This window comes from Streptomyces regalis, from assembly GCF_001509475.1.
Classification (GTDB): domain Bacteria; phylum Actinomycetota; class Actinomycetes; order Streptomycetales; family Streptomycetaceae; genus Streptomyces; species Streptomyces regalis.
The window spans coordinates 1-55,676 of the sequence record NZ_LLZG01000198.1; the positions used below are offsets into that span (position 1 = coordinate 1).

Below are 55,676 nucleotides of genomic sequence, written 5' to 3' on the forward strand. Positions count from 1 at the left end.
CAACCCAGCCGTCCCCCCAGTCCCCCTACTCCCCGCACACGCCCGGCCCCCACAAAGAGGCAGCGTTGACCGGAAGGGTGAAGATGGGGACATGAGGTGGTAGACCGCTCTCAGCGACAGAGAGGTCGGCCGTGGGCACAGACGAGGAGCGGGGCGTTGCCCGGCAGGGGTTCGACGTGGCGGACGCCGTGCCTGTGCTGCTTGATGCGCAGGGCCGGGTGACGGGGTGGACCACGGACGCGCAGCGACTGCTGGCGTACGCGGCCTCCGAGGCGGTGGGAAGGAGCGTCGCCGAGCTGCTGAGCTCCGAGGACGCGGAACGGATACCGGAGCTGATCGAGCGGTGCCGCGCGGACGGCGGCTGGGTGGGGCTGCTGACAGCCCTGCGCAGGGACGGGCTGCGGGTCAGGCTCATGGTGCGGATCACCGCGGCCCAGGACACCCAGGGCCCCTCACGCTGGCTCGCGCTCCTGTCGGAGCTCGACGAGGCGCCCGGCTGGGACATGAGCCGCGCCGTACTGGAGCAGATGGTCGCCCGCTCCCCCGTCGGCATAGCCATCGTCGACACGGACCTGCGGTACGTCTGGTCGAACAGCGCCCTCGCCCAGTACGGCGGCGGCCCGCCGACCCGCCGGCTCGGTCTGCGGCTCGCGGACATCCAGCCCGGCCTGGACGCCGAGTCCATCGAGGCGCAGATGCGCCGCGTGCTGACGACCGGCGAACCGATCGTCGGCTACGAGCATGTGGGCCACGCCCGCTCCGCACCGCTGCGCGAGACCGCGCACATGATGTCGTTCACCCGGCTCGACGACGGCCAGGGCCACCCCATGGGCGTCTACTACACGGTCGAGGACATCACCGACCGGCACCGCGCCCGGCAGCGCCTGGCCCTGCTGGACCGGGCCGGCGAGCACATCGGCCGTTCCCTGGACATCACCCGCACCGCTCAGGAGCTGGCCGACGTGGCCGTGCCGGGACTGGCCGACCTGGTCACCGTGGACCTGCTGGAGTCGGTGCTGCGGGGCGGGGAGCCCACCGCCGGGCCGCTGAGCGACACGGATCCGGTGCCGCTGCGCCGCGCGGGGCACAGTTCGGCCACCGCGCGGGTGCCGGAGGCCGTCGTCGCCATCGGCGAGGTGGTCACCTATCCGGCGGACTCGCCTCCGATCCGCTGTCTGAGGACCGCCAGGTCCTGGCGCGAGGAGAGACTGAACCCCCTCGGCGAGGCGTGGACCCAGCACGCGCGCGGCGGGCGGGCCGCCATCTTCCTCGAGCTGGGCCTGCACAGCGTGATGATCGTGCCGATCCGCGCGCGGGGCGTCACCCTGGGCGTGACGACCTTCTTCCGCCGCCACCGCCAGGAGGCCTTCGAGGAGGACGACCTGAACCTGGCCGAGGACCTCGTCTCACGGGCGGCCGTCTGTGTGGACAACGCCCGGCGCTACACGCGGGAGCGCGACGCGGCGCTGGTCCTGCAGCGCAGCCTGCTGCCGCACCAGCTGCCCGAGCAGGAAGCGCTGGAGGTGTCCGCCTGCTACCGGCCGGCCGACGAGCTGACCGGCCTCGGCGGCGACTGGTACGACGTCATCCCGCTGTCGGGCGCCCGCGTCGCCCTGGTGGTGGGCGAGGTGCCCGGGCACGGCATCGACGCCGCCGCGGCGATGGGGCGGCTGCGGACCGCCGTACGGACCCTCGCTCTGCTGGATCTGCCGCCCGAGGAGGTGCTGGCCCATCTCGACGACCTGGTCGCGCGGTCGGCCCGCGAGGAGGCCGTCCAGATGGGCGTGGAGGAGGCCGCCATCACTCAGTCCGTGGGGTCCGGGTGCGTGTATGTCATCTACGACCCCGTCGACGGGCAGTGCACCATGGCCGCCGCGGGCCATCCGGCGCCCGCGGTCGTGCGGCCCGACGGCGGCGTGACCTTCGTCGATCTTCCGCAGGGAGCGCCGCTCGGGGTGGGAGGACCCCCGTTCGAGTCGGTCGAGCTGGCTCTGGCGGCGGACAGCATGCTCGCCCTGCACACCGACGGACTGCTGGCGCACGGGGACGACTGGGCCATCGACTCCGACCGGGACCGGCTGCGGGCGGCCCTGGAGCGGCGCGCCGACTCGCTGGACCTGCGCTGCCGGACCGTGGTCGACGCGCTGGTCCCGGACCGCCCGCACGACGACGTGGCCCTGCTGATGGCCCGCACTCGCCTCCTGGGCGCCGAGCAGGTCGCCGACTGGGACCTGCCGTCCGACCCGGCCGCGGTCGCCGACGCGCGCAAGACGGCCGCCCGGCAACTGTCGGAATGGGGCCTCGAGGAACTCGCCTTCACGACGGAGCTGGTCGTCAGCGAACTGGTCACCAACGCGATCCGGTACGCCACCGGCCCCATCCGGCTGCGCCTGATCAGGGACCGCGCGCTGATCTGCGAGGTTTTCGACGGCGGCGCCACCGCCCCGCACCTGCGCCATCCCCGCACCACCGACGAGGGCGGGCGCGGGTTGCTGCTGGTCTCCCAGTTCACCCAGCGGTGGGGCACTCGCTTCGTCCCCGAGGGAAAGATCATCTGGGCCGAACAGTCCCTGACGGATCCGTCACCCTGACCTGCCGCATTCGCGCAAATGTAGTACATCGGTACATAAGTCGCAGAGCGTGGGAGACTGGTCCGATCCCGGTGGTGAGGCGGGAGCCATGAACGAGAAGGCGATCGACTACGAGGCGGTGTTCCAGGGCCTGCCCGGAATGGTGGCGCTGCTGACGCCGGAGCTGGTCTACGCCGACGCCAACGAGGACTTCCAGCGCCTGTCCGGGCGCTCCCGCGCTGAGCTGGTCGGCCGGTACATCTTCGACGTCTTCCCCGACAACCCCAACGACCCCACCGCCACCGGCATGCGCGACGTCCAGGCGTCGATGCTGCGCGTGGTGGCCACCGGCGAGCGCGACACCATGGCACTGCAGCGCTACGACGTCGAGGATCCCACCCGCCCCGGCCAGTGGGAGGAGCGCTACTGGAGCCCGGTCAACGCGCCCGTCTTCGGCCCCGACGGGCGGGTGGCGCTCATCGTGCACCGGGTGGAGGAGGTCACCGAGCTCATCCGCCTGCGCGGCAGGCAGGGTGGCAACGGCCGGGCGCGGGTCCTGGAGGCCGAGCTGTACACGCGCGCCCGCGAGCTGCAGGAGCTCAACGAACGGCTGCGGCAGGCCCACGCCCGCGAGCGCGAGGTGGCTCTCGCCCTGCAGGAGGCGATGCTGCCCGCCGGCCGGCAGGTGAGCAACCACCGGGCCGCCGTGCGCTACCGGCCCGCGGTCGGCGCGCTGAACGTGTGCGGCGACTGGTACGACGTGGTCGACCTGGTGGGCGGCAACCGTATCGGCGTGTCCGTGGGCGACGTGGTCGGCCACGGCCTGGCCGCCGCCGGTGTCATGGGTCAGCTGCGCAGCGCGCTCAGCGCCACCTCCCGCGTCGCCGACGGCCCGGCGCAGGCGCTCGACGTGCTGGGGCGGTACGCGCATGTCGTCGACGGCGCCGAATCGGCCACCGCGGTCACGACGTTCGTCGACTTCGACGCCCACACCGTCACCTACAGCAGCGCGGGCCATCCGCCGCCGGTGCTGATCCACCCCGACGGCCGCGTGGAGTTCCTCGACCTGGCCACCGACCCTCCCCTGGACGCCCGCCCCGACCCGATCCCGAGACCGCAGGCCGTCACCACCTTCACCAGCGGCGCCACGCTGGCGCTGTACACCGACGGCCTGATCGAACGCCGCCGCGAGGACATCGACTCCGGCCTGACCCGCCTCGCCGACGCCCTCGTACGCCACCGCACGGCCGACCCCGAGCCCCTCGCCGACGCCGTCCTGCTGGAGCTGCTGCCGCCGGGAGGCGCGACGGACGACACGGCGCTGATCATCGTACGGTTGTGATGAACGATGTGATGAACGAGCAGACGAGACGGTTCCCGGCAAGGGCGGGCGGCCTGCCACCCGGCAACCGTGATCACGCCAAACCACGTCACCGGGTTGCCGCAGGCCGGTTCGTGACACCAGGCTGGTCCGGCGGTCCTCCCCACCCGCAAGTGACGCTGCCCGCCAAGTTCCTGACATCCAGTCAGGACATTCGGTATGGGGCGGCACCCGTCCGACCCGACCCGGTTCCGGCCTGTCACCCCTGCGCCTACACTGGCAGCCCCACAGCACGCCGGTTGACCTGCCAGAACGCGGCGGTTGGAAGTGATCCGCCGGAGTGAGGAGCGACCCCTTTGTTCTACTACGTACTCAAATACGTGTTGTTGGGCCCCCTGCTGAGACTGGTCTTCCGCCCTCGAATTGAAGGCCTCGAGCACGTGCCGGCCACCGGTGCGGCGATCGTCGCCGGCAACCATCTGTCGTTCTCGGATCACTTCCTGATGCCGGCGATGCTCAAGCGCCGCATCACCTTCCTCGCGAAGAAGGAGTACTTCACAGGCCCGGGCCTCAAGGGACGCCTGACCGCGGCCTTCTTCCGCAGCGCCGGGCAGATCCCGGTCGACCGCACCGGCAAGGAGGCGGGCCAGGCCGCGATCCGCGAGGGACTCGGGGTCCTGAGCAAGGACGAACTCCTCGGCATCTACCCGGAGGGCACCCGCTCGCACGACGGCCGGCTCTACAAGGGCAAGGTCGGCGTCGCGGTGATGGCGCTCAAGGCGCAGGTCCCGGTCATCCCGTGCGCGATGATCGGCACGTTCGAGGCGCAGCCGCCCGGCAAGGTCATCCCGAACCTCCACCCGGTGACGATCCGCTTCGGCAAGCCCCTGGACTTCTCCCGCTACGCCGGCATGGAGAACGAGAAGGCGATCCTGCGTGCGGTGACGGACGAGATCATGTACGCGATCCTGTCGCTCTCCGAGCAGGAGTACGTCGACCAGTACGCGGCCGTGGCCAAGGCCGAGGAGGCCGCCGCGAAGGTGGAGAAGGAGCGCAAGTTCCCTCGGCTGCCCATCAGTTGACCTGGACTTGCCGTCGGCGGCGCTCAGTCGAGTGACTCGAGCGCCTCGTCGAGCAGCCTGCGCAGCCGCAGCGCGTCCGCGGCCACGGCGCTCACCAGAGCGGCGGGGCCGGCCAGCGGCACGACGGCGGCGTTCTCCCCCAGTACCCGCGCCGCCACCGGAGCCTCGGCGAACTCGGGCCGTACGACGACGAGTTGCCCGACGGCCCGATGCCCGCCGAGCCCTGCGGGCCCGTCCCAGCCACCCGGCGCACCGGGCCCACAGGCAAGTTCCTGATCGAGAACAACCCGACCCGCGGCACTCACCCGGATCCGACTACTGAGCCGCCCCGGCTCCTCCCCCACCCGCCCGAGCACCTGCTCCTCACGCAGCACGAGCCGCCCCGCCGCGCCGACGTCGACGCGAGTCGTGACGTACAGATCACTTCCCCGGGCGGAGATCAACTGCTCGGGCAGCCAGTGCAGTTCGCCCCCGTCGGCGACGGAGAGCCGTACGTCGTAACGGGCCTCGCTCTTGCTCTGTCCCGGCAGCGCGATGGTGGCGGCCGCCGACCCGACGCGCAGCCGGGCACCGGGCGCCACGTCGGCCTCCACGGTGAAGTGGTCGCCGCCGAGGGGCCCGCTCATCGCCCCGACGAGCATGACCCGCGCCTGCGCGCCGCTCCCCCGGGTCCGCCGGAGCGCCAGCGGCCCGTCGCCCTCGAGCACCGGCAGCGAGGTGCCGCCGCGCCCGTCGTCCCGGGCGGCGATGCGCGCGACGGCCCGTACCCCACCGGCCACGGTCACGCCGTCCAGGCCGCGAGCCGCGTCCGCACCCAGTCGGCGACGTCGGTCACGCCGGGTTCGCTGCGGAGCGACTGGAAGACGACCGGCAGTTCGGCCCGCTGGGTCTTGGCGTCGGCCGCCATCCGCGCCAGGTCGGAGCCGACGTACGGCGCGAGGTCGGTCTTGTTGACGACGAGCAGATCGGCAGTGGTCACCCCCGGGCCGCCCTTGCGTGGAATGTCGTCCCCGCCGGCGACGTCGATCACGAAGATCTGCGCATCGACGAGTCCCTTGGAGAAGGTGGCGGTGAGGTTGTCCCCACCGGACTCGACGAGGATGAGGTCGAGGGGACCGACCTCGTCCTCCAGGTCCTCGACGGCTTCGAGGTTCGCGGAGATGTCGTCCCGGATCGCGGTGTGCGGACAGGCCCCCGTCTCCACGGCCGTGATCCGCTCGGGCGGCAACACGGCCTCCCGCAGCAGGAACTCGGCGTCCTCACGCGTGTAGATGTCGTTCGTGACGACGGCGAGGGAGAGCTCGTCACGCAGGCCACGGCAGAGCGCGGCGACGGTCGCGGTCTTGCCGGACCCGACGGGCCCGCCGAGTCCGATACGGAGAGCTCGGCGCGATCCGTCGGGACGGCGAGCGTCGGCGCTGACGGCGGAGGGGCCGTCGTGGGAGTGGTCGAGGTGCATAGGGCGGCTCCTTTGGCTTTAGCCCGTCCGGCGTTTGAGGGCGAGGCCCGTTCAGGGCCGAAGCGGGGTCTGGGGCGGCAGCCCCAGCGGGGTCCAGGGGCAGAATCCTGGCGGGGTCGAAGGGGCAGCGCCCCTTCAGGATGGGACGGGTAGGGGCGGCGGGGCGAACACGCATCCATCAGCGGCTCCGCCGCGGGCCTACGACGCGAACAGCCGCACAGCCCAAGCCGCATGCACCTCCGCCCCGATCTCCAGCAACGGAGCCGAAGCGGCGGGCAACTCGTCGACTCCCCCCTCGACGACCAGTCGCCCCGCCTCCACCGCCCGGTCCACCACCCGGTCCAACTCCGGCGCCAGCCGGGCCAGCACCGCCGTGGCGTCGAAGGGATCGAGACTCAGCAACCGCACCGTCGCAGACGCCGGCCCACTCACACCCTCGTACGCCGCACAGTAGGCCGCCTCGACGGCCCCCAACCCCGCCGCCCGGGCCACGACGCCCAGCACGACCGGCTGATGGGCCCCCTTGGGAAAACGCCGAGCAAGGTCGTCCAGCTCCTGAGACGGCCACGTCGCCCGGGCGGCCCGCATCAACTGCCGCCCCAGCTTCCGCGCGGCAAGCCGCAACGCGGGCGACGGGGTACGGGCATCGGCGGCCTCGTCCAAGGCCACCGCATCGACGCCGAGCGCGGCTGCCGCGGCGAGCGAGGCCGCGACCAGCCCCGCCGTGTGCAGCCGCCCCCGGCAGAAGTCCTCCAGGCTCGCGGCCCCCGTGATCCGCCCCGCCTTGACGGCCTCCTCCGCCCCGCCGGAGTGCGCATGCCCCCCGGCGGGAAAGCGGCCGTCGGCCAGGACGAGAAGTGCTGCCCGTGACATCGACAACCCAGCCCTCAGAACAGGAAGTAGCGCTGGGCCATGGGCAGTTCGGCGGCAGGCGTGGCCTCCACCAGCTCCCCGTCGATGTGCACGGCGAAGCTGTCGGGGTCCACCCGCACCTCGGGCCGCGCGTCGTTCTGACGCATGTCGGCCTTGGTGACTCCGCGCGTCGACTCGATGGCCACGAACTTCTTCCCGAGCCGAAGCCGCTCCGCGAGCCCGTCCTCGAGGGCGAGCGGCGCCACGAAGTTGACGGAGTTCGAGGCAGGAGCCCGTCCGATCGCGCCGAACATCGGGCGGGGCAGGATCGGCTGCGGGGTCGGTATGGACGCGTTGGCGTCGCCCATCTGCGCGTACGCGATCTGCCCGCCCTTGATGACGAGGTGCGGCTTGACGCCGAAGAACGCCGGCTCCCACAGCACCAGGTCGGCGAGCTTGCCGGTCTCGACGGAGCCGACCTCGTGGGAAAGCCCCTGGGCGACCGCCGGGTTGATCGTGTACTTGGCGACGTACCGCCGCACCCGGTGGTTGTCCGCGCGCCCGTCCCCGGGCAGCGCGCCCCGCCGCCGCTTCATGACATGGGCGGTCTGCCAGGTCCGCATGACGACCTCACCGACTCGGCCCATGGCCTGGGCATCGGACGAGATGATCGAGATCGCGCCGAGGTCGTGGAGGATGTCCTCCGCGCCGATCGTCGAGGGGCGGATGCGGGACTCCGCGAAGGCGAGGTCCTCCGGCACCGCCGGGTTGAGGTGGTGGCACACCATCAGCATGTCGAGGTGTTCCTCGGCGGTGTTGACGGTGAACGGCCGCGTCGGGTTCGTCGAGCTCGGCAGCACGTGCGGCTCGGAGACCACGGTCATGATGTCCGGCGCGTGCCCGCCGCCCGCACCCTCGGTGTGGTATGCGTGGATGCCGCGTCCGGCGATCGCAGCGAGCGTGTCGCCCACGAAACCGGCCTCGTTCAGCGTGTCCGTGTGGATCGCGACCTGGATGCCGGTCCGGTCGGCGACGGTCAGCGAGGCGTCGATGACGGCCGGGGTGGAGCCCCAGTCCTCGTGCAGCTTGAGGCCGAGCGCGCCGCCGCGGATCTGGGACAGCATCGCCTCGTGGGAGACGGTGTTGCCCTTGCCCAGCAGGCCGAAGTTGACGGGGTGCGCCTCCATCGCCTCCAGCATCCGGGCCAGATGCCAGGGGCCAGGCGTGACCGTGGTCGCCTTCGAGCCCTCGGCGGGTCCGGTGCCGCCGCCGATCAGCGTGGTGACGCCGGCAGCGAGCGCCTCGTCGGCGATCTGGGGGCAGATGAAGTGGACGTGCGCGTCGATGGCGCCGGCCGTGAGGATCCGCCCGTTGCCCGCGATGATCTCGGTCTCGGGGCCGATGACGAGGTCCGGGTGCACCCCGTCCATCGTGTCGGGGTTGCCCGCCTTGCCTATGCCGGTGATCCGGCCGTCGCGGATGCCGACGTCGGCCTTGACGATGCCCCAGTGGTCGATGATCACGACGCCCGTGATGACGGTGTCGGGGGTGCCGTCTGCGCGCGTAGCACGCGACTGGCCCATGGATTCGCGGATGACCTTGCCGCCGCCGAAGACGGCCTCGTCACCGGCGAGCCCGGGACCGCCGCAGCGGTCCTCCTCGATCTCGACCAGCAGATCGGTGTCGGCGAGCCGGATGCGGTCGCCGGCGGTCGGGCCGAACAGGTCGGCGTACGCGGCACGGGAGATCTCAGGCATCGAGGGCACCTCCGGTCTCCCCGCGCAGTCCGGGCACCACACGGGCGCCGGTGAGCGGGACGAGTTCGACGTCGACGGGGATCCCGGGCTCGAAGCGCACGGCGGTGCCGGCGGCGATGTTCAGCCGCTTGCCGCGGGCCGCGGCGCGGTCGAAGTCCAGGCCGGGGTTGGCCTCGGCGAAGTGGTAGTGGGAGCCGACCTGGACGGGCCGGTCGGCGGAGTTGAGGACGGTCAGCCGGGTGACCTCACGACCCTCGTTGTAGGCAATCGGGCCGTCGGCGAACAGGATCTCTCCGGGAATCATCGAGGCCCCCTTCAGACGATCGGGTCGTGGACGGTGACGAGCTTGGTGCCGTCCGGGAAGGTCGCCTCGACCTGGACGTCGTGGATCATCTCGGGGATGCCCTCCATGACGTCGTCCCGCGTGAGCAGCTTGCGTCCGGAGGCCATGAGCTCGGCGACCGTACGGCCGTCACGGGCGCCCTCGAGGATGTGCGACGTGATGAGGGCGACGGCCTCGGGGTGGTTCAGCTTGAGCCCGCGGGCCCGGCGCTTCTCGGCCACGTCGGCCGCCACGTGGATGAGCAGCCTCTCTTGCTCGTGCGGGGTCAGTTGCACGTCCCACCTCACAGTCCTCGCTCCGGACCGTGCGGGGTCCGGTTGCCTCAGCCGCCGGGCAAAGTCCCTGGTGGCGTGGATCGGCAGGCTAGTTGGACCGAGTTTCAAGCAAGTTAACCGAGCTGTGATCCTGCACGCTCATCAGCGCCCGTAGACCGTCCCGGAGGACCTCGACCGGCGCGGGCCCGAACAGGGCCTGCTGTGCGAGGAAGCCCATCGCGGCGGCCATCATCGTGCGGGCCACGTGGTCCGGGTTCACGTCCGACCGCATCATCCCCGCGTCCTGGTACGCCTGGACGATCCGCGTCCAGGTCTCCTGCACGGTGCCGTAGCCCTCGCGCAGGAGGGCCGCGAGCTCGTCGTTGCGGAGCGTCTCCGTCCACACCTGGATGACCAGCCGGGGGAACGCGGGCCGCCCATCCACGGTCACGGACTCCTTGGTGGCGAGGACGCGACTCATGACCGACGACACCAGGAGGTCCGGAGGCGGGGGCGGGCTGTTGCGGGTCGCCTCCTCGAAGCCCTCGCGGACCTGGCCGAGCACTTCGCCGACGATCGCGACGATGAGCTCCTCCTTGCCGCTGAAGTAGCGGTACACGGCCCCGGCCGACAGGTCGACCTCCTTCAGCACGTCCTGCATGGACGTGGCGTGGAACCCGTTGCGGGCGAAGCAGCGGGCGGCGCCGTCGAGGATCTGCCGGCGGCGGGCGTCGAGGTGTGCCTGGGATACGCGGGCCATGGCAACAAAGTAAAACGAACATTCCTTCTTGACAAGGAGCCGCATGCGCGGGACGGTGGCGACACATCTAAAACGAACGATCCTTCTTTTTAACCGGCCCTCAGGGAGTTCCCATGTCCACCCGCCGCCTGATCGCGGTCGTCGTCCTCGTCCCCGCCCTCGCCGCCCTCGCCCTGTGGGCCTTCACCTGGCCCGCCGCCCGCACGGCCCCCCGCGACCTGCCGCTCGGCGTGACAGGTCCGGCCGCCGCCACGGCCCAGGTGGAGAAGCAGCTGAGCCGGCACGAGGGCGCGTTCGAGATCCACCGCTACGCCGACGAGGCCGCTGCCCGGGACGCCATCGAGGACCGGACCGTATACGGCGCGATCGTCGTCACCGCCCAGGGCCCCGAACTGCTGACCGCGTCGGCGGCGAGCCCGGTCGTCGCCCAGACGCTCCAGCAGGCGGTGGCGCAGCAGGCGGCGGCCACCGGCAGCCAGGTCAGGACGGTCGACGTCGTGCCCGCCCCCGAGAAGGACCCGCGCGGCGCGGCCCTGACCTCGAGCGTGCTGCCGCTGGCGCTCGCCGGCATGGCGGCGGGCATGATGGTGACCCTGCTCGGACTGCGCGGCCTGCGCGCCGTGACCGCCCTGATCGGCGCCGCCGCCCTGGTCGGCCTGGCCGCGGCCGCGGTCGCGCACAGCTGGCTGGGGGTCCTCACCGGCGACTGGTGGGCCGAGGCAGGGGTACTGGGCCTGGCGACCCTGGCCGTGAGCGGTGGCGTGGCGGGACTGGCCGCCCTCATGGGCCCCGCCGGGGGCGGGATCGTGGCGGCCGTGGTGATGCTGTTCGGCAACCCCTTCTCCGGCGCCTCCTCGGCACCCCAGTTGCTGCCCGAGCCGGCGGGCGCGATCGGCCAGTGGCTGCCGCCGGGCGCGGGCGCCACCCTGCTGCGCTCCGTGTCGTACTTCGACGGCGCGGCGGCGACGGGCCCGGCCCTGACGCTGACCTGGTGGGCGGCGCTGGGCCTGGGAGCCGTACTGCTCGGGAGCGTGCTCAAGGCACGCCCGAAGGCCGATGAGCCCGCGCCCGAGAGGGAACTGGCCACCCTCGGCTGACCCCCGGCCCTACCGAAACGACCGTGCACCCCCGCTGCAGCGGACGGGGGGCACGGTCTTTTTTCGTCTCCGGAAGTGCGAAAGCCGCCTTACGAGGGACCCGCCCCCCGATGCTCGGCCGCGATTCCGAACCGCTGCCGTTCGCGGGGAGCGGACGCCACTTCGCGGACGCTGGAGACAGCGCTGACGACCTGCTCCTCGGCGAGCTCTACCGGCTCCCCGAGCTTCTGAAGTCGTTCGAGGTCAGAGGCGGAGACAAGGGCGACGAGGGGCTTTCCGTGGCGCGTCACGACGACGCGTTCACCGCCGTACACCACGCGATTGATCAGATCGGCGAGCTCAGCCCTGGCTTGCGTCACCGGAATCTCGTAGGACATGCTCCCCACATTACGTCATGTACGTCCTGTACATTTTTTACAGACACCCCGGCAAGGGAGCGTGAGCCATGACCCGACCGACCGCCCGCCATGTGCTGCCCGAGTTCACCGAGCGCACGAGTTTCGGCACCAGGACGCAGGACCCGTACTCGAAGCTGCTGGAGGAGCGGATCGTCTTCCTCGGCACGCAGGTCGACGAGATCTCGGCGAACGACGTGATGGCGCAGTTCATGTACCTGGAGCACAAGGACCCCGACCGGGACATCTCGCTCTACATCAACTCGCCCGGCGGCTCGTTCAGCGCCATGACGGCCATCTACGACACGATGCAGTACGTCACCTGTGACGTGGAGACGATCTGCCTGGGCCAGGCCGGGTCGGCCGCCGCGGTGCTGCTGGGCGCGGGGACCGCGGGGAAGCGATTCGCGCTGCCGGGGGCCCGGATGGTGATCCATCAGCCGGGGCTGCCCGAGCCGATCGAGGGCCAGGCGAGCGATCTGGCCATCCAGGCCGACGAACTGACGCGCGTTCGGACCCGTCTGGAGGAGCTGCTCGCCCGGCACACCGGGCGCAGCCGCGAGCAGGTGACCGAGGACATCGAGCGGGACAAGATCCTGACCGCCCAAGAGGCGGTGGAATACGGGCTGGTGGACCGGATCATCCCCAGCCGCAAGGCCACCCTCGCCCCGCCGACGGGGCGGTGATCGGCCGGTGCTTCCACCCGAGTTGCCGCCCCTGCCCGCGCTGACCCGCGCGGAGGGCGAGTTGATAGACAGTTACCTCGATGTGGTGGACCTGCTCGGCCGTATCAACCCGGCACAGCACGGCGACACCTACCGCGGACTGCGCGCCGCCCAGGCGCTGGTCGGCAAGGCGACCGCACTGCGGGACGCGCTGGCGCTGATGCACCAGCGGGGCGAGAACGAGCTGCACGCCCCCACGCTGGCGCGTGCGCTGCGCGTGCTGGACGGGGAACGCCGCACGGCTCGCGTCACGGTGCCGCCGCGCTCCGACAGTTGACGACCCGTACAGACCGGTTCCGGACGCCCCGGCCCGCTGACGAGGCGTCCGGAAGGGAGCTGAAACCGACCAAAAGGCGTACCCCCTTTCGGCGTATTAACCTGTCCAATTGCGCACCCTCCAAGGTTGCGCAACAGGCATGGCCACAAGGCGGAATGGGACGCTCCATCGCTGGTCCGGGGCTCGCCGGGCACCTGGACACCCAGTCGGACAAGGGGGTGTCCACCCGAACGGGCGAGTGGTGAGTAACACCACAAATCCCCGGTTCCGTTGGTTATTTCGTTCATTCGTGCGTCAAGATCCCTGTCTGACGACAAGCCCCCGCCACAACGGCGGGGCGATCCGGGCGGACGCCGAGTCCTGCCGCCGCCCGGATGACCGGTCGACAGGAGTGGATCGGCAGGAGTGGAGGACCCAAGCAAGACGGGTCGCCGGAGCGGACGTTCGTTCGATCCGAGCAACCCTTGGGGTGAAGCCGTGGCAACGCGGCCGGGCAACTTCGCCAGCCCGAATCCGACAGGTCATCCTTCACAGGCGGCTGACGAAGGGTTGCGCATGACTGCGCTCAATCGTGTCCCGTCGCTCATGGTCCGGGCCAGTACGGCCTCGGCCCTCACCATCGCCGCAGTGGGCGGCTCGATCGTCGCGCCCGGCTTCGCCCCCGAGGCAGAGGCAGCCACACCGGCGACGAAGGCACTTCAGGTCGCGGCCTCCAAGAAGGGCTCGCCGTACAGGTGGGGCGCCACGGGCCCGCACCGGTTCGACTGCTCCGGGCTCACGCTGTATTCGTACAAAAAAGCGGGCAAGAAGCTGCCCCGTACGGCGGCCCAGCAGTACAACAAGACCCGCCACATCTCCGCCGGCAACCGCAAGGCCGGAGACCTGGTGTTCTTCCACTCGGGGTCGAACGTCTACCACGTCGGCATCTACGCCGGGAAGGGAAAGATCTGGCACTCCCCCAAGAGCGGGGACGTCGTGCGGCTGCAGAAGATCTGGACCAGGAGCGTCTGGTACGGCCGGGTCAAGTGACCTCCCCGGAGGCGGTGACGGCTGTCTGACGCGCCGTCACCGCCCCCGGGGCCCCGGACTGAGGGCGGGGTGCCGGAAAGGCTCTCAGACGGCGAGCAGCGGCCCGGCGAGGAGTGCCGCGCCGAAGGCCGTCAGCGCGGCGCCGGTGACGGTCGTGACGGCCCGGGCGGCGCGCGGCCGGCGCAGCCACCTGCCGAGCCGGTCCACCAGCAGGGCGACCACCTGGAACCACACCAGGGCGATCGCGAGCACGATCAGGGCGAGCAGCAGTGTCCGGGGCAGTGCCGGAGCGCCCGCGGGCACGAACTGAGGCAGCACGCTGAGGAACGTGAGGGACGCCTTCGGGTTGAGGGCGTTGGTGACGAAGCCCTGCCGCAGCGGTCGCGCGGTGGAAACCTCGCGCTCGTCCATCACGTCGGTGCGCCGCTGCCGTAGCGTCTGGACGCCCAGATAGAGCACATAGACACCGCCCACCACTTGGAGCGCGCGAAACAGCGCCGGTACGGCGGTCAGGACCGCGGCGACTCCCACCACCGCCAGCGCCACATGGACCAGCAGCCCGGCCCCGATCCCGAGCGCGCAGGCGATGCCGGCCCGGCGGGAGACGAGGGCGTTGCGTACGACGACGGTGAAGTCGGCCCCGGGCATGGCGATCAGGCCGGCGGAGACCCCGGTGAAGGCGATGAGCTGAGCGTCCATGCGGCCAGCCTGCCGCGCGGAAGCCTTCAGCAGGTATGTCGAATATCCTGGGGAGTCCTTAAGCAATGCTTTAGGCAGCGCCGCCGCCCTGCCGCTCGGCGCCTCGCTCGAAGGGACCCCGCCATGTACGACCCGACCCGCCTCGCCGCCCTGGTGGCGGTCGCCGAGGCGGGTTCGATCACCCGGGCCGCCGAGCGGCTCGGCTACACCACGCCCGCGCTCTCCCAGCAGCTGGCCAAGCTGGAGCGCGAGGCGGGCACCGCCCTTCTGGTACGGCACCACCGCGGGGCGCGGCTGACGGGTGCGGGCGAGTTGCTGGTGGCCCGGGCGCGACGGGTGCTGGACGAACTCGACCGGGCCCGGCATGAACTGGCCCGGCTGACCGGCCTGTCGGGCGGGACCCTCCGGCTCGGCACCTTCCAGACCGCGGGCATCCATCTGCTGCCCCCGGCCCTCAGCGCCTTCCACCGGGCGCATCCGGATGTGGAGCTGACGGTCGCCGACTACGAACCGTCGGCCGGCGTCGCCGCCGTGGCGGCCGGTGAGGTCGATCTGGCGCTGACGCACGCCTACGCACCCGGCGATCCGGTCCCCCTGCCGTCCTCCGTCGGCATCGAGCCGATCCTGGTCGAGGAACTGGTCCTGGTGTCCGCTCCGGGCCACGTCCTCACCAGCGGCGCCGCACGGCTGCCGCTGGCCGAGCTCGCCGGGCAACCCCTGATCAGCATGGCGCCGGACGCTCCGGCCCGGCGGGCGGTCGAGGCGGTGCTGGCCGGGGCCGGCGCCACGCCCTCGGTACGGGTCCCGACGCCGGGGTACCTCCTGGTGTGCGCGCTGGCCAGTGCGGGGCTGGGGGTCGCGGTCGTACCGGAGATGGTGGCGCGCACGTCGGTCACTCCGGTCGGGGTGCGGGCGCTGGAGGGCGGCGAGCTGCGCCGTACGATCTCGGTCGCTTTCCGAAGTGACGAGGTGGCTCCCGCGGCGGACGCTTTCCGGGCGCTGCTGCGCGGCACGTTCGGACGCGCAGGGCAGCCGCACCCCTGAGGGTCATGGTTCCTGCTGTCCCGCAGCCGGCACCGGTTCCGCGGCCGCGGTCCACGGCAGTTCGATGGAGACGGTCTTGCCGCCCTCGCGGGTCGGCCGCACCCTCAGCTTGCCGCCGCACTCCGCGGTCAGCCAGCGGATGATGACCAGGCCGCGGCCGTTGTCCTGCTGGACGGCGGCCGGCAGCCGCTTGGGGAACCGCGGATGGCTGTCGGTGACTCCGATGCGCAGGTGTTCGTCACGGTCGAGCTCGAGGTCCACCGTGAAGGTGGGTGACTGCCCGAGGGTGTGCTGTACGGCGTTGGTGGTGAGTTCGGAGACGATCAGCCGGATGGTGTCGGCCGCCTCCGTGTCCGGTGGCAGTCCCCACTCCGCGAGGGTGGTGACCACATAGGTCCGGGCCGCGGAGACCGAGGCGGGATCGCTCGGCAGAGTGACGGATGCTTCCAGGTGATCTGCCATGGCGACGTCGTCCCTTTCCCAACGGGACCGCAGTCCGACACGGAGCGGATGGTTCGAGTACGGTCCCGGACTGGTGCTTCGTCGCCAGACTGCCATTACCAGGGCCGTCAGGGTGCCGATCCACCGAGATATGCATATATCTGTCGCTCGAAGCGGTGAACTCTGCGACGGCAGACCGTATTTGGGCGGCTCGGTTGGAGTAAGGAGTTTCCCATGCAGCACGGTCCCGCGGTGCGCCGCCGGAAACTGGGCGCGGAACTGCGTGCGTTGCGCACCGGTGCAGGGCTCACCAGTGGTGAGGCGGCCCGGCTGGTGGGCTGGCACCAGTCCAAGGTGAGCCGTATCGAGACCGGCGCCAGTGGGGTGAAACCGGCCGATGTGCGGTTACTGCTGGACGCATACGGCGTACAGGATTCCCAACTGCGGGAATTGCTCGTGGTGTTGGCGGGGTCCGACGAGGGTGGCGGGCGGCATCACTGGTGGCACGCGTACCGCGGAGTGCTGCCGCCGACGTACCGGGACTTCATCAGCCTGGAGTCCCAGGCGAGCGCGATGCGCACGCTGGAGACCTCCGTGGTGCCCGGGCTGCTGCAGACGCCCGAGTACGCCCGGGCTGTGACGCGGGCCGCGGTGGGCGGGCTCGACCAGGCCGCCGACGAACGGCTCGACGCGCTGGTCGCGGTCCGTCTGGCCAGGCAGGACGTGCTGCACGCCGATCCGCCGTTGCAACTGAGCGCGGTGCTCGACGAGGCGGTGTTGCGCCGGGAGATCGGCGGGCCCGAGGTGATGGCGCGGCAGCTGAGGCGGCTGGTGGAGGCGGCGCGGCTGCCCCAAGTCAGGCTGCAGGTCCTGCCGTTCGCGGCCGGCGAGCATATCGGCATCACCGGGCCTTTCGTTATCTTCTCATTTTCGCGCACTTCTGATCTGGATGTGGTTGTTCTCGACCACTTGACGAGTAGCCTCTACCTCGAACGGAAAGAAGACCTCCAGGCCTACACGGAGGCCTTCAACGCCCTTCGGATCCACGCCCTTTCGCCCGAGGAATCGATGGATTACATCGCCGCGCTGGGTGGCGGCGCGTAAGGAGGCACCATGACAGCACTGCCTCGGAACGTGACTTCAAGTACCGATCTGCTCGGTGCACGATGGCTGCGCAGCAGCTACAGCACCGGAGCGAACAACTGCGTCGAGACGGCACGGCCGCACTCCGGTCCCTGGATCGGACTGCTCGCCGTGCGCGACTCCAAGGACCCGGCCGGACCCGCGCTGCTCTTCTCCCCCGAGAGCTGGGCGGGCTTCACGGCCGCGCTCCAGTCCTGACCGCTCCGATCAGTTCTGACCGACTCTGATCAGTTACGCCAGGTGCGGCGGCAGGGCCGTGTCACGCCGACTCATGGTCGTGTCTCGCCGATGACCCGTACAGCGCGTTCGATCTGCCCCTCGGAGAGGTCCGCTCGGGCGGTCAGCCTCAGCCGTGAGATGCCGTCGGGGACGGAAGGAGGACGGAAGCAGCCCACGGCGAGGCCTGCCGCACGGCACTCGGCCGCCCAGAGCACGGCCTCTTCGGGGGACGGCGCGCGCACGGAGACGACCGCGGCGTCCGGACGTACGGCTTGCAGGCCCGCGGCCGTCAGCCGGGTGTGCAGTTCGTCCGCCACCGTGCGCGCCCGCGCCGCACGCTCCGGCTCGCGGCGCAGCAGTCTCAGTGCCGCCAGGGCCGCGCCCACCGCCGCGGGGGCGAGGCCCGTGTCGAAGATGAACGTCCTGGCCGCGTTGACCAGGTGGTCGATCACCCGGGCGGGGCCGAGGACGGCTCCGCCCTGACTGCCGAGCGACTTGGACAGCGTGACCGTCACGACGACGTCGTCGGCGCCCGCGAGCCCCGCCGCGTGCGGGGCGCCGCGGCCGCCGTCGCCGAGCACGCCGAGGCCGTGGGCGTCGTCGACGACCAGCCCCGCGCCGTGTTCCCGGCACGCCTCGGCAAGCCCGCCCAGCGGGGCGGCGTCGCCGTCGACCGAGAAGACGGTGTCGGACACGACGACGGCCGACCCGTCGTGCGTCTGGAGCGCCTTGCGCACGGCGTCCGGTTCGGCGTGCGCGACGACCTGTGTGGTGCCACGCGCGAGCCGGCAGCCGTCGATCAGCGAGGCGTGGTTGCCCGCGTCCGAGACGATGAGCGAGCCGTTCGGCGCCAGCGCCGTGACCGCGGCGAGGTTGGCCGCGTAGCCGGAGGAGAAGACCAGCGCCGCCTCGAAGCCGCAGAAGTCGGCCAGCTCGCGCTCCAGCTCGGCGTGCAGCTCCGTCGTGCCCGTGACGAGCCGGGACCCGGTCGCCCCGCCGCCCCACGTCCGCGCGGCCCGCGCCGCGCCCTCGGTCACCTCGGGGTGATGGGCCAGGCCCAGGTAGTCGTTGCTCGCTAGGTCGAGGAGCGGGGAGTCGGCGGGGCGGGGGCGCAGGGTCCGTACGAGTCCGGCGCGGCGGCGCAGCTCCGCCTGCTCGTCGATCCAGCCGAACGCCATGACTCCTCCGGGCTTTTGTAGGCAGTGCACAGACACTAGTCGCCCGGCCGACCACCCACGGTGTGGCAATACCCACACATCGAAGTGACAGGGTTGTGCAAACTCTCCTTGGCTCGGAGGCCCTCCGTACGTAAGGATCAGCTCCCATGGACCTGCTGAACACGCTGGTGGACAAGGGGCTTCGGCGCGAGCTGCCGACCCGCGAGGAAGCCTTGGCCGTCCTCGCCACTTCCGACGACGACCTGCTCGATGTGGTGGCCGCGGCCGGCAAGGTACGCCGGCAGTGGTTCGGCCGACGGGTGAAACTCAACTATCTCGTCAACCTCAAGTCGGGCCTGTGCCCGGAGGACTGCTCCTACTGTTCCCAGCGGCTCGGCTCGACCGCCGGCATCCTCAAGTACACCTGGCTCAAGCCGGACGAGGCCTCCCAGGCCGCGGCCGCCGGTTTGGCGGGTGGCGCCAAGCGGGTCTGTCTGGTGGCGTCCGGGCGCGGCCCGACCGACCGTGACGTGGACCGGGTCTCCGACACCATCAAGGCGATCAAGGACCAGAACGAGGGCGTCGAGGTGTGCGCCTGTCTCGGCCTGCTGTCCGACGGCCAGGCGGAGCGGCTGCGCGAGGCGGGTGCGGACGCGTACAACCACAACCTCAACACCTCCGAGGGCACATACGCGGACATCACGACCACGCATACCTACGCCGACCGTGTCGACACCGTGCAGAAGGCGCACGCGGCCGGCCTGTCCGCCTGCTCCGGCCTCATCGCCGGCATGGGCGAGAGCGACGAGGACCTGGTCGACGTCGTCTACGCGCTGCGCGAGCTGGACCCGGACTCGGTGCCGGTCAACTTCCTGATCCCGTTCGAGGGCACCCCGCTGGCCAAGGAGTGGAACCTCACCCCGCAGCGCTGTCTGCGGATCCTGGCCATGGTGCGCTTCGTCTGCCCCGACGTCGAGGTGCGCATCGCCGGCGGCCGCGAGGTGCATCTGCGCTCGATGCAGCCGCTCGCCCTGCACCTGGCCAACTCGATCTTCCTCGGTGACTACCTCACCAGCGAGGGCCAGGCGGGCAAGGCCGACCTGGAGATGATCGCGGACGCCGGGTTCGAGGTGGAGGGTGCCGACCAGGTGACGCTGCCGGAGCACCGGGCTGCGGCGGCCGGGGGCGGCTGCGGTTCGCACGAGAGCGCGGGCTGCGAGTCCCCGGAGAGCGCCGGGTGCGGTGGGCATCAAAGCGCCGGGTGCGGGTCGCACGAGGGCGGCGGTGTGTGCGGTACGGCCGCTGCGGCGCCGGTCTCCACCGAACCGCGCACCGACCTGGTCGCCGTACGCCGCCGGGGCGCCGGCACGGACCTCGCGCCCAATGCCTGACCTGCGCCCCGTGCCCGACCTGACCGTGCCCGAGCTGCTGGAGCTCGACCGGCGGCACGTCTGGCATCCGTACGGCCCCATGCCCGGCCGCGTCGAGCCGCTGGTCGTGGAGTCGGCCGGCGGGGTGCGGCTGAAGCTGGCGGACGGCTCGGGCGAGCTGGTCGACGGGATGTCGTCCTGGTGGTCGGCGATCCACGGCTACAACCACCCGGTGCTCAACGAGGCCGCGCGCGAGCAGCTGTCGCGCATGAGCCATGTCATGTTCGGCGGGCTCACGCACGAGCCCGCCGTACGCCTGGCGAAGCTCCTTGTCGACATGTCACCCGAAGGCCTGGAGCATGTGTTCCTCGCCGACTCCGGGTCGGTGTCGGTCGAGGTCGCGGTCAAGATGTGCCTGCAGTACTGGCGTTCGCTGGGCCGCCCCGGCAAGCAGCGGCTGCTGACCTGGCGTGGCGGCTACCACGGCGACACCTGGCAACCGATGTCGGTGTGCGATCCCGAGGGCGGGATGCACGAGCTGTGGACCGGCGTGCTCCCGCGCCAGGTGTTCGCGGACCCGCCGCCGACGGAGTACGAGGAGTCGTACGCCGACCAGCTGCGGTCGCTGATCGAGCGGCATGCCGACGAACTGGCCGCGGTGATCGTCGAGCCGGTCGTGCAGGGCGCGGGCGGGATGCGGTTCCACTCCCCCGCGTATCTGCGGGTGCTGCGAGAGGCGTGCGAGGCGCACGACGTGCTGCTGGTGTTCGACGAGATCGCGACCGGGTTCGGGCGCACGGGCGCGCTGTTCGCGGCGGACCACGCGGCGGTGACGCCGGACGTGATGTGCGTGGGCAAGGCGCTGACCGGCGGATACCTGACGATGGCCGCCACCTTGTGCACCTCGCGCGTGGCCGACGGGATCTCGCGGGGCGAGGTGCCGGTGCTGGCTCACGGCCCCACCTTCATGGGCAATCCGCTGGCGGCCGCGGTCGCCTGCGCCTCGATCGAGCTGCTGCTCGGCCAGGACTGGTCGGCCGAGGTCAAGCGGATCGAGTCGGGGCTGCGGGACGGACTGGCCCCGGCCCTGGAGCTCCCTGGTGTGCGGGACGTACGCGTGCTCGGTGCCATCGGAGTCGTCCAGCTGGATCACCCGGTGGACATGGAGGCGGCGACGGCGGCCGCTGTGCGCGAGGGCGTGTGGCTGCGGCCCTTCCGCGATCTCATCTACACGATGCCGCCGTACGTCACGGGCGACGCGGACGTGGCACGGATCGCCCGCGCGGTGTGTGCGGCTGCGCGGGAGGGCTGACATGCCGGTACTGGTGATCACGGGCACGGGCACGGAGGTCGGCAAGACGGTCACGACGGCCGCAGTCGCCGCGGCTGCGGTGGCGGCGGGCCGGTCGGTGGCGGTGCTGAAGGCCGCGCAGACGGGCGTCACGGCGGACGAGCGCGGCGACGCGGCGGAGGTCGCGCGGCTCGCGGGCACGGTGACGATCGCGGAAGTCGCCCGCTATCCGGAGCCGTTGGCCCCAGCGACGGCCGCGCGCCGGGCAGGCCGCCCTCCGGTCCGGCCGCACGAGATCGCCGAGGCCGCCGCCAAGCTGGCCGCCGAGCACGACCTGGTGCTGGTGGAGGGGGCGGGCGGGCTGCTCGTCCGTTTCGACGAGGCGGGCGGCACGCTGGCGGACGCGGCCGAGCTGATGTCGGCGCCCGTCCTGGTGGTCGCGTCGGCAGGCCTCGGCACGCTGAACACGACGGAACTGACGGCGCGTGAACTGCGCGGTCGGCGGCTCGACTTGCTGGGCGTGGTGATCGGCAGCTGGCCCGAGGCACCGGATCTGGCGTCGCGTTGCAATGTCGCGGATCTGCCGGACGTGGCGGGGGCGCCGCTGCTGGGCGCGGTACCGGCCGGTGCGGGGGCGCTCGCGCCTGCCGACTTCCGTGTCGCGGCGCCGGGTTGGCTCGCGCCGCGGTTGTTCGGGACGTGGGACGCGGAGGGGTTTCGGGGGCGGGCGGCGCCCTGAGGCATGCCCAGGGGTGACGCCGGCGACGATGTCAGACCCTCGTGCCATCCTCTGATCATGGTCAATGCAGACGCGGTCGCCGAGTGGGACGTCCTGATCGGCGAGTGGGACGAGATTCGGCACGGCTACTACCTGGGCGATGCGCCGGCGAAAGTACTGGAGTGCGCGAGGAACCTTGAGGCGAGCGTGGCGGCGGACGGGCCGGACACGGCGCTGTGGACCCTCGGACTGGTGCTCATAGGCCCATACGTGATCTACGCCTACCCGGACGCGGAAGCCGAGGCTCATGTGCTGAAGGCGATGGGTGCCGTCGAGCAGGCTCTTGGGCAGACGCCCTGCGCCCATGACGAGCATCCGTGTGACGACTTCCAGGACGATGACGAGCTGGACAACTTTCGGCACGTCCTGGACATGCTGGCCCACCCGGAGGGGGACGCCGCCCGGGAAGCGGAGATCTGGGCCTGCCCGCGGAATCTCGCCGGGTTCGCCCGCGCCTTTACCGGGGCCTAGCCGGCCTCGCTCTCGTCGCTCTCGTCCCTCTCCGCGACGATCCGCACCAATTCGATGCGCGAGCGGATTCCCAGGCGGGTGAAGACGCCGCGCAGGTGGTGGTCGATCGTGCGCGGGCTCAGGGCCAGGCGAGCGGCGATCTCCCGGTTGGTGGCGCCCTCGGCGGCCATACGGGCGACCAGGAGCTGTTGGGCTGTCAGGCGGCCGGCCGGGGCGTTGGGGCCGGGGCGCGCGGCGCCGGCCGGGGTGCCCAGGGCACGGAGCTCGGTGCGGGCCTGGTCCGCGCAGTGCGGGGCGCCGAAGGAGTCGAACGCCTCCAGCGCGCTGTGCAGGCGGTCGCGTGCCTCCGTACGGCGGCGCAGTCGGCGCAGGGCACTGCCGAACAGCAGCTCCGTGCGGGCCCGTTCGAAGTCGCGGGTGCCGTGGGAGTGCAGGTCGAGGGCCGTGCGGTAGTGGTCCACCGCTTCCTCGCCAGGCGCGAGCAGGGCGCGACAGCGGGCGCTGAGGGCGAGGTCGTCGGGGCTGCGCACGGTGCTCGCCCAACGGTGGTAGTCGGCGTGCGCGACGCGGGCCACGCGGGTGTCGCCGGTGCGGACGGCGGCCTCGACGTAGTGCGGGGTGGCCAGGTGGCGGATGGCCCGGTGGCCGTGACCGGGGCCGAATGCGGCCAGGGCGCGCAGTCGGGCGGCCGCGGCGGCGAAGTTACCGATGCTCAGGTCGAGGAAGGCGAGGGCCCACTGGGCGAGGGCGGCGGGCAGACCCAGGCCGCGCGCGAGGGCGTACGACCGTGCGGTCGCGGCACGCTCGCGGCAGACGTCCGCGTCTCCGGTGAGCGCCGCGAACATGGCGAGGGCGGCCTGCAGATGACAGGCGCCGTTGTCCTGACCTGTGGCGTGGGCCTGCCACAGCGCGTCCGTCGCAGCGGCCTCGCCGGCTCTGGGGCGCCCGGTCCACAGGTCGGCGTACGCACGGAACTCCATCGCCTGCGCCACGGTCACCGGCGTGCCCCGGGCCCGGGCGGAGGCGGCCGCACGGAGGGTCGCGGTGGCCGCCCGGGTGTGGTCGCCGAGGAGCAGCCCGGCGATCCCGGCGTGGAGGAGGACGGTGGGATCACCCCCGGGCCCGCACCGCCCGGCCGCCTCCTTCAGCAGAGCGCGCGCATCCTCGTACCGTCCGTCGAAGGCGGCCACGAGCCCGCTCAACGTGCCGGGCGGCACGACACCGAGTCGATCGGCGACGCGGGCGGCGTCTCGCAGGCGTCGTACGTCTCCGGTGTAGATGGCGGCTTCGGTGGCTCGGGCCAGGAGGTGGGCGGCGGGGTCGGGGGAGGGGACGGGGGCGGGGGCGGGGGCGACGACTGTGGCTGACGTGGCGGGGGCGGAGGCGTCGATGGCGGCAGACGGCACAGCGTCTGGGGCGGCAGGGGCGGCACACTGCGCAGCACCTGGGGCGGCAGGGGCGGCCGACGGTACGGGAACCCTGCCGACGGGGGTCGTCGCGGACTCGGGAGCGGTGCGCGCCGGGGGCAGGGAGGTCACCGCCGTCAGCAACGCGTCGAACGCCTCCGACGCGTTCCCCGCCCGAAGGGCGAGCACCCCGGTCAGAGCGTCGTCGGAGGTGGTGGCCGCCAGCCTGCGCGCCCGGTCCCCGTCGCCCGACTGCCAGGCGTAGGCGGCGGCCCGGGCGATCAGACGGGCCTGCTCGGACGGGTCCGGGCACAGCGCGGACGCCCGCTCCGCCAGAGCCCGCGCCAGGGAAAGCCGCCCCGCATCGCCCGCCTTGCCCGCGGCGGCGCCGAGTTCCACCGCCAGCCGCCCGCTGGGACCGGGCGCCCCCGCACCTCGGTGCCAGGAACGCCACGGCATCTCCCCCTCGCCGCTCAGCACCCGGGCCAGCAGGCGGTGGACATCGCGGCGGTCGGCCGGGGAGCTCGTCTCGTAGGCCGCGATCCGTGTCCACGCGTCGCGGAACACCACCCCACCCGCTCCGGCGTGCGCGACGCCGGCCGCCTCGGCGGCGTCCAGGGGCCGGGTGTCGAGGCGGGCGGCCATGACGGCGCGCAGGAAGGCGTCGGTGGGGACCGGGTACTGGTCGGCTGCGGCCAGGAGCAGGATCAGACGCGTGTCGTCCGGCAACGCCCTGATCTCCGCCCGGTGTTCGCGCAGCAGGGCCGGGGCCAGTTCGGCCGGTTCGGTGGGGAGCGGGTCAACGCCCGCCGCCTGGCGGTCGGTCAGGCGCGGGAGGAGTTCGGCGGCGGCCCGTACATCGCCGTACACGGCGCGCAGCACCCGTACGCGGACGCCCTCGGGAAGGGCGGCGGCCGGCTGTCGCCACGCGTGCGTGAGCTGCGGTGGCCAAGTGCGGCCGAGGGGAGGAGGGTTCACCGGAGTCACCACACAAATGACGTTACTGGCGAGTTAATTGAACCGTAAAGACCGGCGATTTCACCGATGCGGCGCGCGTAGACCCGGCTCGACACTCCTGACAACCCCACACGTTTCAGGAGGCATCATGCAGCGCCACAAGCGTCGCATCGCCACGGCCCTGACGGCCTTGGCCTCTTCGCTCCTTCTGTCACTGTCCCTCTCCCCCACACCCGCGCACGCCGCCACCCACGACCCCGTCGTCTTCGTGCACGGCCTGAGCAGCTCGTCGAGCAGCTGGAACGACTGGGTCGGCTACTTCAAGGCCGACGGCTACACCTCCGCCGAGCTGGACGCCTGGTCGTACGACTGGGCCCAGTCGAACGCCACCACCGCCCAGCAACTCTCGACCGAGATCAAGAACGTGCTCGCCCGGACCGGCGCCTCGAAGGTGGACGTCGTCGTCCACTCCATGGGCGCGCTCAGCTCCCGCTACTACCTCAAGAACCTCGGCGGGACGTCGTACGTGGACGACTTCGTCTCGACGGCCGGGGTGAACCACGGCACCTCCACCGCCTCGTGGTGCGCGTGGCTGTACACCTCCTGCGCGGAGATGAACACCGGCAGCTCGTTCCTGACCGCCCTGAACTCCGGTGACGAGACCCCGGGCAGCGTGTCGTACGCCAGCTACTGGTCGAACTGCGACGACGCGCTCACCCCCGACACCACCGCCATCCTCAGCGGCGCGACGAACGTCGAGGTCGGGTGCGTCTCGCACACCGACATGAACAACGACCACGGCGTGTACGAGCAGGTCAGGGACTTCATCGGCTGAGGCCGAGCCTGCCTGGACGACAGCCACGGCGACAGCGGGGGTGCGTCGGGCCCGTACGGGGGGAGAATCGGGGAGTGAGTCCCGTCCCGCCAGGGAGGTCCCCCATGGCCCTACGGTCCGCCGGCTCCGGCAAGGTGTCACGCGATGCCGTGCACCACCCGCTGTTCGCCCGCTTCTACGCACGGATCAGCGTCAACGCCGAGACCCGGATGGGCATGGGCGGCATCCGCGACCGGCTGCTGACCGGACTGTCCGGCCGGGTGATCGAGATCGGCGCGGGCAACGGTCTGAACTTCGCCCACTATCCGAGTGCGGTCTCGGAGGTCGTCGCCATCGAACCGGAGCGCCTGCTGCGGAAGTTGGCGGTGGAGTCCGCGCTGCGCGCCGGGGTGCCGGTGGACGTGGTGCCGGGCGCGGCGGAGGCGCTGCCGGTCAAGAGCGAGGCCTTCGACGCGGTGGTGCTCTCGCTGGTGCTGTGCAGCGTGCGGGACGTGCCGCGGGCGCTCGGTGAGGTACGGCGGGTGCTGCGGCCCGGCGGTGTGGTGCGGTTCTTCGAGCACGGCCGGGGCGGCGGGCGCGCGATGACCCTCACGCAGCGCGCGCTGGACCGGACGGTGTGGCCGTTGCTGAGCGGCGGCTGCCATGTCTCGCGCGACCCGGTCGCCACGCTGCGTGAGGCCGGGTTCGAACTCGGCCCCCACCGGCGGGTGATGATGCCGGAGAAGGGGCCGACGCTCCCTAGTTCGTACTGCGTGCTGGGTACGGCGTGGCGGCCGACGGAGGAGCAGCCCGTCTGATCACAGACTCCACTGGCTCAGTTCGCGCGCGATGTCCTCGACTGAGGCCTCACCGCTCTTGACCAGGCGTGCCAGATCGCGCACCTGCTCGGGTGAGGTGACGACCTTGAGGCCGCTGGCGACCAGGTACGCGTAGGCCACCGCGGAGGCGAACAGCGCGTTGGAGCGCTCCAAGGCCGGGACGTGGATGAGTAGTTGGAGCAGGGCGGCGGCGCGGGCCTGCGGACTGTCGTAGACGGGGACGTCGAAGATCTCCGCCTGATGGCGGGCGACGGCGGCGACGAGGGCACCCCAGTCGGTGACCTGGGGGTCCCCCGGCGTCCTCTTCTCGGCGAGCATCAGCAGCCAGGCAAGGTCGATGTTCAGATTGCTCAACGGATCAGCGACGACCTTCGCGCTCCGCGCCGAACTCCTCGGCGAAGACGGACTCGTACTGCTTCATGAAGTCGGCGGCGGCGTCCACAAACGTATGACCGACCTCCCCGGTGTCCTTTCTGACCAGCTCTTCGATGTAGCGGTTGACACTCATGCCACGGGCCAGGGCACGTTCGCGTGCCGCGCGGGCCGTGCCCTCGTCCACTCTCACGTTCAGCTGGGTCTTCGCCATACCTCGAAGCTAGCGCGCCGGTGCTAGCACCGGCAAGGGGTGGCCCAGGGGTGAAGGGTGCCCCTTACATCGAAACCAGGGGCCCGACCTGGGACGGAGACGGACCGGGACCTTGGGGGGATACCGGGTGTGCGGTGGATCACATTAGGCTCGGCGGGGCGAGGAGTCCGTGACGTCCGTGAGGAGACGGCCTTGTCCACAGCAGCTGCGGAGCACGCCCCGAGCCCCGCGTCGGCCGACGGGATCGCAGCCCGCGCCCGCGGTCTGACCAAGGCGTACGGCTCCGGCGAGACGACGGTGCTCGCCCTCGACGCGGTGGACGTGGACATCGCGCGCGGCCGTTTCACGGCGGTCATGGGACCGTCGGGTTCCGGGAAGTCCACGCTGATGCACTGTCTGGCGGGGCTCGACAACGTCTCGGCGGGACAGGTGTGGCTGGGCGACACCGAGATCACCGGGCTGAAGGAGCGGGAGCTGACCCGGCTGCGGCGGGACCGGATCGGGTTCATGTTCCAGTCGTTCAACCTGATCCCGACCCTGAACGCGGCCGAGAACATCACCCTGCCCATGGACATCGCGGGCAAGAAGCCCGACGAGAAGTGGCTGGACCAGGTCATCGACACCCTGGGCCTGCGGGACCGTCTGAAGCACCGGCCGTCCCAGCTCTCCGGCGGCCAGCAGCAGCGCGTCGCCTGCGCCCGCGCGCTGGCCTCCCGGCCGGAGCTGATCTTCGCGGACGAGCCGACCGGCAACCTCGACTCGCGGGCCGGCCTGGAGGTGCTCGGCTTCCTGCGGGAGGCCGTCGACCAGCTGGGGCAGACCGTCGTCATGGTCACCCACGACCCGGGCGCCGCCGCCCACTCCGACCTGGTGCTCTTCCTGGGAGATGGGCGCATCGTGGACGAGATGGCGCGGCCCACGGCGGAGGCCGTACTGGAGCGGATGCGCCTCTTTACTGGGGGGACCCCCCAGACCCCCGGGTTCGACGTGATCCGCAGCCAGTTCGACGGCGGGCCCGCGACACTCGAGGAGCGCTGACCCCGTGCTCAAGGCGACCCTGCGCAGCTTCCTCGCCCACAAGGGACGGCTGCTGCTCTCCGCCCTGGCGGTGATCCTGTCCGTGGCGTTCGTCGCGGGCAGCCTGATCTTCTCGGACACCGTCAGCCGCACCTTCGACCGGCTCTTCGCCTCGACCGCCGCCGACGTCACCGTCACCCCGAAGGAGACCCTCGACGAGACCGTGCCCTCCGGGCAGACCCTGACCCTGCCGGCCTCGCTCGCCGACCGCCTCGCCCGGGTCCAAGGCGTCGCCGCGGCCCGCGCGGAAGTGGACGTGGAGGGCCTCACCGTCGCCGACGAGGACCGCAAGTCGGTGGGCCCGACCACCGGCGCGCCCACGATCGGCACCGCCTGGAACCCGACCGAGCGCAGTCCCGTGGAGCTCACCTCCGGCCGCGCCCCCGAGGGCGATGCGCAGGTGCTGATCGACGCGGACACCACCGACAGCAAGGACGTGCGGATCGGCGACCGCCTCACGGTCATCGGGCAGGAGGGCTCCTTCCCGGTCGAGGTCGTCGGCATCGTCACCTTCACCACCACCAACCCCGGTGCCGCACTGGTCTTCTTCGACCCCGCGACTGCGCAGACGAAGCTGCTGGGCGACCCGAAGGCGGCCACCGGCATCTCGGTCGACGCGGCGGAGGGCGTCAGTGACACGGAGCTCAAGCGGCGCGTGGCCGACGCGCTGGGCAGCGACGCCGGCACCTACGAGCTGCGCACCGCCGAGGAGCAGGCCGAGTCGGACGTCGAACAGCTGGGCGGATTCCTCGACATCATCAAGTACGTCATGCTCGGCTTCGCCGGGGTCGCCGTGCTCGTGGGCGTGTTCCTGATCGTCAACACGTTCTCGATGCTGATCGCCCAGCGCACCCGTGAGCTGGGCCTGCTGCGGGCGCTCGGCGCGGACCGGCGCCAGGTGCGGCGTTCGGTCCTCACCGAGGCGATGCTGCTCGGGCTGGTCGGCTCGACGGTGGGCCTCGCGGCCGGCATCGGGCTGGCCGTCGGACTCATCGAGCTGATGGGCCTGATGGGCATGAACATCAAGGCGACCGAGATGGTCATCGGCTGGGTGACGCCGGTGACCGCCTACGTCGTCGGCCTGGGCGTCACCTTCGTGGCGGCCTACCTCCCGGCCCGGCGGGCAGCGGGCGTCTCGCCGATGGCGGCCCTCGCGGACGCCGAGATCGCCGAGATCGGGCGGCCGCTGCGGCTGCGCGCGGTGGTGGGCTCGGTGGTCGGGGCGGCCGGTGCGGCGGCGCTCGTGGGCTGTGCCGTGTCGTCCAGGACGTCGTCGGCTGCGTCCCTGCTGGGGCTCGGCGTCCTGCTGACCCTCGTCGCGACCGTGATCGCGGGACCGCTGCTCGTCCGCCCCGTGATCCGCGTCCTCGGCGGGGCCTTCCCCGCACTGTTCGGCTCCGTCGGCCGGATGAGCCAGCGCAACGCCCTGCGCAATCCGCGCCGTACCGGGGCCACCGCGGCCGCGCTGATGGTGGGCCTCGCGCTGGTCGGCGGGATGTCGGTGGCGAGCGCCTCGATGACCCAGTCGTTCGACGAGCAGATCGACAAGACGCTCGGCGCCGACTTCGTGGTGCAGAACAGCAACTTCGTGCCGTTCCCACGGGAGATCACCGACAAGATCCGCGACACCGAGGGCGTGGGGCTCGTCGTACGCTCGCAGTTCACGACGATCGCCGTGCGCCTCCCGGACGGCGACCGCGTCAAGACGACCGCCGCGGGCTACGAACCCGAGCTCGACGAGGTCGCCAACATCACCTACGCGCAGGGCGACAGCGCGGCCGCGCTCGCGGACGGGCGCCTCGCCATGGACAAGGACTTCGCCGAGGACCACGGCGTACGCGTCGGCAACGCCCTCCCGGTCGAGTTCCAGGGCGGTCGACGGGCCGAGCTGACGGTGGGCGCCCTGACCGACCAGGAGTCCGCCGAGGGGTTCGGCGCACAGGGCGGGATCTACTTCGGCCTGGGCACGCTCCAGAAGTACGCGCCGGGCGGGCAGGACGCGTCCGTGTACGTCAACGCCGCCTCCGGCACGAACGCGGACGACCTGCGGGCGAACCTGGAGGAGACACTCGACCCCTATCCCCAGGTGCAGGTCCGGGACATCGCCGACTACAAGCAGCTGGTGCACGACCAGATCGCCGTGCTGCTCTACCTCGTCTACGCGCTGCTCGGGCTCGCGATCATCATCGCGGTGCTCGGCGTGGTGAACACCCTCGCCCTGTCGGTGGTCGAGCGGACCCGGGAGATCGGGCTGCTCAGGGCCATCGGGCTGGCCCGGCGGCAGCTGCGCCGGATGATCCGGCTGGAGTCCGTGGTGATCGCCGTGTTCGGCGCGGTCCTGGGCCTCGCGCTGGGGCTGGTGTGGGGCGTGTGCACCCAGCAGGTGCTGGCGTTGCAGGGCATGACGGCGTTGGCGATCCCCTGGGGCACGATCGTGGCGGTGGTGATCGGCTCGGCGGTCGTGGGCATCGTGGCGGCGCTGCTGCCCGCGTTGCGTGCATCGCGCATGAATGTGCTGGCGGCCATCGCACACGAGTGATGGAATCGCGGCGAGTACTCAAGTCCCTTGAGGATGAGGAGAGTTCATTGTCGCGACCGGTGAGCCCGCGCCCGTTCCGCTTCGGCGTCAACCTGATGACCCCCGCCCCGGCCGACGAGTGGCGGGCCAAGTGCCGTCGGGCCGAGGAACTCGGCTACGACGTGATCCTGGTCCCCGATCACCTGGGCATGCCCGCGCCGTTCCCCGCCCTGGTCGCGGCGGCCGAGGCGACGCAGAGGCCGCGGCTGGGCACATTCGTGCTCAACGCGGGCTTCTGGAACCCGGCCCTGCTCGCCCGGGAGGTGGCGACGACGGACGCCCTCACGGGCGGGCGGCTCGAACTCGGGCTGGGCGCGGGCTACGTACAGGCGGAGCACGACACGGCAGGGTTGCCCTTCGGCACTCCCCGTGAGCGCGTGGACCATCTGCGGCGGACGGTCGAGGAGCTGGAGCGGCTGCTCGGCTCGCAGGAGCTCCCCCACTCTCGGCTTCTCCCCCACTCTCGGCTTCGCTCGAGCGGGGGGACCCCCATGAGCGGGGGGACCCCCATGCCGCAGCCGGCACAGAAGCCGCGCGTTCCCCTGCTGATCGGCGGAAACGGCGACCGCGTCCTGCGGCTGACCGCCGAGCATGCCGACATCGCGGCGTTCGGAGGCGCGTACGCGGACCCGGCGAGCACGACTGGCCGGCTCATCCCCGTCACCGCCGAGCAGCTCGACGAGCGGGTCGCCGGTTACCGGAAGTTCGCGGCGGGCCGGGAGGCACCGGCGGAGCTGAACCTGCTCCTGCAGATGGTGGCCGTCACGGAGGACCGCGCGGGCGTGGTCCAGCCCCTCCTGGACCGTGTTCCGGAACTGACCTCGGAGCAGGTCCTGGAGCTGCCGATCCTCCTGGTCGGCGCCCTGGAGCAGCTCGTCGAGCAGGTGCTGGCACGGCGGGAGCGGTACGGGTTCTCGTACCTGACCGTCCTGGAGCCGTACATGGAGGCATTCGCGCCGGTGATCGAGCGGCTGCGCGGCAAGTAGGCGTCCGGATACTGGAATTACGCGTCCCACGCTGTCGCCCGTGATGGGATCACGGCATGACTGATCTGCGGATACGGGCCGCGACGCCGGACGACCTCGACACCGTGCTGGCCTTCTGGAAGACGGCTGCCGAGGGCACGAGCATCAGCGACGACCGGGACGGCGTGGAGCGGCTGGTCGCCCGCGATCCCGAGGCGCTGATCCTCGCGGAACTCGACGGCGAGCTGGTCGGCACGGTGATCGCGGGCTTCGACGGCTGGCGCTGCCATCTGTACCGGCTGGCGGTGCACCCCGAGCGGCGCCGCCGGGGGATCGGCTCGGCGCTGCTGGCCGCCGCGGACGAGAGGTTCGTACGGCTCGGCGGGCGCCGCGGCGACGCGATGGTGCTGCAGCGCAACGAGACCGCGCACCATGCCTGGCGCGCGGCTGGGTACACGCCCCAGGAACAGTGGCGGCGGTGGGTGAAGCACCTCACGGACTGATCGCCGGGTGATCACTCACTGATCACCGACGGGAGCACTTTGCCCATCCTTTACTATTGGAGGGCCACTTCGGTCCTCCCATGAAAGGTGTGAGCGTCCGCCCATGGGCGAGCCTCCCAGTACTCGACATCGCGCGTTCCTCCCCACCCTGTCCGACCATGGGACGGAGGTGACCCGATGACCGAAGTGCTCCTCCTTCTGGTGGCGATCCTGCTGTCGCTCGCCTGCGGTGCCTTCGTCGCGGCCGAGTTCTCGCTGACCACGGTCGAGCGCAGCGAGCTGGAGCGGGCCGTGGAGCGCGGCGAGCGGGGCGCTGCCGGCGCCCTGAAGGCCGTACGGAATCTGACGTTCCAGCTCTCCGGCGCCCAGCTCGGCATCACGGTCACCAACCTGGTCGTCGGCATGCTCGCCGAGCCGTCGATCGCCAGGCTGATCACCGGCCCGCTGGAGTCGCTCGGCATATCCCGCTCGGCGGCCGGCTCGATCGCGCTGGTGATCGGCACAGGCCTGTCGACCATCGTGCTGATGGTCGTGGGCGAGCTGGTGCCCAAGAACTGGGCGATCTCCTCGCCCCTGGCCGTGGCCAAGACGGTCGGAAACGCCCAGCGCTGGTTCAGTGCGCTCTTCCGCCCCTTCATCACCCACCTCAACAACACGGCGAACCGCGTCGTGCGCCGCTTCGGGGTGGAACCCACCGAGGAGCTGGCGGCCGCACGCGGCCCCCAGGAACTGGCCGCCCTCGCCCGGCACTCCGCCCGGGAGGGCGCCCTGGAGGCGGACACCGCCGAGCTCTTCGTACGGACCCTGAACCTGGCCGATCTGACCGCGGAGAACGTCATGACCCCGCGCGTCCAGGTCATCGCCCTGGACGCCCTGGCGACCTGCGAGGACGTGGCGAACGCCACGCGAGCGACCGGCCTGTCCCGGTTCCCCGTCTACCGCGGCAGCCTCGACGCGGTCGTGGGCACCGCGCACATCAAGGACATCCTGGCGGTGCCCGCCGAGAGCCGGCCCCGCGTCTCCGTCGCCGAGCTGATGCGCGAGCCGCTCCTCGTCCCCGAGACACTCACCGTCGACCGGCTCCTCGACCGGCTGTCCGGCAAGCGCACCATGGCCGTGGTCATCGACGAGTACGGCGGTACGGCGGGCGTGGCCACGCTGGAGGACATCGTCGAGGAGGTCGTCGGCGAGGTGCGCGACGAGCACGACCCGCACGAGACGCCCGACCTCGCCACCGCGGGGAGCGACGACGAGGGCCGGGCGCTGTACTCGGCCGACGGGGCGGCGCGGGTGGACCAGCTCGCGCGCGTCGGACTGAGGGCGCCCGAGGGACCGTACGAGACGCTGGCCGGGCTCGTCGCGACCGAGCTCGGCCGTATCCCCGCCGTCGGTGACTGTGTCGAGGTCGCCGGCTGGCGGCTGGACGTGGTGGACGCCGCGGGCCACCGTGCCGCGCGGGTGCTGCTGCACGCGCCGCTCGACGACGCGGCGGAGAACGACAAGGAGGGCGGACGATGACCGCCGTACAGCTGCTCATCGGTTTCGCGACGCTGGTCGTCAACGCCTTCTTCGTGGGCGCCGAGTTCGCGCTGATCTCGGTGCGGCGCTCGCAGATCGAGCCGTACGCCGACCAGGGCGACCGACGCGCCAAGAGCGTCCTGTGGGGCCTGCAGCACGTATCCGCGCTGATGGCCGCCGCGCAGCTCGGCATCACGCTGTGCACGCTGGTCCTCGGTGTGGTGGCGGAACCCGCCATCGAGCACCTGCTGGAGCCGGTGTTCCACGCGGTGGGCGTCCCGGAGAGTGCCGGGCATGTGGTGTCCTTCGTGATCGCGCTGGCGCTGGCCACGTATCTGCACATGCTGCTCGGCGAGATGGTGCCGAAGAACATCGCGCTGGCCGAGCCGGTGCGCAGCGCCCTGCTGCTCGGTCCGCCGCTGGTGACGCTGTCCCGGGCGCTGCGGCCGGTGATCTTCACGATCAACGCCTTCGCCAACACACTGCTGAAGCTGCTGCGCGTCGAGACGAAGGACGAGGTCACCGCGACCTTCTCGGACGCCGAACTGGCCCGCCTGGTGCGCGACTCCGGCGAGGCCGGCCTCATCGACGAGCGCGCGCGGGAGCGGCTGCACGACGCCCTGGAACTGGGCCGTCGGCCGGTGCGTGACGTCGTGCTTCCGCTGGAACGCGTCGTCTACGCGCGCGTGGGCGTCACGCCGGAGGAGCTGGAGCGGCTGTCGGCCGAGTCGGGCTTCTCCCGGTTCCCGGTCGTCGACGAGAGCCGCCGCATCGTGGGCTATCTGCATGTGAAGGACGCGCTGGACGCCTCCCCGCGGGACGTGCCGTTCCAGGTGCGTGACATGCGGCCCATCGCGCGCGTGCGGGAGAGCACGCCGCTGGACGACGTACTCACGGCGATGCGGGGCAGCCGTACGCATCTGGCGGCCGCGATCGGCGGCGACGGCCGGCTGGCGGGGCTCGTGACCATGGAGGACGTGCTGCGGGAGCTGTTCGGGCAGCGGGCCTGACGCCGGGTTCCGCCTGAGTGCCGGCTGCGGTGGTACCCGGGCCGACCGACCGACGGGTATGGAGCCGGGATACCATCTCTGTCGCCATGCAGACGAACCCCACTCACACCAGCCTGGTCGCGGTCGGCGACTCCTTCACCGAGGGCATGTCGGACCTGCTCCCCGACGGCTCCTACCGGGGCTGGGCCGACCTCCTCGCCGGGCGGATGGCCGCCCGCACACCCGACTTCCGGTACGCCAACCTCGCGGTGCGCGGGAAGCTGATCGGGCAGATCGTCGAGGAGCAGGTCGACGTGGCGGCCGCGATGGGCGCCGATGTGATCACGCTGGTCGGTGGGCTCAACGACACGCTGCGGCCCAAGTGCGACATGGGGCGGGTGCGCGGGCTCCTGGAGGAGGCCGTGGAGAAGCTCGCCCCGTCGTGCCGGCAGCTGGTGCTGATGCGCAGCCCTGGGCGGCAGGGGCCGGTCCTGGAGCGGTTCCGGCCGCGCATGGAGGAGCTGTTCGCCTGCGTCGACGAGCTGGCCGAGCGGCACGGCGCGGTCGTCGTCGACCTGTACGGGGCCCCGTCGCTCGGCGACCCCCGCATGTGGGACGTGGACCGGCTGCATCTGACGGCTGAGGGGCACCGCCGGGTCGCGGAGGCAGTGTGGCAGGCGCTCGGCTACGACCCCGAGGACACGGAGTGGCACACGCCGATGCCGGCCACCCTGCCGCCGGGGTGGGCCGCCCGGCGGATCGCGGACGCCCGGTTCGCTCGGCAGTATCTGCTGCCGTGGATCGGGCGGCGGCTCACGGGACGGTCGTCCGGGGACGGGCTGCCGCCGAAGCGGCCGGAGCTGGTGCCGTACGAGGGCCCGGGGGCGTAGGGCCGCAGAACGGGACGCGCCCGGTGTTCCCTGGCGGAACACCGGGCGCTGTCACAGGTGTGCGCTACTGCTGACGCGCGGCCCGGCTTCGCCGGTACAGGAAGGCTCCGCCGACCAGCAGCGCCCCACTGCCGGCAATGCCTCCGACGATGGCTGCGGTGTTGGTGCCGGTCTCGGGCATCTTGGGGTGATCCGGCTTCGTGGGCGGTGTCTTGGACGGAGGTGTCGGCTCGGGCTTGTGGGGAGGCGGTGGCGTCTTGCTGGGCTCGGGTTCGGGCGAGTCGCCGTAGCAGGAGCCGTAGCCGCATTCATCCGGCTCCTCCTTGCCGTATCCGTGGTCCTTCGGCTCCTCCTTGCCGTAGCCGTAGCCACTCGACTCGTCCTCGCCGTAGCCGTAGCCCTGGTCGCTCGACTCGTCCTCGCCGTAGCCGTAACCGTGGTCCTTCGGCTTCTCCTTGCCGTAGCCGTGGTCGCTCGGCTTGTCCTTGCCGTAGCCGTGGCCGCTCGGCTTGTCCTTGCCGTAGCCGTGGTCGCTCGGCTTGTCCTTGCCGTAGCCGTGATCCTTCGGCTTCTCGTCGCCGTAGCCGTGGCCGTGGCCGCTCGGCTTGTCCTGGCCGTAGCCGTGGTCGCTCGGCTTGTCCTGGCCGTAGCCGTGGTCCTTCGGCTTGTCCTGGCCGTAGCCGGAGTCGCCATAGCCGGTGTCGTTTCCGGAAACGGGCTCCGGGTGATCCATCCCACTGAGCCTGTCATTCAGCTCATAGAATTTTTCACGCATCGTGCCGAATTTTTCCTGCATCTCGCCGAATTTGTCCTCCAGCCCCTCCGGCCCGTCCGAGTCCCATGGATCCGAACGGCCCGGCAGTGCAGCGGCGGAGTTCACCACCGTCCCGTGCATGCGTGGGGCCGCAGACGCCCATGTGCCGTATAGAGACAGGGTGCTGGTCGCGGCGGCGGCCACGATCAACCCCCTGGTCAGGGCCTGTCGCATTCTCGTTGTCTTTCTCTCAGGCGGAATGGGGAATCCGACGTCGGTCATTGACGCGATCTTGTCGATTGCCGGAATTCGCAAGGTCATCGCAGGAGCCGTGATGCCACATGTTCAAACTCGCCACGACCTGCAGACTATGAACGAGATATGGAGGTCTTAGAAACGGGACGCGTCGACGACCAGGGAATTCACCCGATCGCCCGTATGCGCGGGCGGCCCTGCCCCGGGGCGCTCCGGACCGTATGGACGATCGGGGCCCCTCCGGGCGGCGGGTAAACTCCGTGCACGTGACTTCTGCGCCCGCCAAGCCCCGCATCCCGAACGTCCTCGCCGGACGCTACGCCTCCACCGAGCTCGCCACGCTCTGGTCCCCCGAGCAGAAGGTGAAGTTGGAGCGGCAGCTCTGGCTCGCCGTGTTGCGGGCCCAGAAGGACCTCGGGATCGAGGTGCCGGACGCGGCGATCGCCGACTACGAGCGCGTCCTGGACACCGTCGATCTGGCCTCCATCGCCGAGCGCGAGAAGGTCACACGGCACGACGTGAAGGCGCGGATCGAGGAGTTCAACGACCTCGCCGGGCACGAGCACGTACACAAGGGCATGACGTCCCGCGACCTCACGGAGAACGTCGAGCAGCTGCAGATCCGGCTCTCGCTGGAGCTGATGCGCGACCGCACGGTTGCCGTCCTGGCCCGCCTCGGCAAGCTGGCCGGCGAGTACGGCGAGCTGGTCATGGCCGGCCGCTCGCACAACGTCGCCGCGCAGGCCACGACGCTGGGCAAGCGCTTCGCGACCGCCGCCGACGAGCTGCTCGTCGCGTACGGCCGGGTCGAGGAGTTGCTCGGCCGCTACCCGCTGCGCGGCATCAAGGGCCCGGTGGGCACGGCTCAGGACATGCTGGACCTGCTCGGCGGGGACGCGTCGAAGCTGGCGGACCTGGAGGGCCGGATCGCCGGGCACCTGGGCTTCTCGCAGGCGTTCACCTCGGTCGGCCAGGTCTACCCGCGCTCGCTCGACTACGAGGTCGTGACCGCGCTGGTGCAGCTGGCGGCGGCACCGTCCTCGCTGGCGAAGACGATCCGGCTGATGGCCGGGCACGAGCTGGTGACCGAGGGCTTCAAGCCGGGCCAGGTCGGCTCCTCCGCGATGCCGCACAAGATGAACACCCGCTCCTGCGAGCGCGTCAACGGCCTCATGGTGATCCTGCGCGGCTACGCCTCGATGACCGGCGAGCTGGCGGGCGACCAGTGGAACGAGGGCGACGTGTCCTGCTCGGTGGTGCGCCGGGTCGCGCTGCCGGACGCGTTCTTCGCGCTGGACGGGCTGCTGGAGACGTTCCTGACGGTGCTCGACGAGTTCGGTGCCTTCCCGGCGGTCGTGGCGCGTGAGCTGGACCGTTACCTGCCGTTCCTCGCCACCACCAAGGTGCTGATGGGCGCGGTGCGCGCGGGCGTGGGCCGTGAGCTGGCGCACGAGGCGATCAAGGAGAACGCCGTCGCCTCCGCGCTGGCGATGCGCGAGCAGGGCGCCGAGCGCAACGAGCTGCTCGACAAGCTGGCCGCCGACGAGCGCATCCCGCTCGACCGCGACCAGCTGGACGCGCTGATGGCCGACAAGCTGTCCTTCACGGGCGCCGCGGCCGACCAGGTCGGCCTCGTGGTGGGCCGCATCGAGGAGATCGTGAAGCAGCGCCCCGAGGCCGCGGGATACACGCCCGGGGCGATCCTCTGACGCGCTTCACCGCCGAGGAGTTGGAGACCGCTCGCGACCGTCTGGTGCCGGACGTGATCGCGGACGGTCTCCATGTCCTGTTCTGCGGCATCAACCCTGGTCTGATGACGGCGGCGACGGGTCATCACTTCGCCCGCCCCGGCAACCGCTTCTGGCCGGTCCTTCATCTGTCCGGGTTCACGCCGAGGCTCATGAAACCGTCGGAGCAGGGCGAGTTGCTGTCCTTCGGGCTCGGCATCACCAACGTCGTCGCCCGGGCCACCGCGCGGGCCGACGAGCTGAGCGCCGAGGAGTACCGCGAGGGCGGCCGGCTGCTGGCGACGAAGGTGGCGCGGCTGCGGCCGCGTTGGCTGGCCGTCGTGGGGGTCACCGCGTATCGGTCCGCGTTCGACGACCGCAAGGCCCAGGTGGGACCGCAGGAGCGGGTGATCGGGGACACGCGCGTGTGGGTGCTGCCGAATCCGAGCGGGCTGAACGCGCATTGGACGGCGCAGACGATGGCGGAGGAGTTCGCGCGGTTGCGGGTGGCGGCGGAGGCCTGAGGGTCAGACCGGGTCGATGTCCGTGACGGCAACGAACAGCCGAGGCTGGTTCTCGTCGTCCCGGTCCGCCACCGCCAGGGTGACCCAGCGTCCGGTGCCGCCCGGCTGCCTCGTAGGCGTGGCAATCGTCCGCCTCCGGCCACTCACGCTGTGATCCAGTAAACCGGCCCCCACTGACAATTGGCTGGGCGTCAGTCGGCAATTGGCTGGGTGTCAGTCGCCCTGGGGTCAGGCGTCCCGTCGCCGTACGCTCCACGCTCCCGCCAGCAACGCAGCCGCCGTCCACAGAGCCGTCACTGCCAATCCCGACCAGGGCCCAAGGGTGCCGTCGTACGTCTGATACATGACGATCTGGCCGGCCTTGTCGGGCAGGAAGTCCGCGACGGTGCCCGCGGCGTCGCCGATCACGAACGACACCACGAGGATGAACGGGATCAGGAGGGAGAGGGTGGCCACGCCGCTGCGCAGCAGGGCGGTGAGGCCCGCCGCGAACAGGGCGATCAGCATGAGGTAGATCCCGCAGCCCAGGACCGCATGCACCTGTTCGGCGACCGTGAGCTCCCGCGCCACGGAGCCGAGTCCCGCGCGTGCCACGACGAGCGCCGTGACGGCGGTGATCAGTCCGACGAGCAGGGCCGGGACGGCGATGGCCGTCACCTTGGCGGCGAACCACCGTCCGCGCTGCGGAACCGCTGCGAGCGTCTGCCGGAGCGCACCCCCGTGGTACTCCGACGACACGGCCATCGCCCCGAACGAGATGGCCGCGATCTGCCCCGGCAGGACCCCGGACAGCGCCGTGAAGAGCGGGTCGAACTCCGGGTCGGAGCTGCCGTCGGTGCCGGCCAGCGCGGAGAACGACGTGGTCACGGCGAACAGCGCCAGCAGCGCTCCCGGCAGCGAGCGGAGGGTACGGATCTTGAGCCACTCCGAGTGGAGTACGGGTGCGAATGCCATGGTTCAGGCCTCCTGGGGCTGTGCGGTGAACTCGGCCTCGGTCGAGGTCAGATCGAGATAGGCCTGCTCCAATGTGCCTTCCTCCGCGGCGAGTTCGAGGACGGGGATGCCTGCCTGGGAGATCAGGCGGCCGATGTCGTCCACGCGCGCGTGGTGCACGGTCCAGTGCCCGTCCTCGTGCTGGACGGCATCGTGACCATGTCGGGCGAGGACGGTCTTGAGGGCGGTGGCGTCCGGGGTGCGGATGCGGACGCGGGGTTCCACGCGCGCGTGGATGAACTCCCGCATCGGGGTGTCGGCCAGCAGGCGTCCCCGGCCGAGGACCACGAGGTGGTCGGCGAAGGACGCGGTCTCGTTCATGAGGTGGCTGGAGACCAGGACCGTGCGCCCCTCCCCCGCGAGGCGACGCAGCAACCCGCGTATCCAGATGATGCCTTCGGGGTCGAGGCCGTTGGACGGCTCGTCGAGCATGACGACCTCTGGGTCGCCGAGGAGGGCGGCGGCGATGCCGAGCCGCTGGCGCATGCCCAGGGAGTACGTCTTCACCCGGCGCCGCGCCACCGACGCGAGCCCCGTCTCCTCCAGCACCTCGTCGACCCTGCGGTTCGGGATGCGGTTGCTCGCGGCCAGCACGCACAGATGGTCGCGAGCGGTGCGGGAGCCGTGCGCGGCCCGGGCGTCGAGCAACGCGCCCACGTGGCGCAGGGGTTCGTGGAGCGTCGCGTAGGCTCGGCCGCCGACCGCGGCGGTTCCGGAGGTCGGCCGGTCGAGGCCGAGCACGAGCCGCATGGTGGTGGACTTCCCGGCGCCGTTGGGCCCGAGGAAGCCGGTGACGCGGCCGGGCTCGACGCGGAAGGTGAGCTGGTCCACGGCCCGGCGGGCGCCGTACTCCTTGGTGAGGTCTTGGACGTCGATACTGGTCATGGCAGCAGCCTGGCCGTTCGTGACGGGTCGGGGACTCCCCCGCGCGAGGAGTTCGTCTCCCCCGTGCGGGGGAGGTCCGTTGTCAGTGGTGGCTGGCACGATGACGAAATGGTCCGCTTGCTGCGCCCGTTCGGCCGGGCGGTGACGTACACACGATTGCTGCATCTGTTCATCGCCATCGTGTGGCCGTCGATGCTGCTGTTCATCCAGGAGGCGTGGTGGACCTGGGCGCTGGCGGCCGTGCTGCTCGCCCCCGCCGGGCTGGTGCCCGCGATGCGCACCGTGGAGGGGATGCAGGCAAGGCTGCTGCTGACCGGTCACCGGCACGACAGCGCGAGCACCGACATCGTCGTCGCACCGTCTGTCTCTTGGAGCGACCGGGGGCGGCTCGTCGTGTGGCTGGAGGCGCGGCTCCTGCTCGGCTGTGCCACCTCGATGTTCATCGTCCAACTGCTGCTCGCCTCAGTGGACTTGGTGTCGTCGGCGTTCGGCCGCGAGGTCGAGGAGGGCGTGCTGCTCTTCCTCGACGGTCACCACTGGTGGCATGTCCTGCTCGCGCCCTTGTCGCTGGGCGTGCTGGCGCTGACCGTGGTCGGCTCGGGCCTGCTCATCACCGCGCTCGCCCACCGTCTCCTGGGCCCTTCCCCCGCCGAGCGCCTCGCTGCCATGGAGGAGCGCACCGAGCAACTCCTGGAACGCACCCGCATCGCCCGCGAACTGCACGACTCGATCGGCCATGCCCTGACCGTGGCCGTGGTGCAGGCGGGTGCCGCGCGCGCGGCGGGCAACCCCGCCTTCACGGACCGGGCCTTGGACGCCATCGAGGAGACCGGCCGGGCCGCGCTGGAGGACCTGGAGCGGGTCCTCGGCATCCTGCGCGAGTCCGAGCGGCCGGTCAGCAGCAGGCCGACACTCACGGACGCCGACCGGCTGCTGGAGTCCGCACGTACCTCCGGCGCGAAGGTCGACGTCGACATGACCGGACCCTTGGAGACAGTGCCGGGCCCTGTCTCCCGGGAGGGCTACCGCATCCTCCAGGAGTCGCTGACCAATGTGCTGCGGCACGCGGGCTCCGTCCCGGTGCGGATCCGCATCGAGGTCACGGACGGCACCCTCGTCATGGAGGTCCGCAATCCGCTCACCACCGACATACCCGGGCCCGGCAGAGGCAGCGGCTTGCGCGGCATACGCGAGCGCGCGGCCCTGCTGGGCGGACGGGCGCGGACCGGCCCCGACGAAGGGGACTGGCAGGTACATGTTGAGCTGCCGCTGAGTTGATCTACGCTGGCCGGATGCCGGTCACCGTTCTCCTAGTCGACGACGAACCCCTCGTACGCGCCGGTCTGCGGGCCGTGTTGGAGGCGCAGCCCGATATCGAGGTCGTCGGGGAGGCGGCCGACGGGGCGGCGGTGATTCCGCTCGTGCGGCAGCTGCGGCCCGACGTGGTCGCCATGGACGTGCGGATGCCGCTGCTGGACGGGATCGAGGCCACGCGCGCGGTGCTGCGCACGGTGGACGAGCCACCGAAGATCGTCGTCGTCACGACCTTCGAGAACGACGAGTACGTGTACGAGGCGCTGAGGGCCGGTGCCGACGGGTTCCTGCTGAAGCGGGCCCGGCCGGCCGAGATCGTGCACGCGGTGCGGCTGGTCGCCGAGGGCGAGTCGCTGCTGTTCCCCGCCTCGGTGCGGCAGCTCGCCGCGCAGTACGGCGACGACGGAGGGAACCGGGCGGCGCGCGCCGTACTGGAGCGGGCCCGGCTCACCGAGCGGGAGGCCGAGGTGCTGCGGCTGATGGCGCGCGGTCTGTCGAACGCGGAGATCGCCGCCCGGCTGGTCGTCGGCACGGAGACGGTGAAGTCGCATGTGAGTGCCGTCCTGGCCAAGCTCGGGGCGCGGGATCGCACACAGGCGGTGATCACGGCGTACGAGTCGGGGTTCGTGGCGCCGGGGTGATCCGGGCGGGCGGGGTGATCCGGGCAGGCGAGCTGACGCGGCGCGGCCCGACGGCCCGTCCGGTGGTTTCCGCAAACGGACCGGTCAGTAGGCCGGCGGGTGCCCACCCCTCGCCCGCGTCCGTCCCGGCGAGTACCATCCGCCCAACATGCGCACGAGCTGGGAGGACGGACGTTGGGGCGGCTGACCGGCGGGGATCCCTCGCTGCTGCGAAGGATCAATTCCGCGGTGGTGCTGCACGCGCTGCGTGCCACGGACGCCGCGACGCTGACGGAGATCACCCGGGTCACCGGGTTGTCCCGCCCGACCGTCGAGGGCGTCGTCGAGGGCCTCATCGAGGCGGGTTACGTCGTCGAGAAGGCAGCCGACGAGAGTGTCGTCCGGCGGCAGGGGCGGCCCGCGCGGCGGTTCCGGTTCCGGGCCGAGGCCGGTCATCTGCTGGGCGTGGACATCGGGTCCCATCGGGTCGCCGCGCTCCTCGCCGACCTGGACGGCCGGGTGCTCGGCTCCATCGCGAAGGACGTCGACGAGACGGCTCCGGCCGACGAGCGGCTCGAGCGGCTGCGTACGGCGGTCGCCGAACTGCTGCGCCGGGCCGGTGTCGCACGCGGCTCGCTGCGGGCCGTGGGAGTCGCGACGCCGGGCATCGTCGAGGCGGACGGCACCGTGCGGCTGGGCGCCGCGCTGCCCGAGTGGACGGGGCTGCGGCTGGGCGAGCGGCTGAGCCGGTCCTTCAAGTGCCCCGTCCTGGTGGAGAACGACGCCAACGCGGCGGCGGTCGCCGAGCACTGGAAGGGATCGGCCGCCGAGTCCGACGACGTGGTGTTCGTGCTGGCCGGGCTGAGCCCGGGCGCCGGTTCGCTGATCGGCGGGAAGTTGCACCGAGGGTTCGGCGGGGCGGCCGGCGAGATCGGCGCGTTGCATCTGCTGGGCCGTGAGGCGACTCCGGAGACCCTGCTGTCCACCACGGACGAGCCCCTGCGGCCCCTCGACGAGCACGCCGTGGCCGAGGTCTTCGCGCAGGCCCGGAAGGGCGACCAGCAGGCCCTCGCGGCCGTCGACCGCTTCATCCAGCGCCTCGTCCACGACGTGGCCGCCCTCGTCCTCGCTCTCGACCCCGAGCTGGTCGTCATCGGCGGCTGGGCGGCCGGCCTGGACGGCGTACTGGAGCCGCTGCGGCGCGAGCTGGCCCGTTACTGCCTGCGGCCGCCGAAGGTGGCCCTGTCGCTCCTCGGCGAGGCGGCGGTGGCGACGGGCGCGCTGCGGCTCGCTCTGGACCATGTCGAGGAGCAGCTGTTCGCGGTGGAGGGGACGGTGACGGGGCGTCGCTGACCCTCAGCGGTGGGTGCCGGTTCGCCCCGGTGCAGTGCCAGGTGCGCTGGTGAACGCGTCGCGCCCCGGAGGGGATCCGGGGCGCGAGGCATGTGTCGGTACGGCGGTCAGGACGCCCGGCGTTCCGGGTCCTGGTGGATCTCGACGCCGCCGGAGTCGCCGAAGGTCAGCCGGCACGTATCCGCCCGGTACGTGGCGACGGAGAGCGCCGCGGTGCGGCCCTCGGCGATGTAGCGGGTGGTCACGACGAGGACGGGCGCCCCCGGCAGACGGTCCAGCTCCTTGGCGTCGTCCGCGCGGGCCGAGCCCAGCTCGACGGCGTTCTCCTGGCCCTCCAGTTCCCGGCGCTGCAGCTCGCGCAGCACGGCACGCGCGCGTGCCGCTCCGGACGGGGTGTCGATGGCGGTGAGGTCGGGCACCGACGACTGCGGGATGTAGAGCAGTTCGGCGGCGACGGGCTGCCCGTGTGTCACGCGCGAGCGGCGCACGATGTGCACGGCCTCGTCCCGGCCGGTCTCCAGAGCGTCGGCGACGGACGCGGGCGGAACCGCCAGTGTGCAGTCCGCGGGCTGCCAGACGTCGTCGGCCGCACCCGGCCAGGCGTGCTGCTCGGTGCCGACGGCCACGCCCACGCGCGGCGGCGCGACGGTCGTACCGACACCGCGGCGGCGCTGCAGCCTGCCTTCCAGTTCGAGCTGTTCCAGTGCCTGGCGGAGCGTGGCCCGGGCGACGCCGAAGCGGGCGGCCAGGTCGCGCTCGTTGGGCAGGATCTCGCCAACGGAGAACTCGGATTCCAGTGCCTCAGTGAGCACGGTCCTCAGGTGCCAGTACTTCGGTTCCGGCACCGATTCCAGCTGCGTGGTCCCCACCCTGTCCTCCGCAATCGCCGTGGCCCATCGGCGTTTTAGCGCCCTTGTTTATTAAAGGTTGTTTCACTTCTCTGCGACCATAGGGCGGCCCTGAGGCTTGGTCAAGACCAATAGCCGGGAACGTTCACGGGAGTGGCGTGCGCCGCCACGTCCGTGCCGCGGCGGCGGGGTCTACGCCGTTGCCAGCGACGTCAGCTTGTCGGGGTTGCGGATGATGTAGACGGCCTGGATGCGCCCGTCCAGGACGTCCAGCTGGAAGACGCTGTCGGGCTTGTCGCCGGACCGCACCAGCACCGCGGGGCCACCGTTGACCTCCAGGAACCGGAAGGACACATCGGCGACGCCCTTCTGTGCGGCGCCGACGAGGAAGCGGCCCACCTTGTCGGCCGTCTCCAGGACCCGCACCGGCGCCTTGGCCTTGCCGCCGCTGTCGCCGACGAGGCGGACGTCCGGGGCCAGCAGTGACATGAGCCCCTCCAGGTCACCCTCTGCCGCCGCGGCCAGGAACCGTTCGGTGAGATCGCGCCGCTGGACGGGGTCGACCTCGTAGCGCGGTCGCCGCTCGTCGACGTGCTTGCGGGCCCGCCCGGCCAGCTGCCGCACCGCCGCCTCGCCGCGGTCGAGCATGGCGGCGATCTCGGCGTACGGATAGCCGAAGGCCTCCCTGAGGACGAACACCGCCCGCTCCAGCGGCGACAGCGACTCCAGGACGACGAGGACGGCGAGGGAGACGGAGTCGGCGAGGACGGCCCGCTCCGCGCTGTCCGGGACGGTGTGCCCGAAGTCGGTGACGTACGGCTCCGGCAGCCAGGGGCCGATATAGGTCTCGCCCCGCGCCTTGACCTGGCGCAGCCGGTCGATGGCGAGGCGGGTGGTGATGCGCACCAGATAACCGCGCGGTTCGCGCACCTGCGACCGGTCGGCTCCGGACCAGCGCAGCCACGCCTCCTGCACCACATCCTCCGCGTCGGCCACGCGGCCGAGCATGCGGTAGGCGACCCCCAGGAGAACGGGGCGGTGCTCTTCGAAGACGTCGGTCTCGGTGTCGGTGGTCACCTCACCATCCCAGCCGACGTGTCCGGCCGTGTCCAGGCGAAATCGGCGCCGCCGGGCGTGAAGGGTCAACCCCGCGGGGCGCGGGACGCGTTGAAGTGTCATCCGTCCTCCAGGTCGCCGGACGCCAGGGGCTACCCGGCGGTAGCAATTGCTGACAAGCTGTCTACGCCGTCCGTCAGCGTGTCCCAGACGAGGAGCACCCCATGTCCGCGACCGTCTCCTTCGAGGTCCCCTCTCCCCGCGGCCCGCAGAGCGTGACCGTCGACTACGCGCGCGTGGGGCGTGGTGAGCCGCTGCTCCTGCTGCACGGCATCGGTCACCACCGGCAGGTCTGGGACCCGGTGGTGGACATCCTGGCGGCCGAGCGCGACGTGATCTCCGTGGACCTGCCCGGGTTCGGCGCGTCGCCGGGCCTGCCGGACAGTCTCAGCTACGACCTGGCCACGACGACGGCCGTGTTCGCGGCCTTCTGTGAGGCCATGGAACTCGACCGGCCGCATGCCGTGGGCAACTCGCTGGGCGGACTCATCGCGCTGGAACTCGGCCGCGAGAAGCTGGTGCGGTCCGTCACCGCCCTGTCCCCGGCCGGGTTCTGGTCCGAAGCCGAGCGACGCTATGCCTTCGGTGTGCTGCTCGCGATGCGGCACATCTCCCGGCGGCTGCCGGTGCCGCTGGTGGAGCAGCTGTCCCGGTCGGCGGCCGGTCGTACGGTCCTGACCAGCACCATCTACGCCCGCCCGGGCCGCCGTTCACCCGAGGCCGTGGTCGCCGAGACCCTCGCGCTGGCGCGGGCCACGGGCTTCGACCAGACCCTCCGGGCCGGCCGGACCGTCCAGTTCGCCGACGACATCCCCGGGATCCCGGTCACCGTGGCGTGGGGCGCCAGGGACCGGCTGCTCGTGCGCCGGCAAGGGGTGCGCGCCAAGCAGATCATTCCCCGGGCGCGTCTCGTCAGGCTGCCCGGCTGCGGCCACTGCCCGATGAACGACGACCCGGCCCTGGTCGCGCGCGTCATCCTCGACGGCAGCCGCTGACCCGCGCGGGGCACGCCTCAACGCGCCGGAGCCCAGGGCGACTCCGGCGCCGACGAGGGCGCTGCCCAGGGCCTGGGCGGCGCCGTAGGAGCCGGTGCCGACGAGCGGGGCGGTGCAGGCGGCGGCCACAGGGATGAGGCCGGAGAAGAGCGTTGCGCGCTCGGCGCCGATCCGTTGCATGCCCATGTACCAGCACACGAAGCCGACGACGGTCACGACCACCGCCTGCCACAGCAGCGCGACGGCCTCCGTGGCGTCGGGACGCCGCAGCCACGTGGTGCCGTCCAGCAGCAGCCCGGCCGCCGCGGACTCGACGGCGGCGATCCCGCACACGGTGGCGGACAGCAGCCGCGGTCCCAGAGGCCGCAGCATGGGCACGGCGAGGACCGCGAAACCGACCTCGCCCACCAGCGCGCACGCGGAGAAGGCGATGCCTGCGCCGTCCGCACGACCCCACCCCTGGACCGCGAAAGCGCCGAGAGCGACGATCAACGCCCCGTACAGGACGGTGCGTTGGGGTCGGCGTCCGTCCAGCAGGGGGACGACGACGGCCACGACCACGGGCGCACAGCCGACGAAGACACCGGGAACCGCCGGTTCGGCCGTGCGCTCGGCGGCGATGACGGCCAGGTTGAAGCCGACCATGCCGACGGCCGCGAGCACCGCGAGGCGGGCCCACTGACGGGCGGCGAGTGCCCGCAGCCGGGCCGTGGCGTCCCGCCCCGCCAGCGGGACGAGCAGGAGACCGGCGAGGCCGTAGCGCAGGAACTGACCGCCTGCGTACGGGTAGTCGCCAAGGAGGCTGTTGGCGGTGAAGGACCCTCCGACGAGGACACAGGCGAGCGCGGCGAGAAGGGCACCGCGCGTGGTGGTGGCGTTCATGGCAGCGACGCTAGGAAGCGCCGCGGTCCGGATTAAGGTCCACTTCCATGACTCCATCGGAGACCAATTCCGCCGGGCCGCCGGCACCGTCCGCTCCCCCAGCCGGCGGTTCCACCGGACAGGAGGCGCCCCCTGCCACACCCTCCGCAGGCGAGGCGCAGCATCATGTGCCCTCCCCGGCCTGGGAGTTGCTCCTGCCTGCCGCGTCGGCACCTGCACGCGCGCGTGGGCGTTCGCTGCAGGCGGCGCTGCGTGAGGCGGTGCGGTCGGGGCGGCTCGCGCCGGGGACGCGGCTGCCGTCGAGCCGGGATCTCGCCGCCGACCTCGGCGTGTCGCGCGGGCTGGTCACCGAGGCGTACGAGCAGTTGACGGCGGAGGGCTATCTGCGCAGCGGACGAGGTGCCGGGACCTGGGTGGGCGAAGCGGTACGGGCCGCCCGGTCACGCGCGCGTGACCTCGCTCCGCGCTCCACCGACGCCAAGGCCGACTTCGTACCCGGGACGCCCGACATGTCACTGTTCCCGCGTGCCGCGTGGGCGGCGGCCCAGCGCGGGGTGCTGGCCGAGCTGCCGCACCACGAGCTCGGCTATCCCGACCCGCGCGGGCTGCCCCGGCTGCGTACGGCGCTCGCCGCACTGCTTGCTCGCCGCCGGGGCGTGGTCGCGGACCCGGAGCGCATCGTGGTCGTCTCGGGGGTGGCGCAGGCGACGACGCTGCTCGGCTTCGTGCTGCACGCGCGCGGGATGCGCGAAGTCGGCGTCGAGGACCCGGGAAGCCCGCAGCACGACGCCCTCTATGCCGCCGCCGGCGTCACCACCCTGCCGCTGCCGCTCGATGACGAAGGGCTCGCCCTGGGCCCCCTGCGGGAGTCGGGCGTACGGTCCGTGGTCACGACGCCGGCCCACCAGTTCCCCACCGGCATCGCCTACTCCGCCCGTCGCCGCACCGAGCTGCTCGACTGGGCGCGGTCCGTCGAGGGCTTCGTCCTCGAGGACGACTACGACGGCGACTTCCGGTACGACCGTGCCCCCGTCGGTGCGCTCCAAGGGCTCGACCCGGAACGCGTCGCGTATGCGGGGTCGGTCAGCAAGTCCCTCGCTCCGGGCCTGCGGCTCGGCTGGCTGCTCGTGCCGGAGTCACTGGCCGAGGACGTCGTCGAGCGCAAACGGACCATGGATCTCGGTCATCCGACCCTGGATCAGGCGCTGTTCGCCCGCTTCCTGGAGCGTGGTGACTACGACCGCCAGCTGCGCCGCTGCCAGCGCGCGTACCGGGAGCGTCGCGACACCCTCGTCGCCGCTCTGGAGGAGCACTTTCCGGGCGCGGAGGTGACCGGGATCGCGGCGGGTCTGCACGTCATCGCCGCACTGCCGGAACGGTACGGGCCCCAGGAACGGTTCCTCGCGCGCGTGGCCGCGGCCGGTGTCGCGGTGCGTCCCCTGACGGACTACGCACACGCGCGTGCCACTGACAGCGGGCAGCCGGGCGTGCGGCTGGTCCTGGGATACGCGCACCAGTCGCCCGCGCGGATCCGGGCGGGCGTACGGCTGATGGCCGAGGCGGGCGCCGGCCGGGGCTCCGCATCTGCCGGTAGGTGACCGGAACCGTACGAGTGCCTGTCCGCCGCGTGACTTCCCGGTTCCCCTGCCGATGCGGTCAGTTGTTCACTTGTGGTTTGCGTGTGCGCTGCGGCGCACCAGTAGTTGTGGCACTGCACACTGGCCGGATCCCGCCCCTGGAGACCTCCATGTCACACCGCCCGTTCCCTGGCCGTCGCAGCGTCCTGCGCGGCTCGCTCGCCGCCTCGGCGGCACTCACCCTGCCCACGGCGCTCGGCTCGGCACCGGCGTTCGCCCTGTCGGGACGTCCCAAGGCGGGCTGGGGTGTGCAGGCGGGGGACGTGACCTGTGACTCAGGGCTGGTCTGGGTGCGGTCGGACCGTCCGGCCCGGATGATCGTCGAGACGTCCGCGACCGAATCGTTCCGCAACCCGCGCAGATGGCAGGGCCCGCTGCTCGGCGCCGACACGGACTTCACCGGCACGACCCGGCTGCGCGGTCTGCCGTCCGGCGAGCAGATCCACTACCGCGTCCTGCTCGCCGACCCGGACGACCCGCGCCGCACCGGCGAGCCGGTCACCGGCACCTTCCGTACGCCCTCCGTGCGGCGGCGTGACGGAGTGCGCTTCGTATGGTCGGGCGACCTGGCCGGGCAGGGCTGGGGCATCAACCCGGATTTCGGCGGCTACCGGATCTACGACGCGATGGCCGCGCTGGACCCGGACTTCTTCATCTGCAGCGGCGACAACATCTACGCCGACGGCCCGATCTCGGCCGCCGTCACCCTGCCCGACGGCAGCACCTGGCGGAACATCACCACCGAGGAGAAATCCAAGGTCGCCGAGACACTGGCCGAGTTCCGCGGCAACTTCCGCTACAACCTGCTCGACGAGAACCTCAAGCGGTTCAACGCCCAGGTCCCGTCCATCGTCCAGTGGGACGACCACGAGGTGACCAACAACTGGTACCCCGGTGAGATCCTCGGCGACGCCCGTTACACGGAGAAGAACGTCGACGTCCTGGCCGCTCGCGCCCGGCAGGCGTTCTCGGAGTACTTCCCCATCTCGACCCTGCGCCGCCCCGACGGCCGCGTGTACCGGGTGATCCATCAGGGGCCGCTGCTGGATGTGTTCGTGCTGGACATGCGGACCTACCGCAACGCCAACTCGACGGACGACCAGACGACCGACGCGCAGGGCATCCTCGGCGCCGAGCAGCTGAGCTGGCTCAAGCGCGAACTGTCCCGCTCCCGTGCGGTGTGGAAGGTGATCGCCTCGGACATGCCGCTCGGTCTGGTGGTGCCGGACACCACCGACGGCAAGCCGAACAGCGAGGCCGTCGCACAGGGCGACCCGGGCGCTCCGCTGGGACGTGAGCTGCAGATCGCCGAGCTGCTGCGGTTCATCAAGCACCGCAGGATCACAGGCACGGTGTGGCTGACCGCGGACGTGCACTACACCTCGGCCCAGCACTACCAGCCGTCGCGGGCGGCCTTCACCGACTTCGAGCCGTTCTGGGAGTTCGTCTCCGGCCCGCTCAACGCGGGCGCGTTCCCGGCGAACACCCTGGACAACACCTTCGGCCCGGAGCGGGTGTTCCTCAAGGCGCCGACGACCGCCAACGTCTCGCCGGCCGGGGGCTACCAGTTCTTCGGCGAGGTCGACATCGACGGCGGCAGCGGCGAGCTGACGGTGCGCCTGCGCGAGTCGGACGGCACCGTGCTGTTCACGCAGGTGCTGCAGCCGGGCCGGGTCGGTCAGTGAATCCCGTAGCCTGAAACCCGTGCCGCGCACCGGTGTCATCCCCCGGTGTGCGGCACGGTCGTGCCGGTCGTGGACGACGCCTGCCGAACTCCTGCTCGCAGAGCGGGTTTTCGCAGGTCAGGGCGATTGTCAGTGGTCGCCTCTACGGTTTTTCCATGACGCGATCTCTACAGGCCGTGGCCTATTGCCGACCCTCCGTGCTGGAGTCCGCAGTGGACGGACAGCGCCTGGGGCTGGAGACCTCACGGGGTGCGACGCCCGCGGGCGTCGAGGATCATCCGCGGTTCTTCGCCGGGTTCCTGACGTCACCTCAGGTGGCCTCTGCCGGGCTGCTCGCGGTGGCGGACGTGGCGGCCGCGCGCTACTACCAGCGACAGCTGCGCGCCTCCCTCGACCCGGTGGTGACGGGTAACGGCGACCGGCTGCGCTTCGAGTCCTTCTCCGGCTGCTGCGGGGTCTACGCCCGCCTGGACGTGCTGGACGCGGGTCTCGACGGCGGCGAGGTGGGGCACGGCACGACGAACGTCGACGTCAACAACCCCCTGCGCGAGGCCCTGTCCAGGATCGGCGCGGATGATCCGCTGCATCTGCGGGTGGGCCCGGAGGAGTTGGCCGTGACCACGCTGGACGGCCCGGTGGTGGAGAAGAAAGTTCCCTTGCCGGACCGCTGGCTGCGGGGCTTCGCGGAGGCGCAGGTGGTGGCGGCAGGGTTCGACCTGCGGGCCGAGCTGCCGGCCGCCGAGGCGGTGCGGTTCCTGCGGGCGCTGCCGCGCGGTGGGGCGCGCGGCGCTTCGGTGGGCGCGCGGTGGGTGGTGCCCTCGGGGACCGGGCTGCGGCCGACCACGCGCGCGGTGCCCGGTGCGGTGTGCCTGCCCGGCCCGGAGCGGCTGGTCGCGCTCCAGCGGGTGCTGCGCCATGCCACGGCCCTGCGGGTGTACGGCCCCCCGGTGAGCGGCGGTGGCGCCGCGACGGCCAGTGCCTGGGAGGCGGTCCTGCCCGGCATGCGGCTGACACTGACGCTGTCGCCGGACACCTCGCGCGGCTTCTCCGGCGAGGGCGGCGTCCTCGACGCGCTCGCCACCGACGAGGTCGCCGAGGACGCGGAGCTCATCGCGGTGCTCCTCGCCTGGGAGCCCCGTGTCGACCTCGCCGACCTGGCCGCCGCCTCGGGCCTCACGCCCGAGCGCGTCCGGGCGGCTCTGATCCGCCTGGGCACGTCGGGGCGGGTCGGGTACGACACGGCGGAGGCGGCCTACTTCCACCGGGAGCTGCCGTACGACGCCGAGCGCGTGGAGCGCCACAATCCGCGGTTGCGCTCGGCCCGCGCGCTGGTGTCGGCGGGTGCGGTCACGCTGGACGGCGTCTTGGGGACGGTGACGGCCGAGGACGGCCATGTGCACCGGGTGCGCGACGAGGCGGGGGTGCTCAGCTGCAGTTGTCTGTGGTGGGCGAAGTACCGGGGCGGGCGCGGGCCGTGCAAGCACGCGCTGGCGGTGCGGATGGTGCGGCGAGGCATCGCTTCGACGCAGGGGGACATGGCAGGGGTCGACGGGGGTGCGCGATGAGTTCGCTGATGGACGCGGTCCGGGCCGGGCGGACGGCCGACGCGGTGAGTCTGCTGGACGGGATGACGGACGCCGAACGGCGTGCACTTTTCCCCGAGTTGAGGGCGCTGCGCAAAGAGCTGAGGGCGGATCAGTGGACGGCGCAGTCGCGCCGCGCCTATCCGACCCTGCATGCGGCGGGGGCCGCGTGTCAGACCGGTGCGGCGGGCGTGGCGAGTTGGCTGGCGGCCTCCGACATGCGCTGGTGGCCCGCGTCACCAGGAGTGCTGATCGACGTCCTGGGCGACCGGGCACCCGGCTGGCTCGCCGATGTGGCGCACCGGATCGCCGAGCGGCCGGTCGGTGCTGGGGTGCCGTATGAACTGATGGCAGGTCTGGTGCGGCTTTCCGGCTGCCCGGTGCCGACGACCGAGGCCTACGTCCACGGGTGGGTGGAGCACATCGGGCACGTGTGGCAGCGCGGCGACACGGTCCTGGACCGGCTGCGCAAGGACCCGCACCTCGCTCGGCTGGCGGCCGCTCTCTTCGAGACGAACGACATCGGCAGCCGTCTGGCGTGGACCCCGGCCGAGGGTCCGAACAGCTGGACCGAGGCGCTCGCACGGCTCACCGCCGAGGGAGTCCTGGACCGCAAGGCGACGGTCGACGCGTGCCTGGCCCGGCTGCTGCGGGGCGGGCCGGCCTCCGACCACCGGGTGTTCCTGCGCATGCTGCGGGCGTTCGCCCTGACCCGGGACGAGGAGCGGGAGCACACGGGGGACTGGCTGGCACTGGCCTCAGACGCCGCATCGGTCGTGGCCGCGCACGCCCAGTCGGTGCTCGCGTCACTGGCCCTGGACGGTGAACTGACCACGCACCAACTGGTCGAGATGTCGGGCGCCGTCCTCTTCCGCACCGAGAAGAAGCTCGTGCGCGCCCAGCTCGTGCTGCTGGGCAAGGTACTCGCCCGCGAGCCGTTCGCCGTCGCGGAGCTGCTGTCCGCCGTCGCGCAGGCCTTCGGGCACGAGGACTCGGAGGTGCAGGAGCGGGCGCTGAAACTGGTGGAACGGCATGTCGGCAAGGTCCAGGGAGCGGACGTGCGGGACGAACTCGCGTCGTCCGCGGAACAGCTGATCCCGGTTCTGCGAGCGCGGGCGGCCCGGAGCCTGGGGGTGGCTCCGTCGACCCTGGAGCCCGTGCCCTACGAGGAGGTCCTGCCGCCCGCACCCGAGCCGGTACGGGTCGCGCCCGCGCCGGAGTCGGTGGCCGAACTCGCCGAGGAGGTCGGTGTGTTGCTGGCGTCCGACGCGGACGTGGCGACGTTCGAGCGCACGTTGGACGGTCTGGTGCGCCATGCGTACCATGACAAGGATGCCCTGGTCGAGGCGCTCGGCCCCGTGGTGGCGCGCCTGTGGTGGGCCACCGCGGAGCCCCCGCAGATCCGGCCGGGCGACTACTTCGGCAACCGGCCGCACAGCCTGGAGCTCCTCCTCGCGACGTTGCTCGACAAAGTGCCCACCGCCGCTCTCCACGCCGCGGTCCAGCACGGGACGTCGGGGTTCGAGTGCGTCCACGGCGCCCTCGCCCGTGCCTTCAACGCCCGTATCTGGGAGGTGGCGTACCGGATCCGTACGGAACCGCTGCCGTTCCTGCTCTCCACCCCCACCTGGGGCACGGGCCTGCTGGAACCGGACGAGCTCGTGACCCGCCTCGACGAGTACCGGCGCGCCGGCGCACGGGTCTCGGCGGCCGACTTCGCGCAGGCGCTGCTGCGGGTACGGCGCGACGACCGTACGGCGGCCGCGGCGGCGTCCCGTGCGGCCGCGCTCGGCACCACGGAAGGGACTCGGCTCGCGAGGTGGCTCACCGCCCAGGACCCGGCCCTGCCCGCGGAGAGAAGGCGAACGGCCGGCGCGCGCATCCTGCTGGAATGCGGTGAACTCCTGGAGATGCAGGAGGACTTCCCACCGGAGTTCCGGCCCCTCGGCCGGCCGGTGAGCGTCTACCGCGAGCGCCGGCACTGCTACCACTGGGACGACTCCATACGGCAGCACTGGCTCGCTCTCCTCCCCCAGCGGCGTGAACTCGTCGCGGTCAGGCTGCTGTGCGACCTGTCCACGGTCGCCGTGGACGACACCCGCGGTGCCGCCGCTGTCCTCCCGCTCCTCGCCGAGTCCGGCGGCGAAGCCGGTCAGGCCGTGCACCTGTCCGTGGCGTACGGGCTCGGTGCGCGGCACCCGGAGGACCGGCTCGCCGCCGTGGACGCCCTGCTGGTGCTGGCTTCCCGCGGGCAACTCGACGCGGCCAGGCTGGGCGCGGATCTCGGGCAGTTGGTGCGGGGCGGAGCCGTGAAGACGTCGCGGCTAGTGGAGTCGGCGCGTACGGCGGCGGCCACGGGGGCGAACGCCACCATCTGGGGGATGCTCCGGCACACCCTGCCCGTCCTGCTCGCCGATATCGCGACCGGCGGGACGGCCGCGCCGGCACGAGGACTCGCGGATCTCCTGGCCGTGGCCGCGGAATGCGCCGAGCGAACGGGGGCACGCGGGGAACTGCCGCACCTGGCGTGGACCGCGGACCGCCGTGGCTCGTCCCGCCTCGTGGCCCAGGCCCGGCGGCTGCGCAGCGCGCTGGCGGAGGGAGTGGCCGCCTGACCAGGCACGGCACCGTCCCGGTCAGCCCCGTCGGCCCCGGCGGCCCCGTCAGGCCTGCAACATAATTGAAAGAGGCACAAAATAGGCATAAGGGTTCTTTACCGCCCGGTCACAAACCGTTCGTGATCACGCAACACCGCTCCTTCACAGTGGGTGCATGAGTCGAGACATGTCTGATGTGACGCGTGCGAAGCACGGACGTCCTGTACACCACTGGCGGCGTGACGTCATCGA

At 71.7% G+C, this 55,676-nt stretch carries 54 protein-coding genes, 1 pseudogene and 1 riboswitch (1 of these 56 running past the window's edge); of the genes and pseudogenes, 34 read left to right on the forward strand and 21 right to left on the reverse strand.

All coding sequences use genetic code 11. From position 1 onward, the window contains the following. The first annotated feature begins 131 nt into the window (after positions 1-131). The 3 genes from ADL12_RS21800 (at position 132) to ADL12_RS21810 (ending at position 4,973) form a co-directional block, all read left to right on the forward strand. A complete protein-coding gene (locus ADL12_RS21800) occupies positions 132-2,591 on the forward strand; it encodes a SpoIIE family protein phosphatase (RefSeq protein WP_062704357.1) in 2,460 nt (819 codons plus the stop codon). An 88-nt stretch (positions 2,592-2,679) separates the two neighbouring features. Continuing rightward, entirely contained in the window at positions 2,680-3,912 is a 1,233-nt protein-coding gene (locus ADL12_RS21805) for a PP2C family protein-serine/threonine phosphatase (RefSeq protein WP_062704358.1), read from the forward strand. Between the two features lie 335 nt (positions 3,913-4,247). Next, positions 4,248-4,973 carry a lysophospholipid acyltransferase family protein gene (locus ADL12_RS21810; protein ID WP_062704359.1) on the forward strand — a complete coding sequence of 242 codons (726 nt, stop codon included), beginning with the start codon at positions 4,248-4,250 and terminating at the stop codon, positions 4,971-4,973. Positions 4,974-4,996: 23 nt separating this feature from the next. Here ADL12_RS21810 and ADL12_RS21815 read toward each other — a convergent pair whose 3' ends face one another. From ADL12_RS21815 to ADL12_RS21845, 7 genes are all read right to left on the reverse strand, one after another. Then, complete coding sequence (locus ADL12_RS21815) at positions 4,997-5,767, reverse strand: urease accessory protein UreD (protein ID WP_062704360.1); 771 nt, start codon at positions 5,765-5,767, stop codon at positions 4,997-4,999. Then, a complete protein-coding gene (ureG, locus tag ADL12_RS21820; protein ID WP_062704361.1) occupies positions 5,755-6,432 on the reverse strand; it encodes an urease accessory protein UreG in 678 nt (225 codons plus the stop codon). The genes ADL12_RS21815 and ureG overlap by 13 nt, the downstream gene beginning before the upstream one ends. A gap of 198 nt (positions 6,433-6,630) precedes the next feature. Further along, positions 6,631-7,305 carry an urease accessory protein UreF gene (locus tag ADL12_RS21825; protein ID WP_062704362.1) on the reverse strand — a complete coding sequence of 225 codons (675 nt, stop codon included), beginning with the start codon at positions 7,303-7,305 and terminating at the stop codon, positions 6,631-6,633. Between the two features lie 14 nt (positions 7,306-7,319). Further along, positions 7,320-9,041: an urease subunit alpha gene (locus ADL12_RS21830; protein ID WP_062704363.1), complete on the reverse strand. Its 1,722-nt coding sequence runs from the start codon at positions 9,039-9,041 to the stop codon at positions 7,320-7,322. After that, a complete protein-coding gene (locus ADL12_RS21835) occupies positions 9,034-9,345 on the reverse strand; it encodes an urease subunit beta (RefSeq protein WP_062704364.1) in 312 nt (103 codons plus the stop codon). The genes ADL12_RS21830 and ADL12_RS21835 overlap by 8 nt, the downstream gene beginning before the upstream one ends. A gap of 11 nt (positions 9,346-9,356) precedes the next feature. Further along, positions 9,357-9,659 (reverse strand): urease subunit gamma, encoded by a 303-nt coding sequence (locus tag ADL12_RS21840; protein ID WP_010355509.1) that lies wholly within the window; start codon positions 9,657-9,659, stop codon positions 9,357-9,359. A gap of 88 nt (positions 9,660-9,747) precedes the next feature. Then, positions 9,748-10,398, reverse strand: a complete 651-nt coding sequence (locus ADL12_RS21845) for a TetR/AcrR family transcriptional regulator (RefSeq protein ID WP_062704365.1) — start codon at positions 10,396-10,398, stop codon at positions 9,748-9,750. A gap of 113 nt (positions 10,399-10,511) precedes the next feature. On the opposite strand from ADL12_RS21845, the gene ADL12_RS21850 reads away from it, so the two are divergent. Next, the gene (locus ADL12_RS21850) at positions 10,512-11,495 is read left to right on the forward strand and encodes an ABC transporter permease (protein ID WP_062704366.1); all 984 of its coding nucleotides are present in this window, start codon (positions 10,512-10,514) and stop codon (positions 11,493-11,495) included. Positions 11,496-11,584: 89 nt separating this feature from the next. Here ADL12_RS21850 and ADL12_RS21855 read toward each other — a convergent pair whose 3' ends face one another. After that, the gene (locus ADL12_RS21855; protein WP_062704367.1) at positions 11,585-11,872 is read right to left on the reverse strand and encodes a type II toxin-antitoxin system Phd/YefM family antitoxin; all 288 of its coding nucleotides are present in this window, start codon (positions 11,870-11,872) and stop codon (positions 11,585-11,587) included. A 68-nt stretch (positions 11,873-11,940) separates the two neighbouring features. Here ADL12_RS21855 and ADL12_RS21860 point away from each other — a divergent pair, with 68 nt between their 5' ends. The 3 genes from ADL12_RS21860 (at position 11,941) to ADL12_RS21870 (ending at position 13,921) form a co-directional block, all read left to right on the forward strand. After that, positions 11,941-12,576 (forward strand): ATP-dependent Clp protease proteolytic subunit, encoded by a 636-nt coding sequence (locus tag ADL12_RS21860; protein ID WP_062704368.1) that lies wholly within the window; start codon positions 11,941-11,943, stop codon positions 12,574-12,576. A 7-nt stretch (positions 12,577-12,583) separates the two neighbouring features. After that, a complete protein-coding gene (locus tag ADL12_RS21865; protein WP_062704369.1) occupies positions 12,584-12,892 on the forward strand; it encodes a hypothetical protein in 309 nt (102 codons plus the stop codon). A gap of 357 nt (positions 12,893-13,249) precedes the next feature. Next, a riboswitch (cyclic di-AMP (ydaO/yuaA leader) is annotated at positions 13,250-13,444 on the forward strand. 3 nt (positions 13,445-13,447) lie between these two features. Further along, positions 13,448-13,921, forward strand: coding sequence for a C40 family peptidase (locus tag ADL12_RS21870; protein WP_062704370.1), 474 nt, complete (start codon positions 13,448-13,450; stop codon positions 13,919-13,921). Between the two features lie 84 nt (positions 13,922-14,005). Here the strand turns inward: ADL12_RS21870 and ADL12_RS21875 are convergent, their stop codons facing one another. Then, entirely contained in the window at positions 14,006-14,620 is a 615-nt protein-coding gene (locus ADL12_RS21875; protein ID WP_062704371.1) for a LysE family translocator, read from the reverse strand. A gap of 123 nt (positions 14,621-14,743) precedes the next feature. Between ADL12_RS21875 and ADL12_RS21880 the strand changes: the two genes are divergently transcribed. Next, a complete protein-coding gene (locus ADL12_RS21880; protein ID WP_062704372.1) occupies positions 14,744-15,664 on the forward strand; it encodes a LysR family transcriptional regulator in 921 nt (306 codons plus the stop codon). A 3-nt stretch (positions 15,665-15,667) separates the two neighbouring features. Here ADL12_RS21880 and ADL12_RS21885 read toward each other — a convergent pair whose 3' ends face one another. After that, positions 15,668-16,126, reverse strand: coding sequence for an ATP-binding protein (locus tag ADL12_RS21885; RefSeq protein ID WP_062704373.1), 459 nt, complete (start codon positions 16,124-16,126; stop codon positions 15,668-15,670). 213 nt (positions 16,127-16,339) lie between these two features. Here ADL12_RS21885 and ADL12_RS21890 point away from each other — a divergent pair, with 213 nt between their 5' ends. Both ADL12_RS21890 and ADL12_RS21895 read left to right on the forward strand, forming a co-directional pair. After that, a complete protein-coding gene (locus ADL12_RS21890; RefSeq protein WP_062704374.1) occupies positions 16,340-17,209 on the forward strand; it encodes a helix-turn-helix domain-containing protein in 870 nt (289 codons plus the stop codon). 9 nt (positions 17,210-17,218) lie between these two features. Beyond that, complete coding sequence (locus ADL12_RS21895) at positions 17,219-17,446, forward strand: DUF397 domain-containing protein (RefSeq protein WP_062704375.1); 228 nt, start codon at positions 17,219-17,221, stop codon at positions 17,444-17,446. A gap of 71 nt (positions 17,447-17,517) precedes the next feature. On the opposite strand, the gene ADL12_RS21900 is transcribed toward ADL12_RS21895, so the two are convergent. Next, positions 17,518-18,645, reverse strand: coding sequence for an 8-amino-7-oxononanoate synthase (locus ADL12_RS21900; protein WP_062704376.1), 1,128 nt, complete (start codon positions 18,643-18,645; stop codon positions 17,518-17,520). A gap of 146 nt (positions 18,646-18,791) precedes the next feature. Between ADL12_RS21900 and bioB the strand changes: the two genes are divergently transcribed. The 4 genes from bioB to ADL12_RS21920 are packed head-to-tail and all read left to right on the forward strand — an operon-like array spanning position 18,792 to position 22,534. Further along, a complete protein-coding gene (bioB, locus tag ADL12_RS21905) occupies positions 18,792-20,015 on the forward strand; it encodes a biotin synthase BioB (RefSeq protein ID WP_062704377.1) in 1,224 nt (407 codons plus the stop codon). Next, complete coding sequence (locus ADL12_RS21910) at positions 20,008-21,306, forward strand: adenosylmethionine--8-amino-7-oxononanoate transaminase (RefSeq protein ID WP_107119984.1); 1,299 nt, start codon at positions 20,008-20,010, stop codon at positions 21,304-21,306. The genes bioB and ADL12_RS21910 overlap by 8 nt, the downstream gene beginning before the upstream one ends. Position 21,307: 1 nt before the next feature. Next, positions 21,308-22,024, forward strand: a complete 717-nt coding sequence (bioD, locus tag ADL12_RS21915; RefSeq protein ID WP_062704378.1) for a dethiobiotin synthase — start codon at positions 21,308-21,310, stop codon at positions 22,022-22,024. 57 nt (positions 22,025-22,081) lie between these two features. Then, on the forward strand, positions 22,082-22,534 hold the full coding sequence (locus ADL12_RS21920; protein ID WP_079052202.1) for a hypothetical protein: 453 nt from the start codon (positions 22,082-22,084) through the stop codon (positions 22,532-22,534). Here ADL12_RS21920 and ADL12_RS21925 read toward each other — a convergent pair. After that, positions 22,531-24,927, reverse strand: coding sequence for a helix-turn-helix transcriptional regulator (locus ADL12_RS21925; RefSeq protein ID WP_244188005.1), 2,397 nt, complete (start codon positions 24,925-24,927; stop codon positions 22,531-22,533). The two genes, ADL12_RS21920 and ADL12_RS21925, sit on opposite strands and share 4 nt — an antisense overlap. Positions 24,928-25,045: 118 nt before the next feature. Here ADL12_RS21925 and ADL12_RS21930 point away from each other — a divergent pair, with 118 nt between their 5' ends. After that, positions 25,046-25,732 (forward strand): esterase/lipase family protein, encoded by a 687-nt coding sequence (locus ADL12_RS21930; RefSeq protein WP_062704380.1) that lies wholly within the window; start codon positions 25,046-25,048, stop codon positions 25,730-25,732. Positions 25,733-25,836: 104 nt separating this feature from the next. Continuing rightward, positions 25,837-26,529: a class I SAM-dependent methyltransferase gene (locus ADL12_RS21935; RefSeq protein ID WP_062704381.1), complete on the forward strand. Its 693-nt coding sequence runs from the start codon at positions 25,837-25,839 to the stop codon at positions 26,527-26,529. On the opposite strand, the gene ADL12_RS21940 is transcribed toward ADL12_RS21935, so the two are convergent. Further along, entirely contained in the window at positions 26,530-26,904 is a 375-nt protein-coding gene (locus tag ADL12_RS21940; protein WP_062704382.1) for a hypothetical protein, read from the reverse strand. Positions 26,905-26,908: 4 nt separating this feature from the next. Beyond that, the gene (locus ADL12_RS21945) at positions 26,909-27,136 is read right to left on the reverse strand and encodes an antitoxin (RefSeq protein WP_062704383.1); all 228 of its coding nucleotides are present in this window, start codon (positions 27,134-27,136) and stop codon (positions 26,909-26,911) included. Positions 27,137-27,328: 192 nt separating this feature from the next. On the opposite strand from ADL12_RS21945, the gene ADL12_RS21950 reads away from it, so the two are divergent. From ADL12_RS21950 to ADL12_RS21980, 7 genes are all read left to right on the forward strand, one after another. After that, positions 27,329-28,174, forward strand: coding sequence for an ABC transporter ATP-binding protein (locus tag ADL12_RS21950; protein ID WP_062704384.1), 846 nt, complete (start codon positions 27,329-27,331; stop codon positions 28,172-28,174). A 4-nt stretch (positions 28,175-28,178) separates the two neighbouring features. Continuing rightward, positions 28,179-30,752: an ABC transporter permease gene (locus ADL12_RS21955; RefSeq protein ID WP_062704385.1), complete on the forward strand. Its 2,574-nt coding sequence runs from the start codon at positions 28,179-28,181 to the stop codon at positions 30,750-30,752. Positions 30,753-30,847: 95 nt separating this feature from the next. After that, a complete protein-coding gene (locus tag ADL12_RS21960) occupies positions 30,848-31,777 on the forward strand; it encodes an LLM class F420-dependent oxidoreductase (protein WP_062704429.1) in 930 nt (309 codons plus the stop codon). Between the two features lie 56 nt (positions 31,778-31,833). Beyond that, complete coding sequence (locus ADL12_RS21965) at positions 31,834-32,259, forward strand: GNAT family N-acetyltransferase (RefSeq protein WP_062704386.1); 426 nt, start codon at positions 31,834-31,836, stop codon at positions 32,257-32,259. 177 nt (positions 32,260-32,436) lie between these two features. Continuing rightward, complete coding sequence (locus ADL12_RS21970) at positions 32,437-33,777, forward strand: hemolysin family protein (protein ID WP_062704387.1); 1,341 nt, start codon at positions 32,437-32,439, stop codon at positions 33,775-33,777. Next, positions 33,774-34,787 carry a hemolysin family protein gene (locus ADL12_RS21975; protein WP_062704388.1) on the forward strand — a complete coding sequence of 338 codons (1,014 nt, stop codon included), beginning with the start codon at positions 33,774-33,776 and terminating at the stop codon, positions 34,785-34,787. Before ADL12_RS21970 ends, ADL12_RS21975 begins: the two co-directional genes overlap by 4 nt. Before the next feature lie 86 nt (positions 34,788-34,873). After that, positions 34,874-35,656 (forward strand): SGNH/GDSL hydrolase family protein, encoded by a 783-nt coding sequence (locus ADL12_RS21980; RefSeq protein ID WP_062704389.1) that lies wholly within the window; start codon positions 34,874-34,876, stop codon positions 35,654-35,656. Between the two features lie 64 nt (positions 35,657-35,720). On the opposite strand, the gene ADL12_RS21985 is transcribed toward ADL12_RS21980, so the two are convergent. After that, the gene (locus tag ADL12_RS21985) at positions 35,721-36,389 is read right to left on the reverse strand and encodes an LPXTG cell wall anchor domain-containing protein (protein WP_062704390.1); all 669 of its coding nucleotides are present in this window, start codon (positions 36,387-36,389) and stop codon (positions 35,721-35,723) included. Positions 36,390-36,931: 542 nt separating this feature from the next. Between ADL12_RS21985 and purB the strand changes: the two genes are divergently transcribed. Both purB and mug read left to right on the forward strand, forming a co-directional pair. Further along, positions 36,932-38,374, forward strand: a complete 1,443-nt coding sequence (gene purB, locus ADL12_RS21990) for an adenylosuccinate lyase (protein WP_062704430.1) — start codon at positions 36,932-36,934, stop codon at positions 38,372-38,374. After that, a complete protein-coding gene (gene mug, locus ADL12_RS21995; protein ID WP_079052197.1) occupies positions 38,371-38,916 on the forward strand; it encodes a G/U mismatch-specific DNA glycosylase in 546 nt (181 codons plus the stop codon). The genes purB and mug overlap by 4 nt, the downstream gene beginning before the upstream one ends. Positions 38,917-38,919: 3 nt before the next feature. Here mug and ADL12_RS54130 read toward each other — a convergent pair whose 3' ends face one another. From ADL12_RS54130 to ADL12_RS22005, 3 genes are all read right to left on the reverse strand, one after another. After that, positions 38,920-39,063 (reverse strand): hypothetical protein, encoded by a 144-nt coding sequence (locus ADL12_RS54130; protein WP_159053242.1) that lies wholly within the window; start codon positions 39,061-39,063, stop codon positions 38,920-38,922. Between the two features lie 81 nt (positions 39,064-39,144). After that, positions 39,145-39,870 carry an ABC transporter permease gene (locus ADL12_RS22000; RefSeq protein WP_062704392.1) on the reverse strand — a complete coding sequence of 242 codons (726 nt, stop codon included), beginning with the start codon at positions 39,868-39,870 and terminating at the stop codon, positions 39,145-39,147. Between the two features lie 3 nt (positions 39,871-39,873). Beyond that, positions 39,874-40,794, reverse strand: a complete 921-nt coding sequence (locus ADL12_RS22005) for an ABC transporter ATP-binding protein (protein ID WP_062704393.1) — start codon at positions 40,792-40,794, stop codon at positions 39,874-39,876. A 108-nt stretch (positions 40,795-40,902) separates the two neighbouring features. On the opposite strand from ADL12_RS22005, the gene ADL12_RS22010 reads away from it, so the two are divergent. The 3 genes from ADL12_RS22010 to ADL12_RS22020 all read left to right on the forward strand — a co-directional run bounded on the left by ADL12_RS22010 (position 40,903) and on the right by ADL12_RS22020 (position 44,081). After that, positions 40,903-42,072, forward strand: coding sequence for a sensor histidine kinase (locus tag ADL12_RS22010; protein ID WP_062704394.1), 1,170 nt, complete (start codon positions 40,903-40,905; stop codon positions 42,070-42,072). 14 nt (positions 42,073-42,086) lie between these two features. Beyond that, complete coding sequence (locus tag ADL12_RS22015) at positions 42,087-42,749, forward strand: response regulator (RefSeq protein WP_062704395.1); 663 nt, start codon at positions 42,087-42,089, stop codon at positions 42,747-42,749. Between the two features lie 174 nt (positions 42,750-42,923). Continuing rightward, a complete protein-coding gene (locus ADL12_RS22020; RefSeq protein ID WP_062704396.1) occupies positions 42,924-44,081 on the forward strand; it encodes an ROK family protein in 1,158 nt (385 codons plus the stop codon). Between the two features lie 107 nt (positions 44,082-44,188). On the opposite strand, the gene ADL12_RS22025 is transcribed toward ADL12_RS22020, so the two are convergent. Beyond that, entirely contained in the window at positions 44,189-44,950 is a 762-nt protein-coding gene (locus ADL12_RS22025) for a GntR family transcriptional regulator (protein ID WP_062704397.1), read from the reverse strand. Positions 44,951-45,121: 171 nt separating this feature from the next. Further along, the gene (locus ADL12_RS22030) at positions 45,122-46,006 is read right to left on the reverse strand and encodes an RNA polymerase sigma-70 factor (protein WP_062704398.1); all 885 of its coding nucleotides are present in this window, start codon (positions 46,004-46,006) and stop codon (positions 45,122-45,124) included. Between the two features lie 203 nt (positions 46,007-46,209). Between ADL12_RS22030 and ADL12_RS22035 the strand changes: the two genes are divergently transcribed. Next, complete coding sequence (locus ADL12_RS22035; protein WP_062704399.1) at positions 46,210-47,040, forward strand: alpha/beta fold hydrolase; 831 nt, start codon at positions 46,210-46,212, stop codon at positions 47,038-47,040. Positions 47,041-47,133: 93 nt separating this feature from the next. Here the strand turns inward: ADL12_RS22035 and ADL12_RS50760 are convergent. Further along, a pseudogene (locus tag ADL12_RS50760) lies at positions 47,134-47,979 on the reverse strand (EamA family transporter); the annotation flags it as partial. Here ADL12_RS50760 and pdxR point away from each other — a divergent pair. The 5 genes from pdxR to ADL12_RS22065 form a co-directional block, all read left to right on the forward strand. Beyond that, complete coding sequence (gene pdxR / locus ADL12_RS22045; protein WP_244188001.1) at positions 47,970-49,520, forward strand: MocR-like pyridoxine biosynthesis transcription factor PdxR; 1,551 nt, start codon at positions 47,970-47,972, stop codon at positions 49,518-49,520. The pseudogene ADL12_RS50760 and the gene pdxR overlap by 10 nt on opposite strands. 149 nt (positions 49,521-49,669) lie before the next feature. After that, complete coding sequence (locus tag ADL12_RS22050; RefSeq protein ID WP_062704402.1) at positions 49,670-51,244, forward strand: alkaline phosphatase D family protein; 1,575 nt, start codon at positions 49,670-49,672, stop codon at positions 51,242-51,244. Between the two features lie 155 nt (positions 51,245-51,399). Next, positions 51,400-52,809, forward strand: a complete 1,410-nt coding sequence (locus ADL12_RS22055) for an SWIM zinc finger domain-containing protein (RefSeq protein ID WP_062704403.1) — start codon at positions 51,400-51,402, stop codon at positions 52,807-52,809. Next, positions 52,806-55,442 carry a DUF7824 domain-containing protein gene (locus ADL12_RS22060; RefSeq protein WP_062704404.1) on the forward strand — a complete coding sequence of 879 codons (2,637 nt, stop codon included), beginning with the start codon at positions 52,806-52,808 and terminating at the stop codon, positions 55,440-55,442. Before ADL12_RS22055 ends, ADL12_RS22060 begins: the two co-directional genes overlap by 4 nt. 169 nt (positions 55,443-55,611) lie before the next feature. After that, positions 55,612-55,676, forward strand: partial view of a GNAT family N-acetyltransferase gene (locus ADL12_RS22065; RefSeq protein WP_244188002.1) — the beginning only. Its footprint extends 1,387 nt past the window's final position; 65 of the gene's 1,452 nt are visible here — the first part of the coding sequence; the start codon lies at positions 55,612-55,614; its stop codon lies beyond the right edge, outside the window.

What these genes read in the sequence shown, in the direction of transcription:
- ADL12_RS21920 (WP_079052202.1), top strand. Translation starts at nt 22,082, where the DNA reads ATGGTCAATGCAGACGCGGTCGCCGAGTGGGACGTCCTGATCGGCGAG.
- ADL12_RS21825 (WP_062704362.1), bottom strand. Translation starts at nt 7,305, where the DNA reads ATGTCACGGGCAGCACTTCTCGTCCTGGCCGACGGCCGCTTTCCCGCC.
- ADL12_RS21835 (WP_062704364.1), bottom strand. Translation starts at nt 9,345, where the DNA reads ATGATTCCCGGAGAGATCCTGTTCGCCGACGGCCCGATTGCCTACAAC.
- ADL12_RS21860 (WP_062704368.1), top strand. Translation starts at nt 11,941, where the DNA reads ATGACCCGACCGACCGCCCGCCATGTGCTGCCCGAGTTCACCGAGCGC.
- ADL12_RS21870 (WP_062704370.1), top strand. Translation starts at nt 13,448, where the DNA reads ATGACTGCGCTCAATCGTGTCCCGTCGCTCATGGTCCGGGCCAGTACG.
- pdxR (WP_244188001.1), top strand. Translation starts at nt 47,970, where the DNA reads ATGACTCCATCGGAGACCAATTCCGCCGGGCCGCCGGCACCGTCCGCT.
- ADL12_RS22015 (WP_062704395.1), top strand. Translation starts at nt 42,087, where the DNA reads ATGCCGGTCACCGTTCTCCTAGTCGACGACGAACCCCTCGTACGCGCC.
- ADL12_RS21875 (WP_062704371.1), bottom strand. Translation starts at nt 14,620, where the DNA reads ATGGACGCTCAGCTCATCGCCTTCACCGGGGTCTCCGCCGGCCTGATC.
- ADL12_RS22005 (WP_062704393.1), bottom strand. Translation starts at nt 40,794, where the DNA reads ATGACCAGTATCGACGTCCAAGACCTCACCAAGGAGTACGGCGCCCGC.
- ADL12_RS21890 (WP_062704374.1), top strand. Translation starts at nt 16,340, where the DNA reads ATGCAGCACGGTCCCGCGGTGCGCCGCCGGAAACTGGGCGCGGAACTG.
- bioB (WP_062704377.1), top strand. Translation starts at nt 18,792, where the DNA reads ATGGACCTGCTGAACACGCTGGTGGACAAGGGGCTTCGGCGCGAGCTG.
- ADL12_RS21805 (WP_062704358.1), top strand. Translation starts at nt 2,680, where the DNA reads ATGAACGAGAAGGCGATCGACTACGAGGCGGTGTTCCAGGGCCTGCCC.
- ADL12_RS21970 (WP_062704387.1), top strand. Translation starts at nt 32,437, where the DNA reads ATGACCGAAGTGCTCCTCCTTCTGGTGGCGATCCTGCTGTCGCTCGCC.
- ADL12_RS21900 (WP_062704376.1), bottom strand. Translation starts at nt 18,645, where the DNA reads ATGGCGTTCGGCTGGATCGACGAGCAGGCGGAGCTGCGCCGCCGCGCC.
- ADL12_RS21980 (WP_062704389.1), top strand. Translation starts at nt 34,874, where the DNA reads ATGCAGACGAACCCCACTCACACCAGCCTGGTCGCGGTCGGCGACTCC.
- ureG (WP_062704361.1), bottom strand. Translation starts at nt 6,432, where the DNA reads ATGCACCTCGACCACTCCCACGACGGCCCCTCCGCCGTCAGCGCCGAC.
- ADL12_RS22055 (WP_062704403.1), top strand. Translation starts at nt 51,400, where the DNA reads ATGACGCGATCTCTACAGGCCGTGGCCTATTGCCGACCCTCCGTGCTG.
- ADL12_RS21930 (WP_062704380.1), top strand. Translation starts at nt 25,046, where the DNA reads ATGCAGCGCCACAAGCGTCGCATCGCCACGGCCCTGACGGCCTTGGCC.
- ADL12_RS21945 (WP_062704383.1), bottom strand. Translation starts at nt 27,136, where the DNA reads ATGGCGAAGACCCAGCTGAACGTGAGAGTGGACGAGGGCACGGCCCGC.
- ADL12_RS21845 (WP_062704365.1), bottom strand. Translation starts at nt 10,398, where the DNA reads ATGGCCCGCGTATCCCAGGCACACCTCGACGCCCGCCGCCGGCAGATC.
- ADL12_RS21975 (WP_062704388.1), top strand. Translation starts at nt 33,774, where the DNA reads ATGACCGCCGTACAGCTGCTCATCGGTTTCGCGACGCTGGTCGTCAAC.
- ADL12_RS21895 (WP_062704375.1), top strand. Translation starts at nt 17,219, where the DNA reads ATGACAGCACTGCCTCGGAACGTGACTTCAAGTACCGATCTGCTCGGT.
- ADL12_RS22050 (WP_062704402.1), top strand. Translation starts at nt 49,670, where the DNA reads ATGTCACACCGCCCGTTCCCTGGCCGTCGCAGCGTCCTGCGCGGCTCG.
- ADL12_RS21850 (WP_062704366.1), top strand. Translation starts at nt 10,512, where the DNA reads ATGTCCACCCGCCGCCTGATCGCGGTCGTCGTCCTCGTCCCCGCCCTC.
- bioD (WP_062704378.1), top strand. Translation starts at nt 21,308, where the DNA reads ATGCCGGTACTGGTGATCACGGGCACGGGCACGGAGGTCGGCAAGACG.
- ADL12_RS21960 (WP_062704429.1), top strand. Translation starts at nt 30,848, where the DNA reads ATGACCCCCGCCCCGGCCGACGAGTGGCGGGCCAAGTGCCGTCGGGCC.
- ADL12_RS21935 (WP_062704381.1), top strand. Translation starts at nt 25,837, where the DNA reads ATGGCCCTACGGTCCGCCGGCTCCGGCAAGGTGTCACGCGATGCCGTG.
- ADL12_RS21985 (WP_062704390.1), bottom strand. Translation starts at nt 36,389, where the DNA reads ATGGATCACCCGGAGCCCGTTTCCGGAAACGACACCGGCTATGGCGAC.
- ADL12_RS21965 (WP_062704386.1), top strand. Translation starts at nt 31,834, where the DNA reads ATGACTGATCTGCGGATACGGGCCGCGACGCCGGACGACCTCGACACC.
- ADL12_RS21855 (WP_062704367.1), bottom strand. Translation starts at nt 11,872, where the DNA reads ATGTCCTACGAGATTCCGGTGACGCAAGCCAGGGCTGAGCTCGCCGAT.
- ADL12_RS22060 (WP_062704404.1), top strand. Translation starts at nt 52,806, where the DNA reads ATGAGTTCGCTGATGGACGCGGTCCGGGCCGGGCGGACGGCCGACGCG.
- ADL12_RS22000 (WP_062704392.1), bottom strand. Translation starts at nt 39,870, where the DNA reads ATGGCATTCGCACCCGTACTCCACTCGGAGTGGCTCAAGATCCGTACC.
- ADL12_RS21885 (WP_062704373.1), bottom strand. Translation starts at nt 16,126, where the DNA reads ATGGCAGATCACCTGGAAGCATCCGTCACTCTGCCGAGCGATCCCGCC.
- ADL12_RS21830 (WP_062704363.1), bottom strand. Translation starts at nt 9,041, where the DNA reads ATGCCTGAGATCTCCCGTGCCGCGTACGCCGACCTGTTCGGCCCGACC.
- ADL12_RS21880 (WP_062704372.1), top strand. Translation starts at nt 14,744, where the DNA reads ATGTACGACCCGACCCGCCTCGCCGCCCTGGTGGCGGTCGCCGAGGCG.
- ADL12_RS21910 (WP_107119984.1), top strand. Translation starts at nt 20,008, where the DNA reads ATGCCTGACCTGCGCCCCGTGCCCGACCTGACCGTGCCCGAGCTGCTG.
- ADL12_RS22010 (WP_062704394.1), top strand. Translation starts at nt 40,903, where the DNA reads ATGGTCCGCTTGCTGCGCCCGTTCGGCCGGGCGGTGACGTACACACGA.
- ADL12_RS22035 (WP_062704399.1), top strand. Translation starts at nt 46,210, where the DNA reads ATGTCCGCGACCGTCTCCTTCGAGGTCCCCTCTCCCCGCGGCCCGCAG.